This is a genomic window from Streptomyces sp. NPDC093094, from assembly GCF_044754345.1.
Lineage (GTDB): Bacteria > Actinomycetota > Actinomycetes > Streptomycetales > Streptomycetaceae > Streptomyces.
In genome coordinates this window covers 1-54,377 of sequence record NZ_JBIVOX010000019.1, presented here as the reverse complement: position 1 = coordinate 54,377, position 54,377 = coordinate 1, and the positions used below count along the sequence as shown (strand labels likewise).

At 74.0% G+C, this 54,377-nt stretch carries 52 protein-coding genes, 1 other RNA gene and 3 pseudogenes (1 of these 56 running past the window's edge); 28 read left to right on the top strand and 28 right to left on the bottom strand.

The window, feature by feature from the left end; genetic code table 11:
* Both ACIQGV_RS31860 and ACIQGV_RS31855 read right to left on the bottom strand, forming a co-directional pair.
* Window positions 1–1,226, bottom strand: the 5' portion of a protein-coding gene (locus ACIQGV_RS31860; RefSeq protein ID WP_402500644.1) for an HtaA domain-containing protein. 373 nt of this gene lie to the left of the window's left edge; the window shows 1,226 of its 1,599 coding nt (coding positions 1–1,226); its start codon is at window positions 1,224–1,226; its stop codon lies off the left edge, out of view.
* Between the two features lie 56 nt (window positions 1,227–1,282).
* On the bottom strand, window positions 1,283–2,728 hold the full coding sequence (locus ACIQGV_RS31855) for an HtaA domain-containing protein (protein ID WP_402500642.1): 1,446 nt from the start codon (window positions 2,726–2,728) through the stop codon (window positions 1,283–1,285).
* Between the two features lie 147 nt (window positions 2,729–2,875).
* On the opposite strand from ACIQGV_RS31855, the gene ACIQGV_RS31850 reads away from it, so the two are divergent.
* From ACIQGV_RS31850 to ACIQGV_RS31820, 7 genes are all read left to right on the top strand, one after another.
* The gene (locus ACIQGV_RS31850; protein WP_402500640.1) at window positions 2,876–3,874 is read left to right on the top strand and encodes a hemin ABC transporter substrate-binding protein; all 999 of its coding nucleotides are present in this window, start codon (window positions 2,876–2,878) and stop codon (window positions 3,872–3,874) included.
* Complete coding sequence (locus tag ACIQGV_RS31845; RefSeq protein ID WP_402500638.1) at window positions 3,871–4,938, top strand: FecCD family ABC transporter permease; 1,068 nt, start codon at window positions 3,871–3,873, stop codon at window positions 4,936–4,938. The genes ACIQGV_RS31850 and ACIQGV_RS31845 overlap by 4 nt, the downstream gene beginning before the upstream one ends.
* Window positions 4,935–5,756, top strand: a complete 822-nt coding sequence (locus tag ACIQGV_RS31840; RefSeq protein WP_402500635.1) for a heme ABC transporter ATP-binding protein — start codon at window positions 4,935–4,937, stop codon at window positions 5,754–5,756. The genes ACIQGV_RS31845 and ACIQGV_RS31840 overlap by 4 nt, the downstream gene beginning before the upstream one ends.
* Before the next feature lie 191 nt (window positions 5,757–5,947).
* Window positions 5,948–7,105 (top strand): iron uptake system protein EfeO, encoded by a 1,158-nt coding sequence (gene efeO / locus ACIQGV_RS31835; protein WP_402500633.1) that lies wholly within the window; start codon window positions 5,948–5,950, stop codon window positions 7,103–7,105.
* Between the two features lie 17 nt (window positions 7,106–7,122).
* On the top strand, window positions 7,123–8,382 hold the full coding sequence (efeB, locus tag ACIQGV_RS31830; protein ID WP_402500631.1) for an iron uptake transporter deferrochelatase/peroxidase subunit: 1,260 nt from the start codon (window positions 7,123–7,125) through the stop codon (window positions 8,380–8,382).
* Between the two features lie 3 nt (window positions 8,383–8,385).
* Window positions 8,386–9,258 carry an iron uptake transporter permease EfeU gene (gene efeU, locus ACIQGV_RS31825; RefSeq protein ID WP_402500628.1) on the top strand — a complete coding sequence of 291 codons (873 nt, stop codon included), beginning with the start codon at window positions 8,386–8,388 and terminating at the stop codon, window positions 9,256–9,258.
* On the top strand, window positions 9,218–10,210 hold the full coding sequence (locus ACIQGV_RS31820; RefSeq protein WP_402500626.1) for a hypothetical protein: 993 nt from the start codon (window positions 9,218–9,220) through the stop codon (window positions 10,208–10,210). Before efeU ends, ACIQGV_RS31820 begins: the two co-directional genes overlap by 41 nt.
* Before the next feature lie 144 nt (window positions 10,211–10,354).
* On the opposite strand, the gene ACIQGV_RS31815 is transcribed toward ACIQGV_RS31820, so the two are convergent.
* The 3 genes from ACIQGV_RS31815 to ACIQGV_RS31805 form a co-directional block, all read right to left on the bottom strand.
* Window positions 10,355–11,083: a bifunctional DNA primase/polymerase gene (locus ACIQGV_RS31815; RefSeq protein WP_402500624.1), complete on the bottom strand. Its 729-nt coding sequence runs from the start codon at window positions 11,081–11,083 to the stop codon at window positions 10,355–10,357.
* 260 nt (window positions 11,084–11,343) lie between these two features.
* On the bottom strand, window positions 11,344–11,979 hold the full coding sequence (locus ACIQGV_RS31810) for a TetR/AcrR family transcriptional regulator (protein WP_402500622.1): 636 nt from the start codon (window positions 11,977–11,979) through the stop codon (window positions 11,344–11,346).
* A gap of 116 nt (window positions 11,980–12,095) precedes the next feature.
* Window positions 12,096–13,091, bottom strand: a complete 996-nt coding sequence (locus ACIQGV_RS31805; protein ID WP_402500619.1) for a Gfo/Idh/MocA family protein — start codon at window positions 13,089–13,091, stop codon at window positions 12,096–12,098.
* Window positions 13,092–13,197: 106 nt separating this feature from the next.
* On the opposite strand from ACIQGV_RS31805, the gene ACIQGV_RS31800 reads away from it, so the two are divergent.
* The 4 genes from ACIQGV_RS31800 to ACIQGV_RS31785 all read left to right on the top strand — a co-directional run bounded on the left by ACIQGV_RS31800 (window position 13,198) and on the right by ACIQGV_RS31785 (window position 17,972).
* Complete coding sequence (locus tag ACIQGV_RS31800; RefSeq protein ID WP_402500845.1) at window positions 13,198–14,514, top strand: multidrug effflux MFS transporter; 1,317 nt, start codon at window positions 13,198–13,200, stop codon at window positions 14,512–14,514.
* Between the two features lie 11 nt (window positions 14,515–14,525).
* Window positions 14,526–15,641 (top strand): serine hydrolase domain-containing protein, encoded by a 1,116-nt coding sequence (locus ACIQGV_RS31795; protein WP_402500844.1) that lies wholly within the window; start codon window positions 14,526–14,528, stop codon window positions 15,639–15,641.
* Between the two features lie 450 nt (window positions 15,642–16,091).
* On the top strand, window positions 16,092–17,093 hold the full coding sequence (locus tag ACIQGV_RS31790) for a small ribosomal subunit Rsm22 family protein (protein WP_402500616.1): 1,002 nt from the start codon (window positions 16,092–16,094) through the stop codon (window positions 17,091–17,093).
* Window positions 17,094–17,201: 108 nt separating this feature from the next.
* Window positions 17,202–17,972 (top strand): SDR family oxidoreductase, encoded by a 771-nt coding sequence (locus ACIQGV_RS31785; RefSeq protein ID WP_402500613.1) that lies wholly within the window; start codon window positions 17,202–17,204, stop codon window positions 17,970–17,972.
* Between the two features lie 312 nt (window positions 17,973–18,284).
* Here the strand turns inward: ACIQGV_RS31785 and ACIQGV_RS31780 are convergent, their stop codons facing one another.
* A complete protein-coding gene (locus tag ACIQGV_RS31780) occupies window positions 18,285–18,608 on the bottom strand; it encodes a nuclear transport factor 2 family protein (protein WP_402500611.1) in 324 nt (107 codons plus the stop codon).
* Window positions 18,609–18,792: 184 nt separating this feature from the next.
* On the opposite strand from ACIQGV_RS31780, the gene ACIQGV_RS31775 reads away from it, so the two are divergent.
* Window positions 18,793–19,359 (top strand): DoxX family protein, encoded by a 567-nt coding sequence (locus tag ACIQGV_RS31775; RefSeq protein WP_402500609.1) that lies wholly within the window; start codon window positions 18,793–18,795, stop codon window positions 19,357–19,359.
* Between the two features lie 147 nt (window positions 19,360–19,506).
* On the opposite strand, the gene ACIQGV_RS31770 is transcribed toward ACIQGV_RS31775, so the two are convergent.
* The 5 genes and pseudogenes from ACIQGV_RS31770 to ACIQGV_RS31750 form a co-directional block, all read right to left on the bottom strand.
* A complete protein-coding gene (locus tag ACIQGV_RS31770) occupies window positions 19,507–19,842 on the bottom strand; it encodes a MazG-like family protein (protein WP_402500607.1) in 336 nt (111 codons plus the stop codon).
* Window positions 19,843–20,160: 318 nt separating this feature from the next.
* Window positions 20,161–20,564: RNase P RNA component class A (gene rnpB, locus ACIQGV_RS31765), an RNA gene on the bottom strand.
* 55 nt (window positions 20,565–20,619) lie between these two features.
* Window positions 20,620–21,384 (bottom strand): annotated as a pseudogene (locus ACIQGV_RS31760) (DMT family transporter); the annotation flags it as partial.
* Between the two features lie 82 nt (window positions 21,385–21,466).
* Window positions 21,467–22,288 (bottom strand): AraC family transcriptional regulator, encoded by an 822-nt coding sequence (locus ACIQGV_RS31755; protein WP_402500605.1) that lies wholly within the window; start codon window positions 22,286–22,288, stop codon window positions 21,467–21,469.
* Between the two features lie 42 nt (window positions 22,289–22,330).
* On the bottom strand, window positions 22,331–22,909 hold the full coding sequence (locus ACIQGV_RS31750; RefSeq protein WP_402500603.1) for a Uma2 family endonuclease: 579 nt from the start codon (window positions 22,907–22,909) through the stop codon (window positions 22,331–22,333).
* 210 nt (window positions 22,910–23,119) lie between these two features.
* On the opposite strand from ACIQGV_RS31750, the gene ACIQGV_RS31745 reads away from it, so the two are divergent.
* Both ACIQGV_RS31745 and ACIQGV_RS31740 read left to right on the top strand, forming a co-directional pair.
* Complete coding sequence (locus ACIQGV_RS31745; RefSeq protein WP_402500601.1) at window positions 23,120–23,863, top strand: MerR family transcriptional regulator; 744 nt, start codon at window positions 23,120–23,122, stop codon at window positions 23,861–23,863.
* Window positions 23,860–24,459 (top strand): hypothetical protein, encoded by a 600-nt coding sequence (locus ACIQGV_RS31740; RefSeq protein WP_402500599.1) that lies wholly within the window; start codon window positions 23,860–23,862, stop codon window positions 24,457–24,459. Before ACIQGV_RS31745 ends, ACIQGV_RS31740 begins: the two co-directional genes overlap by 4 nt.
* On the opposite strand, the gene ACIQGV_RS31735 is transcribed toward ACIQGV_RS31740, so the two are convergent.
* Entirely contained in the window at window positions 24,410–25,843 is a 1,434-nt protein-coding gene (locus ACIQGV_RS31735; protein ID WP_402500596.1) for an RNB domain-containing ribonuclease, read from the bottom strand. The genes ACIQGV_RS31740 and ACIQGV_RS31735 overlap by 50 nt on opposite strands.
* A gap of 75 nt (window positions 25,844–25,918) precedes the next feature.
* Here ACIQGV_RS31735 and yaaA point away from each other — a divergent pair, with 75 nt between their 5' ends.
* Together yaaA and eda are read left to right on the top strand one after the other, a co-directional pair.
* Window positions 25,919–26,701: a peroxide stress protein YaaA gene (gene yaaA, locus ACIQGV_RS31730; RefSeq protein WP_402500593.1), complete on the top strand. Its 783-nt coding sequence runs from the start codon at window positions 25,919–25,921 to the stop codon at window positions 26,699–26,701.
* Window positions 26,702–26,773: 72 nt separating this feature from the next.
* Window positions 26,774–27,409 carry a bifunctional 4-hydroxy-2-oxoglutarate aldolase/2-dehydro-3-deoxy-phosphogluconate aldolase gene (eda, locus tag ACIQGV_RS31725; RefSeq protein ID WP_402500590.1) on the top strand — a complete coding sequence of 212 codons (636 nt, stop codon included), beginning with the start codon at window positions 26,774–26,776 and terminating at the stop codon, window positions 27,407–27,409.
* On the opposite strand, the gene ACIQGV_RS31720 is transcribed toward eda, so the two are convergent.
* From ACIQGV_RS31720 to ACIQGV_RS31710, 3 genes are read right to left on the bottom strand one after another with little or no spacing between them, the layout of a single operon-like run.
* Window positions 27,384–28,724 (bottom strand): bifunctional RNase H/acid phosphatase, encoded by a 1,341-nt coding sequence (locus ACIQGV_RS31720; RefSeq protein ID WP_402500587.1) that lies wholly within the window; start codon window positions 28,722–28,724, stop codon window positions 27,384–27,386. The two genes, eda and ACIQGV_RS31720, sit on opposite strands and share 26 nt — an antisense overlap.
* 12 nt (window positions 28,725–28,736) lie before the next feature.
* Entirely contained in the window at window positions 28,737–29,480 is a 744-nt protein-coding gene (locus ACIQGV_RS31715; protein ID WP_402500842.1) for a zinc ribbon domain-containing protein, read from the bottom strand.
* Window positions 29,477–30,316 carry a Nif3-like dinuclear metal center hexameric protein gene (locus ACIQGV_RS31710; RefSeq protein ID WP_402500584.1) on the bottom strand — a complete coding sequence of 280 codons (840 nt, stop codon included), beginning with the start codon at window positions 30,314–30,316 and terminating at the stop codon, window positions 29,477–29,479. The genes ACIQGV_RS31715 and ACIQGV_RS31710 overlap by 4 nt, the downstream gene beginning before the upstream one ends.
* Before the next feature lie 578 nt (window positions 30,317–30,894).
* On the opposite strand from ACIQGV_RS31710, the gene ACIQGV_RS31705 reads away from it, so the two are divergent.
* Complete coding sequence (locus tag ACIQGV_RS31705; RefSeq protein WP_402500581.1) at window positions 30,895–32,112, top strand: hypothetical protein; 1,218 nt, start codon at window positions 30,895–30,897, stop codon at window positions 32,110–32,112.
* Window positions 32,113–32,216: 104 nt separating this feature from the next.
* Window positions 32,217–32,375: a hypothetical protein gene (locus ACIQGV_RS31700; protein ID WP_402500578.1), complete on the top strand. Its 159-nt coding sequence runs from the start codon at window positions 32,217–32,219 to the stop codon at window positions 32,373–32,375.
* A 178-nt stretch (window positions 32,376–32,553) separates the two neighbouring features.
* On the opposite strand, the gene ACIQGV_RS31695 is transcribed toward ACIQGV_RS31700, so the two are convergent.
* The 3 genes from ACIQGV_RS31695 to ACIQGV_RS31685 all read right to left on the bottom strand — a co-directional run bounded on the left by ACIQGV_RS31695 (window position 32,554) and on the right by ACIQGV_RS31685 (window position 35,590).
* A complete protein-coding gene (locus tag ACIQGV_RS31695; RefSeq protein WP_402500575.1) occupies window positions 32,554–33,492 on the bottom strand; it encodes a 3-oxoacyl-ACP reductase in 939 nt (312 codons plus the stop codon).
* The gene (locus ACIQGV_RS31690; protein WP_402500572.1) at window positions 33,492–34,568 is read right to left on the bottom strand and encodes a Zn-dependent alcohol dehydrogenase; all 1,077 of its coding nucleotides are present in this window, start codon (window positions 34,566–34,568) and stop codon (window positions 33,492–33,494) included. The genes ACIQGV_RS31695 and ACIQGV_RS31690 overlap by 1 nt, the downstream gene beginning before the upstream one ends.
* A 161-nt stretch (window positions 34,569–34,729) precedes the next feature.
* Window positions 34,730–35,590: a MaoC/PaaZ C-terminal domain-containing protein gene (locus ACIQGV_RS31685; RefSeq protein WP_402500569.1), complete on the bottom strand. Its 861-nt coding sequence runs from the start codon at window positions 35,588–35,590 to the stop codon at window positions 34,730–34,732.
* 540 nt (window positions 35,591–36,130) lie between these two features.
* Between ACIQGV_RS31685 and ACIQGV_RS31680 the strand changes: the two genes are divergently transcribed.
* Together ACIQGV_RS31680 and ACIQGV_RS31675 are read left to right on the top strand one after the other, a co-directional pair.
* A complete protein-coding gene (locus ACIQGV_RS31680) occupies window positions 36,131–37,363 on the top strand; it encodes a sensor histidine kinase (RefSeq protein WP_402500566.1) in 1,233 nt (410 codons plus the stop codon).
* Window positions 37,353–37,985 (top strand): response regulator, encoded by a 633-nt coding sequence (locus tag ACIQGV_RS31675; protein WP_402500840.1) that lies wholly within the window; start codon window positions 37,353–37,355, stop codon window positions 37,983–37,985. Before ACIQGV_RS31680 ends, ACIQGV_RS31675 begins: the two co-directional genes overlap by 11 nt.
* A gap of 40 nt (window positions 37,986–38,025) precedes the next feature.
* Here the strand turns inward: ACIQGV_RS31675 and ACIQGV_RS31670 are convergent, their stop codons facing one another.
* From ACIQGV_RS31670 to ACIQGV_RS31655, 4 genes are all read right to left on the bottom strand, one after another.
* Window positions 38,026–38,874 (bottom strand): hypothetical protein, encoded by an 849-nt coding sequence (locus ACIQGV_RS31670; RefSeq protein ID WP_402500563.1) that lies wholly within the window; start codon window positions 38,872–38,874, stop codon window positions 38,026–38,028.
* Window positions 38,874–39,413, bottom strand: a complete 540-nt coding sequence (locus ACIQGV_RS31665) for a SigE family RNA polymerase sigma factor (protein ID WP_402500560.1) — start codon at window positions 39,411–39,413, stop codon at window positions 38,874–38,876. Before ACIQGV_RS31665 ends, ACIQGV_RS31670 begins: the two co-directional genes overlap by 1 nt.
* 110 nt (window positions 39,414–39,523) lie before the next feature.
* Entirely contained in the window at window positions 39,524–40,999 is a 1,476-nt protein-coding gene (locus tag ACIQGV_RS31660) for an MFS transporter (RefSeq protein WP_402500557.1), read from the bottom strand.
* A 4-nt stretch (window positions 41,000–41,003) separates the two neighbouring features.
* Window positions 41,004–42,449: an MFS transporter gene (locus tag ACIQGV_RS31655; protein ID WP_402500554.1), complete on the bottom strand. Its 1,446-nt coding sequence runs from the start codon at window positions 42,447–42,449 to the stop codon at window positions 41,004–41,006.
* A 457-nt stretch (window positions 42,450–42,906) separates the two neighbouring features.
* Here ACIQGV_RS31655 and ACIQGV_RS31650 point away from each other — a divergent pair, with 457 nt between their 5' ends.
* The 5 genes from ACIQGV_RS31650 to ACIQGV_RS31630 all read left to right on the top strand — a co-directional run bounded on the left by ACIQGV_RS31650 (window position 42,907) and on the right by ACIQGV_RS31630 (window position 47,046).
* Window positions 42,907–43,557 carry a class I SAM-dependent methyltransferase gene (locus ACIQGV_RS31650; RefSeq protein WP_402500551.1) on the top strand — a complete coding sequence of 217 codons (651 nt, stop codon included), beginning with the start codon at window positions 42,907–42,909 and terminating at the stop codon, window positions 43,555–43,557.
* Between the two features lie 146 nt (window positions 43,558–43,703).
* The gene (locus tag ACIQGV_RS31645; RefSeq protein WP_402500548.1) at window positions 43,704–44,654 is read left to right on the top strand and encodes an N-acetylmuramoyl-L-alanine amidase; all 951 of its coding nucleotides are present in this window, start codon (window positions 43,704–43,706) and stop codon (window positions 44,652–44,654) included.
* A gap of 94 nt (window positions 44,655–44,748) precedes the next feature.
* Window positions 44,749–45,591 carry a hypothetical protein gene (locus tag ACIQGV_RS31640; RefSeq protein ID WP_402500546.1) on the top strand — a complete coding sequence of 281 codons (843 nt, stop codon included), beginning with the start codon at window positions 44,749–44,751 and terminating at the stop codon, window positions 45,589–45,591.
* Window positions 45,592–45,688: 97 nt separating this feature from the next.
* The gene (locus ACIQGV_RS31635; protein WP_402500543.1) at window positions 45,689–46,699 is read left to right on the top strand and encodes an LLM class F420-dependent oxidoreductase; all 1,011 of its coding nucleotides are present in this window, start codon (window positions 45,689–45,691) and stop codon (window positions 46,697–46,699) included.
* 53 nt (window positions 46,700–46,752) lie between these two features.
* Window positions 46,753–47,046, top strand: coding sequence for a hypothetical protein (locus ACIQGV_RS31630; protein WP_402500837.1), 294 nt, complete (start codon window positions 46,753–46,755; stop codon window positions 47,044–47,046).
* A gap of 363 nt (window positions 47,047–47,409) precedes the next feature.
* On the opposite strand, the gene ACIQGV_RS31625 is transcribed toward ACIQGV_RS31630, so the two are convergent.
* The 3 genes and pseudogenes from ACIQGV_RS31625 to ACIQGV_RS31615 all read right to left on the bottom strand — a co-directional run.
* Complete coding sequence (locus ACIQGV_RS31625) at window positions 47,410–48,480, bottom strand: prenyltransferase (RefSeq protein WP_402500540.1); 1,071 nt, start codon at window positions 48,478–48,480, stop codon at window positions 47,410–47,412.
* On the bottom strand, window positions 48,477–49,229 hold the full coding sequence (locus tag ACIQGV_RS31620; RefSeq protein WP_402500835.1) for a class I SAM-dependent methyltransferase: 753 nt from the start codon (window positions 49,227–49,229) through the stop codon (window positions 48,477–48,479). Before ACIQGV_RS31620 ends, ACIQGV_RS31625 begins: the two co-directional genes overlap by 4 nt.
* A 62-nt stretch (window positions 49,230–49,291) precedes the next feature.
* Window positions 49,292–50,609, bottom strand: a pseudogene (locus tag ACIQGV_RS31615) (glycosyltransferase family 4 protein); the annotation flags it as partial.
* A 220-nt stretch (window positions 50,610–50,829) separates the two neighbouring features.
* Here ACIQGV_RS31615 and ACIQGV_RS31610 point away from each other — a divergent pair.
* The 3 genes from ACIQGV_RS31610 (at window position 50,830) to ACIQGV_RS31600 (ending at window position 52,425) form a co-directional block, all read left to right on the top strand.
* A complete protein-coding gene (locus tag ACIQGV_RS31610; RefSeq protein WP_402500537.1) occupies window positions 50,830–51,480 on the top strand; it encodes a TetR family transcriptional regulator in 651 nt (216 codons plus the stop codon).
* 229 nt (window positions 51,481–51,709) lie between these two features.
* Window positions 51,710–51,985, top strand: coding sequence for a CopG family transcriptional regulator (locus ACIQGV_RS31605; RefSeq protein ID WP_402500534.1), 276 nt, complete (start codon window positions 51,710–51,712; stop codon window positions 51,983–51,985).
* Entirely contained in the window at window positions 51,982–52,425 is a 444-nt protein-coding gene (locus ACIQGV_RS31600; RefSeq protein ID WP_402500532.1) for a type II toxin-antitoxin system VapC family toxin, read from the top strand. Before ACIQGV_RS31605 ends, ACIQGV_RS31600 begins: the two co-directional genes overlap by 4 nt.
* 3 nt (window positions 52,426–52,428) lie before the next feature.
* Here ACIQGV_RS31600 and ACIQGV_RS31595 read toward each other — a convergent pair whose 3' ends face one another.
* The 3 genes and pseudogenes from ACIQGV_RS31595 to ACIQGV_RS31585 all read right to left on the bottom strand — a co-directional run.
* The gene (locus ACIQGV_RS31595) at window positions 52,429–52,662 is read right to left on the bottom strand and encodes a ferredoxin (RefSeq protein ID WP_402500530.1); all 234 of its coding nucleotides are present in this window, start codon (window positions 52,660–52,662) and stop codon (window positions 52,429–52,431) included.
* A gap of 3 nt (window positions 52,663–52,665) precedes the next feature.
* Window positions 52,666–54,117 carry an aldehyde dehydrogenase gene (locus tag ACIQGV_RS31590; protein ID WP_402500528.1) on the bottom strand — a complete coding sequence of 484 codons (1,452 nt, stop codon included), beginning with the start codon at window positions 54,115–54,117 and terminating at the stop codon, window positions 52,666–52,668.
* A gap of 169 nt (window positions 54,118–54,286) precedes the next feature.
* A pseudogene (locus ACIQGV_RS31585) lies at window positions 54,287–54,377 on the bottom strand (lytic transglycosylase domain-containing protein); the annotation flags it as partial.

Below are 54,377 nucleotides of genomic sequence, written 5' to 3'. Positions count from 1 at the left end.
GCGATGACGTCGTCCTCGGCGGACAGCTCGGCCGGCCTCGCCGTCAGGTCGGCGAGGACCACGTCGCGGGTGGTGCGGCCGAGGCTGGTGACATCGGCGGTGAGTTCGCCGGTGCCGCCGTCGAGGGTGGCCTCCACACCGGCGAGGGTGAGGTCGAGGCCGTAGGTGCCGTTCTCCTCGTGGCCCTTGAAGTTCACCGACCCGGCGAAGGCGGCTTCGAGGGTGTCCGCGCCGGTGTCGTAGCTGCCGGTCGCGTCGGAGAAGGTGAACACTCCGTTGCCCGGGGCCTGGGCGGCTCCGCCGGAGACGGTGATCCGGCCCTGGGCCGCGCCGTCCACGACGTAGGTCCGGAAGGACTCCTTCACTCCCCAGGCGAGGGTGCCGCCTGCGATGTCCCCGCGGCCGGCGGGCGCCTCGGTGGTGGCGGTCGCGGAGGCGCCCGGCGTGGAGGAGGCGGTGGGGGCCGGGCCGGTGGAGGTCGCGGTCGCGGTCGCGGTGGGGTCCGGGCCGGTGGAGGCGGTCGGGCCGGCGGTGGACGTCGGTCCCGCGGTGGCGGTCGGTGACGCGGTGGCGGTCGGTGACGGGGTGCCGGTGGGAGTGGCGGTGGGAGTGGGGGTGGCGGTGGGAGTGCCCGTCGGGGTCGGCGTCGGCGTCGGGGGCGTCTTCTGCACCACCGTCAGCGGGTCGCCCGCCGCGCCCTTGTAGCCGGCGCTGCCGAAGACCTCGGCGGCCTCCTCGGTCAGCGTGGTCGCCATGTCCGTCATGGCGCGGGTGACGGTGACGTCGGCGAGCGGCACGTCCTCGGTGGTGGTGCCGCCCCTGGTGACGTCGGCGGTGATCTCGGCGGCCGCGCTGTCGAACCGTACGTCGGACAGGGTGATCGAGAAGCCGTGCAGCCGGGAGACGATCGCCAGGCGGCCCTTGAAGGCGAGGCCGAGGGTGTGGGCGGTGGAGTCGTAGGTCCCGGTGCCCTCGGTGAAGGTGAACGCGCCGTTGCCGGCGGCCTGCGAGGCGCCCTGTGCCGGGGTGAAGGTGCCCTGCGCGAAGCCGGTCACGTAGGAGCGGTACGACTGCTTGATGCCCCAGGTCAGTTCGTAGCCGCTGAGCGGGACCTCGGCCGCCGAGGCGGTGGTCGCGCCTGCGGTGGCGAGCGCGGTGGCGCCGAGCGCGGCGGCGGTCGCCACGGCGGCGGCGAGGGCGGTGGTCCGGCGGGGGCTGCTGGACATGTCGGTGGGTCTCCTCTGGGTGTGTGGTGCCGCCCGCGAGGGGCGGTGCGGGAGGGTCAGTCCCGCGGCTGTCCGGCGGCGGGGTCCCGGCGGGTACGGCGCCTGCGCAGGCCGTACGTCACCGCGAGCGCGGCGAGCAGGAACGCGCCGCCGGTGAGGGCGACGGGGAGTGCGGGGGTGCCGTCGGCGGCGGAGCCGGAGCCGCTCGCGACGGGCCGGACGGGCGGGGTGGCCCCGGCCGGGCCGGGGCTGGCCGGTCCGGAGTCCGGCTCCGGGGTGCTGCCGAGGTCGGGCAGGGCGGGCAGTTCGGCGTCGCCGGTGAGAGAGACGGCGAGGGAGACGGGGTCCATCGCGGTGCCGGCCCGGTACAGGCCGCCGAAGGCACGGGCGCCCCGGGCGGTGAGTGTCGCGGGCGCCTCGGTGAGCACGGCCAGGCCGCCGTCCGCCGTCAGCCGTCCGGCGGTGAAGGTGACCAGCGGGACGTTCTCGTCGCGGCGGCCGGCGGTGCGGACGTCCGCGAAGAGCGTTCCCGTGCCGCCGCGCACGGTGACGTGGACGCCGCTGAGCCCCAGGTCGAGGCCGTGGGCGCCGGTGAAGCGCACGGCGCCCGCGAACCGGGCCGTCAGCCGGCCGGTGTCGTAGGTGCCCCGGCCCGCGGGGAAGCGGAAGAGGGCGCCGCCGTCCCGGGCGCCGCCGGACAGGGTCCACGCGCCCTGGGCGATGTCCCCGGTGACGTACTCGCGGAAGGTGCGGCGCACGCCCCAGTCGACGGCGCCGTCCCGCAGCGCGCGGCCCGAAGCCGGTTCGGCGGAGGGGGACTTGGGCGTACTCGGCTCCGGGGCGGGCGTGGGCGTGGCCCGCTGCACAATGTCCGCCGACAGGCTCACCGGGTCCAGGGCGGTGCCCGCGGTGTAGTACCCGGCGAAGGACCGGGCCCCCTGGGCGGTGAGGGTGGCGGGGACGTCGTCCAGCACGACGGCGGTGCCGTCGCCGTGCAGGTCGGTGCCGCCGAGGGCGAGCGTGGCGAAGGGCACCTGCGCGGAGCTGGTGACCCGGCCGGTGCCGCGGTCCTTGCCGGTGATGTCGGCGTAGAGCGTGCCGGTGCCGCCGGCGATGCGGACGGCGGGGTTGGCGATCGTCAGGTCGAGCCGGTGGCCGCCCTTGCCGTCGGGGTGGCCGAGGAAGCGGACGCCGCCGGAGAACGCGGCCGCGAAGGAGCCGTCGGCGCCGTCGTGGGTGCCGCGTGCGGAGTGGAAGCGGAACCTGCTGTCGCCGACCGTGGCGGCGCCGCCGGTGAGCGAGTAACTGCCTTGTGCGACGGGGCCGGTGACATAGCTCTGGAACGAGGACCTGATGCCCCAGTCGAGCCGTCCGCCCCGCACCGCGGAGTCCGCGGCATGTGCGCGGGCGGCCGGGAGCAGGGCGGCGAGCACGGCTCCGAGCACGGCCAGACACAGCGCGGCCGCACCGCCGTACCGGCGCGGACGCGGGAATTCGGGCATGACCGACCTCCGGAACGGAACGAGGACTGGTGAGTAAGGTAAGGCTAACCTAAGCTACATCGCGTCCGATGTGGAAGGCCGGACGCGGTGCGAAGGCCGAGTGGCGCTCCCTGCGGGCGCGGAGAGGAACGGCGGACGGTGCGACCGATGCGCACACGAGTGGCGGGCGCCCTGCTGGCGCTGCTCGCCCTGACGGCGGCCGGCTGTGCCGGGACCGGCGGACCGGCGGGCGAGGACCCGGGCGGGGGGCGGGAGTCCGCGAACCGGGTCGAGCCGCTCGGCGGCACGCCCGCGCCCCGGCTGCCCGTCACCGTCGTCTCGGCCGACGGCCGGAAGGTGACCGTCGGGGCGGCCGACCGGATCGTGCCGCTGTCGGGCGGCCTCAGCGAGATCGTCTTCGGTCTGGGTCTCGGCGGCCGGGTCGTCGCCCGGGACGTCTCCGCCACCTTCGACCAGGCGAGGGCCCTGCCCCTGGTCACCCGGGCGCACGACGTCTCCGCGGAGGGAGTGCTCTCGCTGCGGCCCGACCTCGTCCTCGCCGAGGAGACGACCGGGCCGGCGGAGGCCGTGCGGCAGATCCGGGACGCCGGGGTCCCCGTCCTCGTCGTCGCCCCGGCGCGCGGCCTCGACGACGTCGGCCCCCGGATCAGGGCCGTCGCCGACGCGCTCGGCGTGCCCGGCGCGGGCGACCGGCTCACCGCGCGCTCGCAGCGGCGGATCGCCGCCGCACGCGAGGACGTCCCGGACGAACGGCATCCCGCGCCACGCGTGGCGTTCCTCTACCTGCGCGGCTCCGCGTCCGTCTACCTCCTCGGCGGCAGGGACTCCGGGGCGACCTCGCTCATCGAGGCGGCCGGAGCGGTCGACGCCGGGGCCGCGGCGGGGCTGGAGAAGGACTTCACCCCGCTGACCAGCGAGGCGCTGGCACAGGCCGCGCCCGACGCGATCCTGGTGATGAGCAAGGGGCTCGCATCCGTCGGCGGCGTCGAGGGACTGGTACGGATCCCGGGCGTCGCCCAGACCCCGGCCGGGGCGGACCGGCGCGTGGTGTCCGTGGAGGACGGTGTGCTGCTGAGCTACGGCCCGCGCACCGACCAGGTGCTGCGGTCCGTCGTCGCGCAGCTCTACGGGGACACCGCCCGATGACCGCCGTACCGCAGAAGCCGCTCACCCTCGGCACCGGGCGGCGTGCCGTGTGGTGGCTGACCGGCGCCCTCGTGGCCGGGCTGCTCGCCCTGGTGCCCGCGGCCGCGGCGACCGGCGCCTTCCCGGTGCCCGTCGGGGACGTCCTGGCCTCCGCCCGGCACCGGGCCGGGCTCGGGGGCGCGGAGCTGGAGCGGGTGGCCGAGTCCGTGCTGTGGAACGTCCGGTTCCCGAGGATCGTGCTCGCGCTGCTGGTCGGTGCCTCGCTGGGCTGCGCGGGCGCGCTGATGCAGGGCGTGTTCGGCAATCCGCTCGCCGAGCCGGGCACCATCGGGGTGTCCTCCGGGGCGGCGGTCGGCGCGGTCGGCGCGATCTCGCTGGGCCTGGACACCTTCGGCGGCTGGACCGTGCCCGTGCTCGCCTTCACCGGCGGGCTGCTCACCGCCCTGCTGGTGTACGCGATGTCCCGCTCGGGCGGCCGTACGGAGGTCGTGACGCTGATCCTCACCGGGATCGCGGTGAACGCCTTCGCGGGCGCGCTGATCGGCCTGTTCCTGTTCTTCGCGGACACCGCCGCGGTCAACCAGATCACCTTCTGGCAGCTCGGTTCGCTCGGGCAGGCGACCTGGCCGAAGGTGCTCGCCGTACTGCCGTGCGCGGCGGCCGGGCTGACGCTGGCTCCGCTGTACGCGCGCCGGCTGGACCTGCTCGCGCTCGGCGACCGGCCCGCACGGCACCTCGGGGTGGACGTGGAGCGGCTGCGGATCGTGCTGATCCTAGTGGTGGCGCTGCTGACGGCCGCCGCGGTGAGCGTCGCCGGGGTCATCGGGTTCGTCGGTCTGGTCGTCCCGCATCTGCTGCGGATGCTCGCCGGTCCGGGACACCGCTTCCTGGTGCCGGGCAGCGCGCTGGGCGGCGCGCTGGTGCTCCTGGCGGCGGACCTCGCGGCCCGTACCCTCGCCGCGCCCGCCGAACTCCCGCTGGGCGTGCTGACCGCGCTGGTGGGCAGCCCGTTCTTCTTCTGGCTGCTGCGCCGCACCCGTCGCGGGCAAGGAGGCTGGGCATGATCCGCCTGCGCACCCGTCCCGTGCCCCCGCCCGCGCCGCGCGAGGGCGAGGTGGTGGCCGAGGCCGACGGACTCCAGGTGCGTCTCGGGCCCCGTGCCGTCCTGCACGGGGTGTCCCTCGGTGTCCGGGCGGGCGAGGTGCTCGCGCTCGTCGGGCCCAACGGGGCGGGAAAGTCGACGCTGCTGGGCGCCCTCGCCGGGGATCTCGCGCCCGCCGCCGGGACCGTACGGCTATTCGGGCGGCCGGTGTCGGGGTGGAGCGCGCCCGAACTCGCCCTGCGTCGTGCGGTCCTGCCGCAGTCGGCGGAGCTCTCCTTCCCGTTCACGGTCGAGGAGGTCGTCCGGATGGGCCGAGCGCCCTGGGCCGCCGTGGACCCCGGCGCGGACGACGACGCCGTGGCCGGGGCGATGGCGGCGACCGAGGTGACGGGTTTCGCCGGGCGGCCGTTCTCCGCGCTGAGCGGCGGCGAGCGGGCCCGGGTGGCGCTCGCGCGGGTGCTCGCCCAGCGCACCCCGCTGCTCCTGCTGGACGAGCCGACGGCGGCGCTGGACCTGCGGCACCAGGAGCTGGTGCTGCGGCTGTGCCGGGAGCGGGCGCGGGCCGGGGAGGCGGTGGTGGCGGTGCTGCACGACCTCGGTCTCGCGGCGGCGTACGCGGACCGGGTGGCGGTGCTGCGGGCGGGGCGGGTCGCGGCGGCCGGCTCCCCGGCCGCCGTGTTCACCGGGCCGCTGCTGTCGGAGGTCTACGGCCGGCCGGTCGAGGTGCTCGCGCACCCGCGGACGGGGACGCCGATGGTGGTGCCCGTCCGGGACCTTTGACGTTTCTTTGACCTTCCCATGACGTCCGGTTTGAGCCATCGTGATCGGCCCGTGCTCATACACCGTCTATGAGAGCTGAATCACCGCCCGCATGGGTATCGCACAGGTAAGGCTCGGATAAGTTAGGCGAGCCTACCCATGCCGAAGTGGCGTGGGTCACGTCGGTTTTACGCCACCCGTCTGGAGCCCGTATGCGCGCCGTCCGCCTCTCCGTCGTGACCGCCGCCGCCACCGCGGCGGCCCTGACCGCTGTCACGGGCTGCACCGAGAAGAGCAAGGGCGGCGAGGGCTCGGACCACGTCATCAGCGTGACCGCCACCGACGACTCGTGCGAGGTGTCGAAGAAGGAGGTGCCCGCCGGGCACCTCGAACTCGCCATCGAGAACAAGGGGTCGAAGGTCACCGAGGTCTACGTCCTCTTCCCCGACGACCGCGTGGTCACCGAGCGCGAGAACATAGGCCCCGGCACCAAGCAGCGGGTCACCGCCGAGGTGAAGGCCGGCGACTACCAGATCGCGTGCAAGCCCGGCATGAAGGGCGACGGCATCCGCCAGGCCATCAAGGCCACCGGCGGGACCGCCGCCAAGCGCGACTCTCGCCTGGACAAGGCCGTCGCCGAGTACCGCACCTACGTCCAGGCCCAGGCCGACGAGACGCTGCCGCTGGCCGAGAAGTTCGCCCAGGCCGTCAAGGGCGGCGACCTGAAGGCCGCTCAGGCCGCCTACGCCGCCTCCCGCATCGGCTGGGAGCGCACCGAGCCGGTCGCCGAGTCCTTCGGCGACATCGACCCCAAGGTCGACGTCCGCGAGGACGGCCTGGACGACGGCCAGGACCCGGCCACCGACTGGACCGGCTGGCACCGCCTGGAGAAGGCCCTGTGGCAGGACAAGAAGATCGGCGACCGTGAGAAGGAGCTCGCCGACCTGCTGATCAAGGACCTGAAGGACTGGCAGAACCGGGTCGGCAAGGCCGAGATCACCCCCACCTCCATGGCCAACGGCGCCAAGGAGCTCCTCGACGAGGTCGCCACCGGCAAGGTCACCGGCGAGGAGGAGCGCTACTCGCACACCGACCTGGTCGACTTCAAGGCCAACGTCGAAGGCGCCGAGAAGTCCTACGCGCTCCTCAAGCCGGTCGCCCAGGAGAACGACGCGAAGCTCACCGCCGAACTGGACAAGCAGTTCGCCGCGCTGAACGGGCTGCTCGACAAGTACCGCCCGAACACGACCTCGTACGCGTTCACCTCGTACGACAAGGTCTCCGAGGGCGACCGCAAGGAGCTGTCGGACGCGGTGAACGCGCTCGCCGAGCCGCTCTCCCGGCTCGCCGCCGCCGTCGTCGTCAAGTGAACGAGGGGCAACCGAGGATGACCGACACGGACAGCACCCAGACCACGACGAGCCGGCGTTCGCTGCTGGGCTGGGGCGGCGCGGGCCTCGCGCTCGGCGCCGCCGCGGCCGGCGGGGCGGCCGCCCTGACCCGGACCGGCGACTCCGCCGGCGGCGCCTCGCCGGCCGCCGAGGCGGGCGCCGCGATCCCCTTCCACGGCGCCCACCAGGCGGGCATCTCCACACCCGTCCAGGACCGTCTGCACTTCGCCGCGTTCGACGTCACCACCGACGACCGCGAGGAGTTCGTCCAGGTCCTGAAGGACTGGACCGAGGCCGCCCGCCGGATGGCCGCCGGACAGCCCGTCGGCGAGGGCGGCTACGGCGGCCTGCCCGAGGCCCCGCCGGACGACACCGGCGAGGCCCTCGGCCTCAAGCCCTCCCGGCTGACCCTGACCATCGGCTTCGGCCCGTCGCTGTTCGAGAAGTTCGGCCTCGCCGGACGGCGCCCCGAGGCCCTGGTCGATCTGCCGAAGTTCGCGGGCGACAACCTCGACAGGAACCGCAGCGGCGGCGACCTGTGCATCCAGGCATGCGCGGACGACCCCCAGGTCGCCGTGCACGCGGTGCGCAACCTGGCCCGCATCGGCTTCGGCAAGGTCGTCGTCAGGTGGTCCCAGCTCGGCTTCGGCAAGACCTCCTCCACCACGCCCGAGGAGCAGACCCCGCGCAACCTCATGGGCTTCAAGGACGGCACCCGCAACATCGCGGGCACCGAGTCCGACCGGCTGGAGAAGTTCGTGTGGGTCGGCGAGAAGGACGGCGCCGGCTGGATGACCGGAGGGTCCTACCTGGTCGCGCGGCGCATCCGGATGCACATCGAGACCTGGGACCGCACCTCGCTCCAGGAGCAGGAGGACATCTTCGGCCGCGACAAGGGCGAGGGCGCCCCCGTCGGCAAGGCCAAGGAGCGCGACGAGCCGTTCCTGAAGGCCATGAAGCCCGACGCGCACGTACGGCTCGCCCACCCCGAGGCCAACAGCGGGGCCACCCTCCTGCGCCGCGGCTACTCCTTCACCGACGGCACCGACGGCCTCGGCCGCCTGGACGCGGGCCTGTTCTTCCTCGCCTACCAGCGGGACGTCCGCAAGGGCTTCATCCCGGTCCAGCGCAACCTCGCCACGGACGCCCTCAACGAGTACATCCAGCACGTGGGTTCGGCGGTCTTCGCCGTCCCGCCCGGCGTCCGCGACAAGGACGACTGGTGGGGCCGCACGCTGTTCGCCAAGGAGGCGTGAGCGGTGTTCTCCAACTATCTGATCGGTCTGCGGGAGGGCCTGGAGGCCAGCCTCGTCGTCTGCATCCTGATCGCCTACCTCGTCAAGACCGGCCGCCGCGACGCGCTGAAGCCGATCTGGACCGGCATCGGCGTCGCCGTCGCGGTCGCCCTCGGTTTCGGCTGCGCCCTCGAATTCGGCTCCCAGGAGATGACGTTCGAGGCGCAGGAGATGCTCGGCGGCTCGCTGTCGCTCGTCGCGGTCGGCCTGGTGACCTGGATGGTCTTCTGGATGCGGCGCACCGCCCGGCACCTGAAGGCCGAGCTGCACGGCAAGCTCGACTCCGCCCTGCAGATGGGCACGGCCGCCCTGGTCGCCACCGCGTTCCTCGCGGTCGGCCGGGAGGGCCTGGAGACCGCCCTGTTCGTGTGGACGTCGGTGCGCGCGGCCGGCGACGGCACCCCGCGCCCGCTGGCCGGCGCCGGACTGGGCCTGGCCACCGCGGTGTTGCTGGGCTGGCTGTTCTACCGGGGCGCGCTGCGCATCAACCTGGCGAAGTTCTTCACCTGGACCGGCGGCATGCTCGTGGTGGTCGCGGCGGGCGTGCTGGCGTACGGCGTCCACGACCTCCAGGAAGCCGACTTCGTGCCCGGTCTGACGGACAAGGCGTTCGACGTCAGTGACGCGATCCCGCCGGACAGCTGGTACGGCACACTGCTGAAGGGCGTCTTCAACTTCCAGCCCGAGCCGACCGTTCTTCAGGTCACGGTGTGGCTGCTGTACCTGATCCCGACGCTCGCGCTCTTCCTGTCCCCGGTAGGGTTCCCCTCCGGGAAGGGGAAGGTGAAGCAGTCCGATGACCAGGGATCGCAGCCGTCCGAGGCTCCGCAGGCGTGACCGGAACGCACTCGTGGCGGCGGCTCTGACCGCTTTGTCGCTGACGGCGAGCGGGTGCGTCGTGGTGCGCGGGGAGCGCGAGGTGCTCCCCGCGGCCACCCGGGCCGAGGCCGCGAAGGCGCTCCGGGACTTCACCAAGGCGTACAACGCGGCCGACAAGACCTACGACGCCTCCCTGGACGCCGGCCGGGTCACCGGTGCGCTCGCCGACATCGACGGGGCCCGCCTCGAGGCGGGCCGCGCCAACCACCCCGAGGGCAACCCGGCGCACACGCCGCTGGAGCTGACGGACGCGCGGTTCACGATCGTGGAGAAGGCGGGCTGGCCCCGCTGGTTCCTCGCCGACGCCAGGGCCAACAAGGGCGGCGACGCCCGCTGGCTGCTGGTGTTCACCCGCGGCTCCCGGGACGCGGCCTGGGAGGTGGCGTATCTGACGCTCGTCGCACCGGGCGAGGTACCCGCGTTCAAGAAGGACGAGGACGGCCACGCCGAGGCCGTCCCCGCGGACTCGCCCGAACTCGCCGTCTCGCCCTCGGACCTGAGCCGGTCGTACGTGTCCTACCTCAAGGACGGCAAGGCGCCCTTCGCCGACGGCACGCACACGTCGGACTGGCGCGAGCAGCGCGAGAAGAACGCCAACCGGCCCGGACTGGCGCGGCAGTACATCGACGGGCCACTGGCCGAGGGCGGCTACGCACCGCTCGCGCTGCGCACGGCCGACGGGGGCGCGCTGGTGTTCTTCGCCACGCACCACTACGAGAAGCAGACCGCCGCGGCGGGGGCGTCCGTGCCGACGCCCGGCGACGACGTGCTGGCTCTCACCTCGGGCGAGATCAAGCAGTCGCTGACGCTGGAGTTCGTGTCCAACGAGGTGGTGCTGGATCCCCGCAAGGGCGCCGAGGTGAAGATGCTGGGCCGGATCCAGGGGCTGACGGGCGCGAAGGGCGAGTGATCCGCCGGCGGCCGTGATCCTGACGGCCGTGCTCCCGGCGGTCGTGCTCCTGACGGCCGTGCTCCCGGCGGTCGTGCTCCCGGCGGTCGTGGTGCGTCCGCCGCGCCTCCGTGGTCTGTCGCGCGGTGTCCCGCGCCCCTCGGGTCAGTGACGCAGCGGCCACGCGGCCGTCGCATGGCCCGTGTGGCGGGCGCAGGCGTCGGTGAGGTGCTCCAGCAGCGACAGCGGCTCGGACAGGGCGTGCTCCGGGCCCCGTACCCAGTGGACGGTCTTGTTGTCGTCGCCCGGCAGCCGGGCGGGCGGCACGAGGACGTACGAGCCGCGGCAGTGCCAGCGCAGACCGGGATGCTCGTCCATGGTCTCGGGGTGGCAGTCCAGCTCGCACGGCCACCACTCGTCCTCGTCCTCGGGGGTGCCGCGGGTGAGGGTGAAGAACAGCATGCGGCCGTCGTCGCTCTCGGCGACCGGCCCGACCTCGACCCCGTCGGCGAGAAGCCGCTCCAGGGCCTCGCGGCCGGCCTCCAGCGGGACGTCGAGGACGTCGTGGACCATGCCGGTCGCGGTGATGAAGTTGGCCTGCGGCTGATGCCGGGCCCAGCGCTCGATCTGCGCGCGGTCGGTGGTGGACTGCGTCTGCCAGGCGAACGACACGGGGTGCCGCGCGGGGGTGGGACAGCCGACGCGGTCGCAGGAACAGCGGTAGCCGGGGGCGGGGTGCGCGGCGGGCGCGAGCGGCAGGCCCGCACCGGCGGCGGCGAGCAGCAGGGCCTCACGGCCGCCCTCGCCGGCGGCGGCCTGCTCCTGGCCGCTCCTGCGCAGCCATTGGGCGAGTCTGCCCCGCAGGCCGGTCCGACCGCCGAACTCCGCGCTCATCTATCCCCTCGCCCTCGCCGTCGTGCGCCCAGCATGCCTCATGGTCCCACCATCCTGCGCCCTGGGGGGCCGGAGCCGACAACCGGGAAGGGCGGGGCGAGACATACCCCACACCGCCGATCACGGCCGATGGGACGCTTTGCCGGGATTACCGGGACTTGCGGCGGGGGACATCGAGCCGGAATGTGACACTCCGTGCCACTGCCTCCGGCCCGTCCGCCCTCTCCGGCCCCCGCCTCCCGGACCGCCGCCGCGGACCGTCACCCCCGGGCGTCGCGCGGGGCGAGGCCGTTCAGGGCGTAGTCGACGAGGGTGTCGGTGTACTCGTAGGAGATCGGCGCGGTGCGCTGGAGCCAGCGCTGGGCGAGCGGGGAGACGAACAGCTCCAGGGCGATGCGCGGGTCCACCTCACCGCGCACCTGGCCGGCCTCCTGGGCGGCGCGCAGCCGGTCGACGTAGAGCTGGAGCTGGGGTTCGAGGAGCTTGGCGACGAACTCACGGCCGAGCTGCTCGTTGACCACGCCCTCGGCGGCGAGGGCGCGGGAGGGGACCTCGAAGCGGGGGTCGAGGAGTTCGTCGACGGTGGCGCGCAGGACGGCCTTCAGGTCGGCGGCGAGGTCGCCGGTGTCCGGGATGCCGTACACCTCTCCCTCCCCGGCGCCCGCCGCCCGGGCCGCTTGTTCCCCGAGGTCGAGGAACGCCTCCAGCAGGACGTCCGCCTTGGAGGGCCACCAGCGGTAGATGGTCTGCTTGCCGACCCCGGCGCGGGCGGCGATCCCCTCGACGGTGGTCCTGGCGTAGCCGGCCTCGCCGACGAGGGCGAGGGCGGCGCCGTAGATCGCGCGGCGGGACTTCTCGCTGCGGCGGCGGGCGTCGGGGGCGGGCTTGTCGACCATGGGACGACGATACCAAGAGGCGAGACGCCGCGTCTCGCCCGAAGGGTCGCGCCCGGGGCCGCGCCCGGGGTGGCGCCCGCCCCCCGGGGCGGCCTCTCACTCCTCCGGGGCGGCCCTCACTCCCCCGGGTAGCGCACCCCGATGCGCTCGCGGATCGTGTCCAGCGTGCGCATCACGGCGAGGGTGCCGTCGAGCGGGACGAGCGGGGACTCGGTCTCGCCGGCCCGCAGGGCGCGCATCACCTCACGGGCCTCGTGCCGGAGGGTGGTGCGCGGCCCGTCCGCCGGGCCGAGGACGAACTCCTCGGGGTCGCGGCCGTCGCGGTGCAGGACGAAGCGGTCCGGGTGGAAGAAGCCGCCGGGGACGTCGATACGGCCGAGCGAGCCGGTGACGGACGCCTGGACCGCCGTACCGCCGACTATGGAGCAGTGCACCGATGCGAGAGCACCGCTCTCCCAGGAGAGCAGCGCACCTGTCTGGAGATCGACGCCCTCGTCCGAGAGCACCGCTCGCGCCGCGATGTCGGCGGGCTCCCCGAGCAGCAGCTGCGCGAACGACACCGGGTACACCCCGAGGTCCAGCAGCGCTCCCCCGCCCTGCCGCGGATCACGCAGCCGGTGCGCGGGCGGGAAGGGGCCGGACAGCCCGAAGTCCGCCTGCACCGAACGCACCTCGCCGAGCGCGCCGTCGTCGACCAGCGCCTTCAGCCGCCGCACCAGCGGGTTGCAGTACATCCACATCGCCTCCATCAGGAAGCTCCCGCGCTCACGCGCCAGGGAGACCAGCTCCCCGGCCTCGCGCGCGTTCAGCGTGAACGCCTTCTCGCACAGGACGTTGCGCCCGGCCTCCAGGCACAGGCCCGCGGCCTCCCGGTGCGCCGCGTGCGGGGTGGCGACGTAGACGACGTCGACCTCCTCGTCCATCGCCAGCGCCGACCAGTCGCCGTAGGCCCGCGGGATCCCGAAACGTTCCGCGAACGCCTTCGCCGAATCCTCGGTGCGCGACGCGACCGCCACCACCTCCGCGTCCGGCAGATCCACCAGATCCGCCGTGAACGCCGCCGCGATCCCGCCGGTCGCCAGGATCCCCCAGCGCACGCCGTCCGTCGTCATTCCCGCCCCGCCCTCGCTCGGTGACAATCAGCACTGACCATCAGCATGGTTGTTCGAGCTGAGAGCATAGGGAGCGCACGGCGTGACGAGGGAGGGGCAGGGGCACATGGCCGAGGGCGGGGCGTCCACACCTGATCTGCCGCGGGCGGCCGCGCCACCGGCCGGGCCGCCCGTCCGTCCGGCGGGCCGCACCGGCCTTCTCGTCACCTTCGTCCTGGGCGGGCTGACCGCCACACCCCCGCTCGCGCTGGACATGTACCTCCCGGCGCTGCCGGAGGTCACCCGCTCGCTGCACGCGCCCGCGGCGACCGTGCAGCTCACGCTCACCGCGTGTCTGCTGGGCATGGCGCTGGGCCAGCTGGTGGTCGGCCCGATGAGCGACCGCTGGGGCCGGCGCCGTCCGCTGCTGGCGGGCCTCGCGGTGTACGTCGTCGCCACCGCGCTGTGCGCCTTCGCGCCGACCGCCGGGACACTGGTGGCGTTCCGGCTGGCGCAGGGGCTCGCGGGTGCCGCCGGGATCGTCATCGCGCGGGCCGTGGTGCGCGACCTGTACGACGGCGTGGCGATGGCCCGTTTCTTCTCCACCCTGATGCTGATCTCGGGCACGGCCCCGGTCGTCGCGCCGCTGATCGGCGGACAGATCCTGCGGGTGGCGGACTGGCGGATCGTGTTCGTCGTCCTCGCGGTGATCGGGGTGCTGCTGTCCGCGCTGGTGTGGACGCGGCTGCCGGAGACGCTGCCCGCCGCCCAGCGGCACACGGGCGGCGTCGGGGAGGCGCTGCGCTCGATGCGCGGGCTGCTGGCGGACCTGCCCTTCACCGGGTACACGCTCACCGGCGGTCTCGCCTTCGCCGTGCTGTTCGCCTACATCTCCGCCTCGCCGTTCGTGATGCAGGAGATCCACGGTGCCTCGCCGCAGGCGTTCAGCCTGCTGTTCGGCCTGAACTCGATCGGGCTGGTCGCGGCCGGGCAGTTCAACGGCAAGGTGCTGGTGGGGCGGGTCCGGCTGGAGCGGGTGCTGGGCATCGGGCTGGCGGTCGTGACGGCCGCGGCGACGGTGCTGCTGCTGCTGTCGCTGGGTGTGTTCGGCGAGACGGGGCTCGTGCCGGTCGCGGCCACGCTGTTCGTGACGACCACGGCGCTGGGTCTCACGCTGCCCAACACCCAGGCGCTGGCGCTGATGCGCACGACGCACGCGGCCGGGTCGGCGTCCGCGCTGCTCGGCACGTCGTCGTTCCTGATCGGCGCGGTCGCCTCGCCGCTGGTCGGGATCGCCGGGGAGCGCACCGCCGTGCCGATGGCCGTCGTCCAGCTGTCGGCGGCCCTGCTGGCGGTGGCCTGCTTCGCCGGGCTGTGCCGTCCGTGGCGGGCGGAGGACCCCGCCGGGGCCGCACACCCCGGGGACCTCGGGGAGGAGCGCTGAGCGCGCCGAAGCTGCGTACGGGCACGCCGGAGCGGGCCGGGCTCGACCCCCGGGAGATCGACCGCCTGGTGCGCGAGGTGCGCGGCCTCACCTCCGGGGAGCGGCCCTGGGCCTCGGGCGCCGTCGTCGTCGCCGGGCGCGGCCCGGTGCTCGCGGTCGCGGAGGCGGCGGGCTGGGCCGTGCGGTACGCGCGCCACGACCCGGTGGCCGACCGGGGCGTGGAGCTGCCGCCGGGACGGCGGGTCGCCATGACCGTGGACACGCCGTTCGACCTGGCGTCGCTGACCAAGCTGTTCACCTCGGTGGCGGCGGTGCAGCAGATCGAGCGGGGCACGCTCGGGATCGACGCGCTGGTGGGGGCGTATCTGCCGGAGTTCCGCGGGGCGGCCGAGCACGGGATCACCGTGCGACAGCTGCTCACCCACACCTCGGGGCTGCGGCCGGAGCTGCCGCTGTACGACTGCGCGGACGACGTGGAACGGCTGGCGCTGCTGCGGGCCGAGGCCCCGGTGGGTGTGCCCGGCGTCTGCACCTACTCGGATCTGAACATGCTGCTGCTCCAGCACGTCCTGGAGCGCATCACCGGGCGCGGCCTGGACGTGCTGGTGCACGAGGGCATCACCCGGCCGCTGGGGATGACGGCCACGCGGTTCGGGCCGAGTCCGGGCGCGGCGGCGACGGAGGACCAGCGGCGGCCCTGGGCGAAGGCGGACCGCGGGATGCTGCGGGGGGTGGTGCACGACGAGAACGCTTGGGCGCTGGGCGGGGTGGCCGGGCACGCGGGTCTGTTCTCGACGGGCCCCGACCTCGCCGTGTTCTGCCGGGCGCTGCTCGCGGGCGGCTCGCACGGTCCCGCGCGCATCCTGGGTCCGGACTTCGTGGAGCTGCTGCTGACCCCGCCGGGGCTGGGCTTCGCGCTGGACCAGCCGTGGTTCATGGGCGAGCTGGCGGGCCGGGGCGCGGCGGGCCACACCGGCTTCACGGGCACGTCGCTGGTGCTCGACCCGGCGACGGACACGTTCCTGGTGCTGCTGGCGAACACGGTCCATCCCCGGCGGCGCCCGGCGGACAGCGCGCCGAGGGCGGCCGCGGCGACCCGGATGGCCCGGGCGGTCAAGGGGGTCTGAGCACGGAGGGCCCTGGCGGCCGGGCGAGGAGGTCCGAGTCCAGGGCTCCCGGCGGCCGGGCGAGGAGGTCCCGGCGGCCGGGCGAGGAGGCCCGGGCAGCCGGGCGAGGAGGTCCCGGGCAGCCGGGCGAGGAGGTCCCGGGCAGCCGGGCGAGGAGGTCCCGGCGGCCGGGCGAGGAGGTCCGGGTCCAGGGCTCCCGGCGGCCGGGCGAGGAGCTCCCGGGCAGCCGGGCGAGGAGGTCCCAGCGGCCGGGCGAGGAGCTCCCGGGCAGCCGGGCGAGGAGGTCCCAGCGGCCGGGCGAGGAGGTCCCGGCGGCCGGGCTCCCGGCGGCCGGACGGGGAGCTCCCGGGCAGCCGGGCGAGGAGGCCCCGGCGGCCGGGCGAGGAGGCCCGGGTCCAGGGCTCCCGGCGGCCGGGCGGGGAGGCCCGGGCGACCTGAGAGAATCGCCGGGTGAACGCCCCCGCCTCCCCCGCCGAAACCCTCCGCGCCTCCCTCGCCGGGCTGCTCGACGGCCTCCCGCCGCGGCAGGCCGCCCAGGCGGTGGAGCGGCTGATCGCCAACTACCGGGGTGCGACCCCGACCGACGCGCCGATCCTGCGGGACCGGGCGGACGTGGCGGCGTACGCGGCGTACCGGATGCCGGCCACCTTCGCGGCGGTGTCGCAGGCGCTGGAGGCGTTCGCCGCGGCCGTGCCGGGCTGGGCCCCGCGCAGCCAGGTGGACGTGGGCGGCGGCACCGGAGCGGCCACCTGGGCGGTGAGCGCGACCTGGGACGGGCCGCGCGAGGTGACGGTGCTGGACTGGGCCGAGCCCGCGCTGGCGCTGGGCCGGGAGATCGCGGCCGCCAACCCGGCGCTGCGCGGCGTGCAGTGGCGGCGCTCCCGGATCGGAGCGGCGCTCACCATCGAGAGCACCGATCTCGTCACGGTGTCCTACGTCCTCAACGAGCTGGCCGAGGCCGACCGCGCCGCGCTCGTGGACGCCGCGGCGGCGGCCGCGCAGGCCGTGGTGATCGTCGAGGCCGGCACCCCCGACGGCTACGGCCGCGTCATCGAGGCCCGCGACCGTCTGCTCGCCGCCGGGTTCCGGGTCGCCGCGCCCTGTCCGCACAGCGCGGCCTGTCCGATCGTGCCCGGCGAGGACTGGTGCCACTTCGCGGCGCGGGTGAGCCGTTCCTCGCTGCACCGGCAGGTGAAGGGCGGCTCGCTGGCGTACGAGGACGAGAAGTTCGCCTATGTCGCCGCCGTGCGCCCGCCCGCCGCGGACTCCCCCGTCGTCCCCGCCACCGCCCGGGTCGTACGGCGTCCGCAGATCCGCAAGGGACAGGTGCTCCTCGACCTGTGCGAGGCCGACGAGCAGCTGCGCCGTACGACGGTCACCAAGCGGCACGGCGACCTGTACAAGGCGGCCCGCGACGCGGAGTGGGGCGACGCCTGGCCCCCGGCGGACTGAACCCGCAGCGACGGCAGGGGCCGGACGGGTCCGGGGCGACGAACACACGACACCCACATCGCGGAATGTGAGTTCCGCATCCCGGACCTTCCCGTACGCTGCGGGGCCATGAACACCTTGGAGACCGGTGACAGGCCGGGGATCGCGGTGGTGACCGGGGCGGGCTCCGGGATCGGCCGCGCGGTCGCCGTGGAGCTGCTGGACGCGGGCTGGTCGGTGGTGCTGGCGGGCCGCCGCGCCGAGACCCTGGAGGAGACGGCGGCGCTCGCGCCGGAGGGCACCTCGCTCGCCGTGCGCACCGACGTGTCGCGGCCGGACGACGTGGCCGCGCTGTTCGCGGCGGCCGTCGGCCGGTTCGGCCGCGTGGACCTGCTGTTCAACAACGCGGGCACGTTCGGACCCGGCGGCGTACCCGTGGAGGAACTGCCCTACGAGGCATGGCGGCACGTGGTGGACACCAACCTCAACGGGGCGTTCCTGTGCGCGCAGGCGGCGTACCGCCAGATGAAGGAGCAGACCCCGCGGGGCGGGCGGATCATCAACAACGGGTCCGTCTCCGCCCACGCGCCCCGGCCGCACTCGGTCGCCTACACGGCCACCAAGCACGCGCTGACGGGTCTCACCAAGTCGCTGTCGCTGGACGGCCGGGCGTACGGCATCGCGGTGGGGCAGATCGACATCGGCAACGCGGCGACGGACATGACGGCCCGTATGCGGACGGGAGCGCTCCAGGCGGACGGCCGGACGGTGCCGGAGCCGGTGATGGACGTGGCCGATGTGGCGCGCACGGTACGGCACATGGCGGAGCTGCCGCTGGAGGCGAACGTGCAGTTCGCGACGGTGCTGGCGACCGCGATGCCCTACGTGGGGCGCGGCTGAGGACCCTGCGGCGGACCCGCGACGGGCGGACGGCGGGCGAGCGGCGGGCCGACGTCCGGAAAGGGGCCGCTATTTACACAACCGGAATTTCAAGGTCCGCCCCATTGCGGCCGGTAGGCGCCATATGCTCAACTCTCCTACACAAGAGCTTCACACTTGGAGCTCTGTAGTTCCGGCCAATCCGGAGGGGGGAAGGCGGCAGTCGTTCCACGGCGCCGGGTGGGGGTGGATCCCGTCCGGGACGGCGGGATACGCACCGGCCCGTGGAACGGCTGCCGCATCACTTCGGCCGGGCCGGGCCCGGGGCACCGGTCAAGCCTGGCCCGTCTCGAAGCGGGAGATCTTTCCGCCCTCGACCTCGAAGTGCCAGCGGGTGCGCATCTCGCCCCAGGTGTCGTTGCGGTAGCCGGCGATCAGATCCCGGCCGTTGTTCGACTCCCGGTCGACGTCCATGTGGCCGTTGGAGGAGAAGATCTCCCGGTCGACCCAGTCGGCGAGGTCCCGGTCGGAGCCGTCGTCCGACATGGTCGCGTCCGACGTGAGCAGGTTCTCGAACGCGGCGCGGTCGTGCGCGTTGACGGCGGTGACGAAGGCCCGGACGGCCGGGTCGCTGAGCTTGGCGGTCTGAATCGTCATGGCGCCCAGCCTCACACCGGCCCCCCGCACCCGCCACCGGAGCGCCCCCCGTCCGAACGGCCGCCCGGAACGCCACCCGAACGGCCGCGTGGGCCGGGCCGCCGGGTGTGACGGATGGGACGGTGGACACGCGACACGGAGCGGGGTCGTCTCCGCCCGCCTCTCACCTCTCCCGGGAGCCATCGTGACCTGCTACGACCGACGTGATCTGGGCCTGCTGCTGCTCCGCCTCGCCACCGGCGGGGTGCTCGCCGCGCACGGCGCGCAGAAGCTGTTCGGCTGGTTCGGCGGCCACGGCATCGAGGGCACCGGCCAGTTCATGGAATCCGTCGGCTACCGGCCGGGCCGGACCAGCGCGACCGCGGCGGGCCTCGCCGAGATGGGCGGCGGCACCCTGCTGGCGCTGGGCCTGGCCACACCGGCCGCGGGCTCCGCGGCGGCCGGGGCGATGGGGGGCGCGGCCGCGGTGCACGCCCCGAACGGCTTCTTCAACCAGGAGGGCGGCTACGAGTACGCCGCCACGCTGGGTCTGGCCGCCACGGGTCTCGCCGTCGCGGGACCCGGCCGGCTGTCCCTGGACCACGCGCTCGGCCATGCCGTCGACCGCGGCTGGATGGTCCCGCTGGCACTCGGCGCGACGGCCGCGGTCACCGCGGTCGTCGTCGGCACCCGCAATCAGCGGCTGCGCAAGGACGAACGGGCCGAGCAGGCAACCCTGTTCGACGACCAGGAGCCGCTGCTCGGGGAGTAGCGGGACACGCGCGCTCCCCGGTGTCACGCCTCCGGCGTCACACCCTCCGGCGTCGCGCCCCGGTGTCGCGCTCGCCCGTCCGGGAACGCTCGCCGCCCGAGGGAACGCTCGCCGGCCCGAGGGAGCGTTCGCCGTCCGAGGGAACGCTCACCCGCCCAGGGAACGCTCCGTCACCCGGGCCAGATGCCGCGCGAAGGTCTCCCGTGCGTCGGGGGTCAGCGTGCGCAGGGCCACCAGCGCGGTGATCACCACGTCGCACAGCTCGGCCTCGACGTCCTCCCAGGTGTGGGTGACGCCCTTGCGCGGGTTCTGCCCGGTCGCCCCGATCACCGCCTGGGCGGCCTCGCCGACCTCCTCGGACAGCTTCAGCATGCGCAGCAGCAGAGCCTCGCGGCCGCCGTGCGCGCGATGGCCGTCCAGCCATGCCCACAGGGCGTCGATGTCGTTCCACATGCCGGTGTCCGACGCGCGCTCGTCCGCCATGCGCGCCAGCCTGCCACGCCCCCGGCCGCGGACGCACACGCCCCGGCGCCGGTGGCCGGGTGCGGACCGGCCGGTCGCGGTCGGCGCGGGCGGGGGGAGCTGGACGGTCGTGGTGGAGCGGAAGCCGCTCCAGGCCGGGGTGTCCGGCCGGGCGGGGCCGCCGGATGCGGGTGAGCCCGGACGGCCCGCTGCCGCTGATGCCGGTGCCGGGCGTCAGCAGCACGGCCCAGCTCGACGAACCGGCCCCGCTGGGCCGCCTGTGGACGCCGAGGGGCCCGGGGCGGGGCGAGGTTCCCGCCGGCGGGAAGCCTTGAGCGGCAGACGAGTCGGGCTGTACGCCGGGTTCTGTTCCGAGGGGTCCTCGCGGGCCCCTCGGTGACGGCCATCCATCTAGGACCGGCGTTGCCGCCGGTCTCGTGCGGTCTACCCGCGGACTCGGGCGGGCAGCCCTCGAACGTCCGCGCAGAGCGCTTTTCACGGCGCTCCTCTTGACCTTGCTCCGGGTGGGGTTTACCTAGCTGCCCAGGTCGCCCTGGGCACTGGTGGTCTCTTACACCACCGTTTCACCCTTACCCGGCGCCTGAGCGCCGGGCGGTCTGTTTTCTGTGGCACTGTCCCGCGGGTCACCCCGGGTGGCCGTTAGCCATCACCCTGCCCTGTGGAGCCCGGACGTTCCTCGGGAAGCCCCTAAGGGGACTCCACGCGGCCGTCCGCCCGGCTCGTCTGCCGTGGCGACCATGTTACCGGCCTGCGCGGGGCCGCTGTCGCCAGCACCGAGCCGACGAGGATCAGGGAGAAGGCCACCACGATCACGGGGGTGAGGGACTCGTCCAGGAACAGCGCTCCCGCCGTCACCGCCACCGCCGGGTTGACGTAGGTGATGACGGTCGCCCGGGTCGGGCCGGCCTCCTTGATCAGCTCCAGGAAGGCCACGAAGGCGACCGCCGTGCAGATCACGCCGAGCCCCGCCAGTGCCGCCAGGCCCTGCCCGGAGGGCGTCGTGGAGGGCCAGGTCAGCGCGGCCGCGGGGGCGTAGACGAGAGCCGCGAAGGCCAGGCAGGGGGTGATCAGGTGCAGCGTGGGGACGTTCTTCAGCCACCGGGCGGCTATCAGCGGAGCGGTCGCGTAGCCGACGACCGTCAGCAGGACCTCGGCCAGGGAGCGGGCGTCCCCGCCGGTCAGGTGGGGGACGGTCAGCACCGCCACGCCGCCGAGTCCGACGGCCAGCCCCGTCAGCCGCCGTGCGCCGAGGTGCTCCGTGTCGCCGAAGGAGCGGGCCAGGACCACGCCGACGATCGGCACGCCCGCGATGAGCAGGCCCGCGGTGGAGCTGGAGAGATGACGTTCGGCGTCGGTGAGGGTCCACCAGGGGCCCACGATCTCGATGCACGCGAAGGCCAGCATGGGGCGCCAGTGGGCGCGGACGGTGGCGGCAAGACCGCTCTGGCGCAGCGCGAAGGGCAGCAGGAGCACGGCGCCGATCGCACAGCGCGCGAACACCACCACGGACGGGGACATCTCGTCCACCGCCACCTTGATCATCAGGTAGGGGATGCCCCAGACGACTCCCATCAGGGAGAACAGGAACCAGCCGCGTGCAGTCATGCGGCGAGTGTCGGCCGGATCAGCCCCTGGCGTCTTGAACGCTGTTGCGGTAGGCCGCCGGGGTCACCCCCAGCACCCGGCGGAACCAGCGGGTCAGATGCGCCTGGTCGGCGAAGCCCACCAGGCCCGCCACCTCGGCGGGGCGCAGTCCGCGGTCGAGCAGGCTGCGGGCCCGGCTCACCCGGTGCTGGGCGAGCCAGGCGTACGGCGGGACGCCCATGGTCGTGCGGAAGGCGCGCAGCAGCTGGTAGCGGGACAGACCCAGGTCGGCGGCGAGGTCGGCCAGGGAGGGCGGGGCGAGCAGTTCGTCGGCGAGGCGGTCGCGGACCTCGTGCGCGACCCGGTCGGCGCCGGGGACCAGGTCGGTCGTGGCGCGGGCCGTGGAGTGACGGCGGGTGAGGGCCGTGAGCAGCCACGGCAGCCGGGACTCGGTCTCCAGGGGGTCGGGGCAGGCGGCCAGCTCGGTGTGGGTCAGCCGCAGCGCGGCGGCCAGCTCGGGGTCGTCGAGGAGGGGTTCGGGGAAGTACGGCGTCCCGAGCGTGCCCTCCCGCAGGAGCGACGGGTCCGCGTACAGGGCGCGGTAGGCGTAGCCGTCGGTGGCCGTGCCGGGCCCGCCGGTGTGCATCTCGCCGGGCGCGAGGACGACGATCGATCCCGGTCCGGTGCGTATGTGTCCGCCGCGGTAGTCGATGACCTCCGACCCGCCGACGCACACCCCGATGGTGAACTCCTCGTGCGCGTGCGGGGCGTAGACGTGCCGCTGGAACCGGGCGGTCAGCAGATCCAGCGGCGGACCGCACCGCCCCATCCGCGCCCGCGTCCACAACGCCTGTTCGGCCACCCCGCGCTCCTTCCGGCTCCACGGGGTGCAACGCCGGGAGGGTCAGAGAAAGTCCGCGGTCTCCAGGTCGAAGCCGAAGGGCTCGGGCAGGGAGAGGGGTTTGCCGAAGGGGAGGGTGATGTGTTCGCGGTAGTCCTCGGTCTTCGGGTCGCTGAACAGAGTGAGGGAGGAGGCGTCACGGTCGACGAGCAGGTAGAGCGGGATGCCTGCCCGGGCGTAACAGCGGCGTTTGGTCTCCCGGTCGGCGGCGGGCCGGGTGGAGGTCACCTCCAGGACCAGGGCGACGCCCTCGGGGGGCATCCAGGGGTCGGCGCCGCCGAAGAGATCGAGCTCGACCGGACCGACCGTGGCGTCCGGGATCAGGTGGTTCTTCGGGCAGGCCCCGCCGCTGCGCATCTTCAGCCCCTTGTTCCCGGAGAAGTCCATCTCCGAGCGGGACCGCTTGATCACCTGCCTGATGATCCTGCTGATGTACTTCTCGTGATCCCCGTCCGGCGGCGGTGTCACAACGATCTCCCCCTCGATCAGCTCCGCCCGGAATCCCTCCGGGGTGTCCAGGGCGAGAAAACCCTCCAGCAGGACGTCTTCCTGCGTGAGCGGCTCATGGGCCATGGCAGTCATGTCACGCCCCTCCTTCGGTCGCTCGCCAGACTGGGACACGGGCTGACCACCTGTCCGAGAGATCGGGAACCGTTCCCTCGATCGTGGCACAGGAGCCCCGCCGACGTCAGGCGGCGAGGCGGCGAGGCGGCAAGGCGGCAAGGCGGCAAGGCGGCGAGGCGGCAAGGCGGCGCTTGACCCTGCCGTAGCGTCAGGCTCTCTACTGGTCGTATGCGGATCGGAGAACTCGCCGACGCGGTCGGGGTGACCCCGCGGACCGTGCGGCACTACCACCACCTGGGGCTGCTGCCGGAGCCGGAGCGGCTGGCGAACGGCTACCGGGACTACACGCTGCGCCATGCCGTGACCCTCGCGCGGATCCGGCGGCTGACCGAGCTGGGACTGGGCCTCGCCGAGGTGCGGGACGTGCTGGCGGAGGACGCGGGCAAGGACCTCGTGGAGGTGCTGACCGAGCTGGACGAGGACCTGGCCCGGCAGGAGGCCGCGCTCCGGGAGCGGCGGGCACGGCTGAAGGTGCTGCTGGAGGCGGAGGAGCTGCCCGCGGAGGCGCCGGTGTCGCCCGAGCTGGCCGCGCTCTTCGGCCGGACCCGCCCCGACTCCCCCATGGCCGCCAAGGACCGGGAGTTCCTCGCGCTGATCGACACCGCGGCGCCGCCCGAGACCCGGGGACGGATGGCCTCCGCGCTGGGCGAGGTCCTCGGCAGCCCGGAGGGGATGGCACGCGCGCACGAGACGTACGCGCTGCTCGACGCCCTCGCCGACGCCGAGCCGGACGATCCCCGGGTGGCGGAGGCGGCCCGCGCGCTGGCCGGGCTCGTCCCGCCCGGGACGGTCCCCGACACCGGGATCGACCACGGGCACGGCTTCCTGCGCGCCTTCTACGCGGATCTGGCCCCGGCCCAGGCGGAGGCGGTCCGGCTGACGATCACGCTGCTCCAGGAGGGTCCCGCATGAGGCTCGTGCTGCGGCTCGCCGGGCACGAGCTGCGACTGCTGACGAGCCTCGTCCGGTGGGTCCTGCGGCGTCCCCGCCGCGTCCCCGGCCAGGTCTTCGGCTACGCCCGCGGGCAGGGCGCCGTGATGTCCGGCTTCGCGTTCGTGTGCGTGATCGAGACGTTCACGATGTCCGTGCTGCTGCGCGGCTGGCCCGCGGTGCACGCGGTGGTGCTGGTGCTGGACGTGTACACGGTCGTCGTGGTCGTCGGGCTGCACGCCGCGTCCGTCGTGCGGCCGCACGTCCTGGAGGCGGACGCGCTGCGGGTGCGGTACGCCGCCCATGTCGACCTTCGCATACCGCTCGCCGCCGTCGGCTCCGTACGGCGTGAGCTGCGGACGGGGCGGGAGCGGACGCCCGGTGAGCTGGACGTGGCCGTCGGGCATCAGACCTCGGTGACGCTGGAGCTGGCCGAGCCGGTCACCCACGTCACGTTCCTCGGCCGACGCCGCGAGGTGCGGGTCGTGCGCCTCCACGCCGACGAGCCGGGCCTTCTCGCGGCAGCGCTCACGCAGGCACGAAACGCACCTTCGCCACTCCCGGATCCGCTTCCGTGAGCCGTACCCGCAGGCGTTCGCCGAGCAGGAGGCCGTCGCCGTCGACGCGGCCCACGACCGCCGGGGACTCCAGATGGACCGTGCCGGTGGTGGGGCGGTGCTCGGCCAGGTCGATCACGCAGGCGTCGAAGACCTCGCCGATCCGGTCCTTCAGCAGGGCCGCCTCGACGATGTCGACGCAGGCGCGTTCCACCGTGGCGGCACGGCGGCCGCCGTCGGCCATCCGCTCGGGCAGTGCGTCCAGGGCGGCGAGGACCTCCTCGGGCACCGGCCGGCCGGCGGCCACGGCCAGGCAGATCTCCGTGGCGTAGCGGTCGGCGAGGCGGCGCAGCGGGGCCGTGCAGTGGGCGTAGGGGGCGGCGACGGCGGAGTGGGTGGTGATCTCCGGGAGGGCGAAGTCGCGGAAGACGGTGCAGCCCGCGCCGCGCAGCAGGGCCGTGCACTCCTGGAGGAAGGCCGCGTGCCGGGGTTCGCGGGGGTCGAGGGAGCGCACCAGCGCGGCGTACGAGACGTGGTGCGGCCAGTCGACGCGCAGGGCGGTGGCGGTACGGCGCAGCCGGCCGACCGCGCCGTCGGGGGCGGCGGGGAGCGTGCGCAGCACCCCGGTGCCGGACGACAGCATCAGATCTGCGGCGGCCATGCCGGTGAGCAGGGAGAGCTGGGCGTCGAAGCCCTCGGCGGGCAGCGGGGCGCGGTAGGCGAGGCCGTAGGCGTGGTCGTGCTCGGTGATCTCCTGCTCGGGCACGTTGAGGGAGATGCCGCCGCGGTCGGCCTCCAGTGCCTCCCGCAGGCGGCCGACGGTCCGCAGCAGCGCGAGAGGCTCCTCGGCGGTGCCGGAGTCGAGCTCGCGCTGTACGCCCGCGTGGTCGAGCCTGGCCCGGCTGCGCACGAGGGCGCGGCGCAGGTCGACGGCGAGCGGGCTGCCGTCGGCGTCCAGGTCGATCGTCCACAGCACGGCCGGGCGGGTCTGTCCGGGCAGCAGACCGGCGGCGCCCTCGCTGAGCACGGGCGGGTGCAGCGGGATCTTCGCGTCGGGGAAGTACAGGGTCATGACCCGCCGGTGGGCCTCGGCGTCCAGCGCGCCCCCGGGGGCGACGAACGCGGCGACGTCGGCGACGGCGTACCGGACGCGGTAGCCGGTGCCCTGCCGGGACAGGTGGAACGCCTGGTCCAGATCGGTGGAGGCCGGGGGACCGACGGTGGCGAAGGGGATGTCGGTCGCGTCCTCCGCCGGGAGGACGGGATCGCGCGCGGCACGTTCGGCCTCGGCCAGCACCTCGGGCGGAAAGCCTGCGGGGATCCCCGGCTCGGCGCGGAGAGCGGTGAGCGCGGCCCGCAGGGGGCCCTCGGGGACGCCGGTCACACGGATGGGGCGGCGGGGCATACAGCGAGCGTAGGACGGGGGTGCCCGGGCGGCACGCCGTACGCTGTCCGGAGCTGAACCGAAGGAGAACCGCTCGTGCTTGTCCTGCTCCCGCCCTCCGAGGGCAAGGCCGCGTCCGGGCGCGGCACGCCGCTGAAGCCGGAGTCGCTGTCGCTGCCGGGGCTGGGCGCCGCGCGTGCGGCCGTGCTCGACGAGCTGGTCGAGCTGTGCGCGGGCGACGAGGTCAAGGCCCGTGAGGTGCTGGGGCTGAGCGAGGGGCTGCGGGGCGAGGTCGCGAAGAACACCGAGCTGCGCACGGCGGGCACCCGGCCGGCCGGGGAGATCTACACGGGTGTGCTCTACGACGCCCTGGACCTGGCCACGCTGGACACGGCGGCCCGGCAGCGGGCGGCGCGTTCGCTGCTGGTCTTCTCCGGGCTGTGGGGCGCGGTGCGGGTCACCGACCGCATCCCCTCCTACCGCTGCTCGATGGGGGTGAAGCTGCCCGGGCTGGGCGCGCTGGGCGCGCACTGGCGGGGGCCGATGGCCGAGGTGATGCCGGAGGCGGCCGGGTCGGGTCTGGTGCTGGACCTGAGGTCGTCGGCGTACGCGGCGGCCTGGAAGCCGAAGGGCGAGGTCGCGGGGCGTACGGCGTCCGTGCGGGTGCTGCACGCGCCGACGCGGAAGGTGGTCAGCCACTTCAACAAGGCCACGAAGGGGCGGATCGTGCGCGCTCTGCTCGGGGCGGGCGCCGCTCCGCGGACTCCGGCGCAGCTGGTGGAGGCGCTGCGGGATCTGGGGTACGCCGTGGAGGCGCAGGCGCCCGCCAGGGCGGGGACCGCGTGGTCGCTGGACGTGCTGGTGGACGAGATCCACTAGCGGCCTCCCATCGCCGTTGCAGTATGCGCAACGATCTTTGCGCGTGCTGCACGCCCTGGGCAGGATGAGGCCATGACCTCCTCCGTCCTGGATCTGTCGCCCGTCGTGCCCGTGGCCGTCGTGGACGGCCCCGCCGACGCCGTGCCGCTGGCGCGCGCCCTGGTCGCGGGCGGACTCCGCACGATCGAGGTGACCCTGCGGACGCCGGGCGCCCCGGCGGCCATTCGGGCGATCGCCGAGGAGGTGCCCGGGGCGGTCGTCGGCGCGGGCACGGTGATCACGCCCGCGCACGCGGAGGACGCCGTCGCGGCGGGAGCGCGGTTCCTGGTCAGCCCCGGCTGGACGGACGTCCTGCTGGAGGCGATGCGGGCGTCCGGGGTGCCGTTCCTGCCGGGGGTGTCGACGGCCTCGGAGGTCGTGGCGCTGCTGGAGCGCGGGGTGCGGGAGATGAAGTTCTTCCCGGCGCAGGCCGCGGGCGGTACGGCGTATCTGAGGTCGCTCGCCGGGCCGCTCCCCCAGGCCCGTTTCTGTCCGACCGGGGGGATCGGGCCGGACCTCGCCCCCGCGTACCTCGCGCTGTCCAACGTCGGCTGCGTGGGCGGCACCTGGATGCTTCCGCCCGACGCCCTCGCGGCCCGGGACTGGGCACGGGTCGAACGCCTCGCCCGGGAGGCGGCCGGGCTCAGCGCAGGTGGGACGTGTCGTTGACGAGGCGGACGCTGGCGTTGCCGTCGGCGTAGTAGGCGATCGCGGACAGCGAGGCCGCCGACAGCTCCATGCGGAACATCGACTGCGGCGGGGCGCCCAGGGCGAGCCGTACGAGCGTCTTGATCGGCGTGACGTGCGTGACCAGCAGGACGGTGCGGCCCGCGTACGCCGCGACCAGCTTGTCCCGGGTGGCGGCGATCCGGTCGGCGGTCTCCGCGAAGCTCTCCCCGCCGCCGCTGGGGCGGGCCTCGGGGTCGGCGAGCCAGGTGGTCAGGTCCTCGGGGTGACGCTCGCGCACCTCGCCGAAGGTCAGTCCCTCCCACGCGCCGAAGTCCGTCTCCCGCAGACCGTCGTCGATCGTGACGTCCAGCCCGAGCCGGGCGGCGACGATCCCTGCGGTCTCCCGGGTCCGGGCCAGCGGCGAGGCGACGACGTCCTGGATCGTCCCGCGCCTGGCCAGTGCCGCCGCGACCCGCTCGGCCTGTTCCCGGCCCACGTCCGAGAGCGAGGGGTCGGTGCCGCCGCTGCCGGAGAACCGCTTCTCGGGCGTGAGCGGCGTCTCCCCGTGCCGCAGCAGCACGAAGGTGGCGGGGGCGCCCATGTCCGCCGGCGCCCACCCCGGGGCGGCCACGGTGCGCGCGGCGCGCACATCGGCGTCGGCGGAGGAACCGGCGGACGGTGAGCCGGTCGCGGACGGCGAACCGGGCTCAGGCAGTGAACCGGCAACGGGCAGTGAACCGGCCACGGGCAGCGGGCCGGGCACCGCTTCCCCGGTCTGTGCCACGGAAGGGTTCGCCGTGCCCTGAGTCACGGCCGCGGCCCGGTCAGCGCCCTGGGTCTCGGCCCGGGTCTCGGCCCGGGTCGCGCCCTGGGTCTCGGCCCGGGTCTCGGCCCGGTCCGTGCCCCGGGCCGTGCCCTGGTCCATCGCCTGGTTCGCCAGCCGGTCCGCGTGCTTGTTCAGCTCGCGCGGGATCCACTCGTACGTCACCCGGTCCGCGGGGAACACCCGTCCGGCCCGCAGGGCGAGCGGCTTCATGTCGGGGTGCTTGATCTTCCAGCGCCCCGACATCTGCTCGACGACGAGCTTGGAGTCCATGCGCACGTGCACGGCGGCGTCCGGGTCCAGCGCGTGCGCGGCGAGGAGCCCGGCCAGCAGGCCCCGGTACTCGGCGACGTTGTTGGTCACGACACCGAGGTACTCCGCCGCCTCCGCCAGCGTCTCCCCCGTCACCGCGTCGCTGACGACCGCCCCGTAACCGGCCGGGCCGGGGTTGCCCCGCGACCCGCCGTCCGCCTCGACGATGAACTCCCGCACCGCGCCCGGCCCCTAGAGCCCGGACTCGGCCGTACGCACGAGGATGCGGCGGCAGTTCTCGCAGCGCACCACGGTGTCCGGCGCGGCCTTGCGGATCTCGGCCAGCTCGGTGATGGCCAGCTCCTGGCGGCAGCCCTGGCAGGTGCGCGCGTACAGCTTGGCCGCGCCGATGCCGCCCTGCTGCTCCCGCAGCTTGTCGTAGAGCTTCAGCAGGTCCGCGGGGACGGATCCGGCGACGACCTCGCGCTCCTTGGTCACGGTGGCCGCCTCGCCGTCGATCTCCTCGAACGCGGCGTCCCGGCGGCCGGTCGCGTCGTCGGTCTTCGACTGGACGGAGGAGACACGGCCGGTCAGCTCGGCGACCCGCTCCTGCGCGGACTCGCGGCGCTCCATGACCTCCAGGACGACGTCCTCCAGGTCGCCCTGGCGCTTGGCGAGGGAGACGATCTCGCGCTGGAGGTTCTCCAGATCCTTCGGGGAGGTGACCGCACCGGAGTCCAGACGCTGCTGGTCACGGGCGGCACGCTGGCGGACCTGGTCGACGTCCTGCTCGGCCTTGGTCTGCTCGCGGGCGGTGTCGCTCTCCTCGGTCTGCGCGGCCACCAGCAGGTCGCGCAGCTGCGTGAGGTCCTTGCCCAGCGCCTCGATCTCGGCGTGCTCGGGCAGCGACCGGCGCTTGTGCGCGAGCTGCTGGAGGCGTACGTCGAGGGCCTGGACGTCGAGGAGACGGATCTGGTCGGCGGGCGCGGCGTTCAGTTGGGGGCTCCAAGGGAAGGGGAATGGATGGTCCAGGGGTCGGTGACCGTCTTCGAGACATGGACGCGCAGGTCCCAGCCGTGGCGGTCGGAGATCTCGTCGAGCTGGGCGGCGGCCAGCTCGCACCAGGGCCACTCGGTGGCCCAGTGCGCCGCGTCGAGCAGCGCGAGGGGGCTCTGGGCCACGGCCTCCGAGGCCGGGTGGTGGCGCAGGTCCGCGGTGAGGAAGGCGTCGACACCGGCCGCGCGCACCTGGTCGAAGAGGCTGTCGCCGGAGCCGCCGCTGACGGCGACCGTACGGATCAGGGCCTCCGGGTCACCGGCCGTGCGGATGCCCTGCGCGGTGGCGGGCAGCCGTTCGGCGGCGCGTGCGGCCAGTTCCTTCAGCGGCATCGGGTGGTCCAGCTCGCAGATCCGGCCCAGTCCCCGGCGGCCCGCCGGGTCGGTCGGGTCCGGCACCAGCGGCCGTACGACCCGCAGGTCCAGCGCGCCCGCGAGCGCGTCGGAGACACCCGGGTCGGCGGTGTCCGCGTTGGTGTGGGCGACGTGCAGCGCGATGTCGTTCTTGATCAGCGTGTGCACGGCCCGGCCCTTGAAGTGCGAGGCCGCCACGGTCGTCGTACCGCGCAGATAGAGCGGATGGTGGGTGACCAGCAGGTCCGCGCCCAGCTTCACCGCCTCGTCGACGATCTCCCGGACGGGGTCGACGGCGAACAGGACCCGGGTGATCTCCTGGCCGGGATCGCCCACGACCGTGCCGACCGCGTCCCAGGACTCGGCCCGCTCGGCGGGCCACAGGTTCTCCAGCGCGGCGATGACTTCAGACAGACGGGGCACGGGGAAAGGCTACCTGGCCGTTTCCCGCCGCCGCACCGGTGCGGACGCCCGCGCCTGCGGCAGCGCCTCGCCGTGCCCGCCGGCGCGTCCCGGCCGGGCCCGACCGGGACGTACCGGCCGGCACGCGGGCACCTCCCGCTCAGGCGCGTCGGCGCGGCCCGGCCGGACCGCCCGCGGATGCCCGACGCGGGGGCGTCTCCGGACCCGGACCCGTCCCCGGAGACGGCCCCGACCTCGAACCCGGATCCGAAGACCGGCCCCGAACCCGGACCTGAGACCGGACCCTGACCCGGACTCGGAGGCCGGAAACCGGAGACCGGACCCTGACCCGGAGGCCGGCAAGCGGACTCGGGGACCGGACCCGGAGGCCGGGAAGCGGACCCGGGGACCGGGCCCTGAGGCCGGGCGGACCCGTCGGGGCGGCCCGCGCGGGGCCGCTCGTCCGCCCCGGGCAGCACACGGGCCCCCGTTCCCTCAGGCGAATCGTTCCGCGGCCACCCTTATGTGTGAAGCGCCAGCCCGCCGGTCCCACGTCTGTGCGTACGAAAACTAGCTTCGTCGCCGGAGGTGACCGACCGATGACGGCCTGTGCGATCGAACCCGCTGCGGCGGACGCGGACGACCCCGACCCCGCGGCGGGGTGTGTCCTCACGGAGGACGGCACGTACGCCGCCCGGCTCGCCCTGAGCGGCGACTCATGGTTCCCGGAGCGGTGGACCCTGGACGGCCCCGAGCCCTACGCGGTGCCGCTGCCCGGCAACCAGCCGGAGGAGCCCGGCACCGAGGTGCAGCCGCTGGCCGACGGCCGGGTCCTGATCAGCCGGGCCACCGACGGACGGCAGGTCTTCTCCCTGCTGTACCCGACCGGCCCGGACACGGGTGAGCTGCCGCTGGGCGCGGTGGACGGCCGGGCGCGGCTGCTGCCCCCGGCGCCGGGCGGTCACCGGGCGTACGCCCTGACGGTGGGCGCACGGTCCAGCGCGGTGTGGCTGGTGGCGGGCGGCGCCTTCGGGCCCGAGCGGGTCGCGGAGGTGCCGGGGCGCTGCTCGGGCGGGGTGTGGCTGGACCGGGCGGGACGGATACTGGTCCTGGACCGGGAGTCCGGGGGCCGGACCAAGTCGGTCGTGGTCGATCTGGCCCGCGGCGGCGAGGTGTCGCCCCTGCTCCAGATCGCCGCCGACAGCGACGACCGGCTGCTGTGCGCCGACCCGGACAGCGGGCTGCTGCTGATCGGCTCCGACGCGCCCTCGCCGGGCCGGGAACGGCTGGGCTGGGGCGTGCTGGGCAGCACGCTGCCGGTGCGGTTCCCGGAGTGCCTGCGGGTGGAGGGCTGCGCGGTGACGCCGTTCGCGATCCAGCCGGGGCAGGTGCTGACGCCGGAGAACTGCGCGGTGGCGCTGCGGGTGGACGGACCGGCGGGCAGCTGGGTCGGCGTCTGGCGGCCCGCGGACCGGCAGGTGCGTCATCTCGCGGCGCCGCCGGGCTGGCTGGAGGGGGCCGGGCTGTGGACCGAGCAGGGCGTGCTGCGGCTGCCGTACGCCACCGAGGACGCTCCCTGCGGCGTGGCCGACTGGCCCCGGCAGTGGGTCCTGGCGGACGTGCCCCCGGACCCGGACCCCGAGGGGCTGTGCTCGGACCCGGCGGGCGCGGCCCCGGCTCCTGGGGGCGCTGTTTCGGGCCCCGGGGACCTGGCGGACGAGCCGGTCGAACCGGCGGAACCGGACCCCCCGGCTCCCTCCGCGCCGCGCCCTGTGCCGTTGCAGCAGGCGCCTCTGGGAGGTCTTGTAACGAAGTAGCGACGGCCGGCGTGGCCGCCTGGATTCGGCCCGAGGCGTGCCGGTTAGACTCCCCCGGCTGTAAGAAGATCATGTTTGACGGGGTGAATTCTTCGATGAGCGCGATGAGCGACGTCAGCACGTCCCAGCCGTTGTCCGCGGCCGCCCACGAGGCGTCCGGACACGGCAGGCACCGGGGCCCGGTCTCGGCACAGGACACCGAGACGGCTCCGCGCGGCCGCCACCGCAAGCCGGTGGAGAAGCCGAGCGAGACGGCGGCCTGAGAGCCCGCCGACCGGCACGTCCCGCGGCCCCGTTCGTCTCCTGGCGAACGGGGCCGCGGCCGTGTTCCCTCAAGGTCCGCTCCAGATCCGTTCCTGATCCGTTCCTGATCCGCTCGGGTCGGCTCGGGTCGGCTCCCGATCCCTTCCCGATCCCCTCCTCGTCCCCTCCGGGTCCGCTTCAGCCTCGCTTCAGGCGCAGCACCTCCGTCGCCGCGAAGGTCTCCTCCGGCGGGCGCCGCGCGTAGTACGGCGTGAGCAGCGCGTCCAGCTCGTCGTAGGTGAAGACGTCCTGCCCGCTGTCGAACTGCGCCTGCACCCGCGGCCGCTCGACGACGGCGACCATGCCGCCGTGCACGACGAACAGCTGGCCGTTGAGCCGGGCGGCGGCGGGCGAGGCGAGGTAGCCGACGAGCGGGGCGACATGCCCGGGCGCGAGCGGGTCGGTGCCCTCCTCCGGAGCGGCGAGACCCGCGAACACGTCCTCGGTCATCCGGGTGCGGGCACGCGGGCAGATGGCGTTGGCGGTCACTCCGTACTTGGCGAGCGCGAGGGCCGTGGAGGTGGTCAGGCCGACGATCCCGCCCTTCGCCGCGGCGTAGTTGGGCTGCCCCGCCGAACCGGCCAGGAACGCCTCCGAGGAGGTGTTCACGATCCGCCCGTGGACCGGCGCGCCCCGCTCCCGGGCCCGCTCGCGCCAGTGCGCGGCAGCGAACCGGGTGGTGTTGAAGTGCCCCTTGAGGTGGACCCGTACGACCGTGTCCCACTCCTCCTCCGTCATCGAGAAGACCATGCGGTCGCGCAGGATGCCCGCGTTGTTGACGAGGATGTCCAGCCCGCCGAACTCCTCGACGGCCGACCCGACGAGCGCCCCGGCCTGTTCGAAGTCCGCGACGTCCCCGGTGTGGGCGAGGGCGGTGCCGCCCGCCGCGCGGATCTCGGCGGCGACCCGCTCGGCGGGACCGGCGTCGGCCTCGCCGGTGCCGTCGCGGCCGGGCTGTCCGTAGTCGTTGACGACGACGGCCGCACCGAGCCGGGCCAGTTCCAGCGCCTCCGCCCGGCCGAGCCCTCGTCCGGCACCGGTCACGATCGCCGTGAGCCCGGCGAGCGGGGCGGTCATCACAGCTCCACGCAGGTGCGCAGGGCGGTCCCGCTGCGCATCTGGTCGAGGGCCTCGTTGATCCCGGCGAGCGGCACCCGGTGGGTGATCAGGCCCTCCAGGTCGATGCGGCCCGCCCGCCACAGGGCGATGGTGCGCTCGTAGGAACGCAGGACGTCCCCGCCGCCGTACATCGAGGGCAGGATCCGCTTCTCGTCGAAGAACAGCTCGAACATGTTGAGCCGGAGATGGTCGTCCGTCGCGCCCGCGCCGACGATCACGAGCGTGCCGCCGCGCCGGGTGCTGTCGTACGCGGTACGGGCGGTGGCGGACCTGCCGACGACCTCGAAGACGTGGTCGAAGCCCTCGCCCCCGGTGATCCGCTGCTTGGCCTCGGCCAGTTCGTCCGGGGAGGCCGCCGTGGTGGCGCCGAAGCGGAGCGCGGCCTCGCGGCGCGAGACGACCGGGTCGACGGCGACGATCTCGGCGGCACCCCGCAGCCGCGCCCCCTGGATCACCGAGATCCCGACGCCGCCGCAGCCGAGCACCGCGACCGACGCGCCCGCCTCGATGTCGGCGGTGTTGAGCGCGGCGCCCAGCCCGGTCGTCACCCCGCAGCCGATCAGCGCGGCGATGTCGAAGGGCACGTCGTCCGGGATCGGGACCGCGCAGCCCGCGTCGACGACGATCTCCTCGGCGAAGGTGCCCGTCCCGGCGAAGCCGAAGACGTCCCCGCCGGCGCGGCGGAAGTTGGGGACGGCGGCGTTCATGAACCCGGCCAGGCACAGCTCGCTCTGGCCGCGCAGACAGGACGGACAGGCCCCGCAGGCGGGCAGCCAGCACACGACGACCCGGTCGCCGGGCTTGACCCGGGTGACGCCCTCGCCCACCTCCAGGACCTCGCCCGCTCCCTCGTGACCGGGGACGAAGGGCGCGGGCTGCGGCAGCACGCCGCTCATCGCGGACAGGTCCGAGTGGCACAGCCCGGTGGCCCGCACCCGGATCCTGACCCGGCCCGGCCCGAAGCCCACGGCCTCGACGTCGTCGAGGACCTCCAGCTTCTCCTGGCCTGTCTCGTGCAGTACGGCTGCGCGCATGGTGCGGCTCCCTTCGGACGTACGTGGCTCGGGAGTTGCGGGGCTCGGGGTGTGCCTGTGACGGGTGCGCCTCGGGTCTGCGTGCCCGTGACGGGTGCGCTTCAGGTGCGCGTGCCCGTGGCGGGTGCGCTTCAGGTGCGCGTGCCCGTGGCGGGTGCGCTTCAGGTGTGCTCGACGACGGTGTCGGTGAGCACCTGGTGGTCCCCCCGGTCCACGGCGCTCACCTCCGCCCGGACCACGCCGCCGTCCTGCCGCCACAGGCGGATCCGCAGGGTCTCGCCGGGGAAGACGACCCCGGCGAACCGCGTGGAGTACGACCGCACCCGGGACACCTCGCCGCCGAGCAGCGTGTCGACGACCGCCTTCAGGGTGATGCCGTAGGTGCACAGGCCGTGCAGGATCGGGCGGTCGAAACCGGCGGTCTTGGCGAAGTCGGGGTCGGCGTGGAGCGGGTTCCAGTCGCCGGAGAGGCGGTAGAGCAGGGCCTGGTCCTCGCGGACGGTGCGCTCCAGGGTCCGGTCGGGCTGTCCGGCGGGCGGCTCCAGCCGGGCGGCGGGGCCGCGGTCGCCGCCGAAGCCGCCCTCGCCGCGCAGGTAGATCTGCGCGTCGTTGGTCCACAGCGGACCCTCGGCGTCGGCGACGTCGGTGCGCAGCACCAGGATCGCGGCCTTGCCCTTGTCGTACACGGCGGCGACGCGCGAGGTGGCGGTCGCCGTCCCGGCGGCCGGGATCGGACGGTGGACGGTGAGGACCTGGCCGCCGTGCAGGACGCGGGCGAGGTCGACCTCGACGCCGGGCATGGACAGCCCGCTGATCACGCCGGGCGCGCCGGAACCGGCGACGGTGGCGAAGCTGGGCAGGACGTGCAGCCGGCTCTCCAGGGTGTAGCGCAGCTCGTCGGGGTCGGTGGCGGGCAGGCCCGCGCCGATGCCGAGGTGGTAGAGCAGGACGTCCTTGGGGGTCCAGGCGATCTCGCCGGAGCGGGGTTCGGCGGCGAGTGCCCTGGCTGCGTCGATGGGCATGGGGCTCCTGACGGTTCTGGGACCTCGGCGCGGGCGTCCGCACCGTCGCCCGCGCCGAGGCCGTCACGGGCGAACATAGAACGCGTTCCAGTCCGGCGCCCTCTGTATAGCCGAGCGCTCCGGAGTTGTGAAGTCTCCTGACGGTATGTCAGTTCAGTCGGGAGAGGGAGCGGGCACGGGGGCGGGTGGGCGCGGGTTCGGGTCCGGGTCCGGGTCCGGGTGGGTCCGGGTGCAGGTGCGGGCTCGGGTGAGTGCGGGTGCGGGTCCGGGTGGGTCCGGGTGGGTCCGGGTGGGTCCGGGTGGGTCCGGGTGCGGGCTCGGGCTCGGGTAAGTGCGGGTGCGGGTGCGGGTGCGGGTGCGGGTGCGGGTGCGGGTGCGGCGGCAGGACAAATGTCCTGCCGGATCCCGTACGCGCGGCCCTGCCCCGCGGAGGCGGGGGCTCGTAGCGTCATGGGTGGACGGCGACCGCACCGGCGGGCGCCGTGAACCGACGGGGATCACAAGGATCACGGAAATCACGGGGATCACGGGGGTAGGGACATGACCGACTGTGCACCGGACGACTGCCGAAAAGGGCGCCCCACGGCCGCTCTGGCGATGCTGCCCTGGCTGCTGCTGGGGATGGGCGCCTTCTCCAACCTGTTCCAGGACCACACCGCGCACCCGGTGATCGCCGGCCTGGGTCTGCTGGCGTTCAACTCGCTGTACATCTACGTCGCCGTGCGGGCCTTCGTGCCCAGCACCCGTGTGTCGGTGTCGACCCGGGTGGCCCTGGGCCTCCTGGCCGCGCTGACCTGCGCGCTGGCGATCGGCTACGGCGGCACCTGGCTGCTGTTCTTCCCGCTGCTGGGCCTCGCCACGGGCGCGGCGCTGCGCGGCAGAACACTGCGGTGGGCGGGCCTGGTGCTGGGTGTGACCGCCGGTGCGGTGTCGGTGGCGCACGACGGCTCGCTCGGGCTGGGCGTCACCTACGCCACCCTCGTGTCGACGGCGGTGACCGCGGCGCTGGTGTCGTTGTCCGAGACCGTCCGCGAGCTGCGCTCGGCCCGTGAGGAGCTGGCCCGCCGGGCCGTCGAGCGGGAGCGGCTCCGCTTCTCCCGGGATCTGCACGATCTGCTCGGGCACACGCTGTCGGTGATCGTGGTCAAGTCGGAGGCGGCCCGCCGGCTGGCCCCGCGCGATGCGGACGCTGCTCTCGCACAGATCACGGACATCGAGTCGGTGGGCCGCCAGGCCCTGACGGAGATCCGTGAGGCGGTCACCGGCTACCGCGAAGGCAGTCTCGCCACCGAGCTGGACCGCGCGCGCTCGGCCCTGGCCGCAGCGGGTGTCACCCCGGTCGTCGACCGCTCCGGCCCGCCTCTGGACGCCCCTGCGGAGGCCCTTCTGGGCTGGGTGGTCCGCGAGGCCGTCACCAATGTCGTCCGCCACAGCTCGGCCGGCCGCTGCACGATCACGGTGACGGGCACGCCGGAGCGGGTCCGGCTGACGGTGGCGGACGACGGCACCGGCATACGGGGGACGGGGCGCGGTGACGGGGCGAGTGCGTCCGGAGCTCCGGACGGAGGCACCGGGACGGCCGCCGCCGTGCCCGGACTCGGCGGAACCGGGCTGCGGGGGCTCACCGAGCGTCTCGCCGCGGCGGGCGGGCGTCTGACCGCGGGCCCCGGTGCCGACGGCGGCTTCCTGGTGGCGGCGGAACTGCCGCTGGCCGAACCGCTCCTTCCGGCCCTGGCCGACCTACCCTTGGGCCGTGAACGAAATGCCCAGTGAGCACCGGCCCTCCAGGTCCATCAGGGTGCTGCTCGCCGAGGACCAGGGCATGCTGCGCGGGGCGCTGGCGCTGCTGCTGGGGATGGAACCGGACATCGAGGTCGTCGCCCAGGTCGAGGCCGGGGACAAGATCGTGGACATGGCGCTGCTGCACCGCCCGGACGTGGCGCTGCTGGACATCGAGCTGCCGGGCCTGAGCGGTCTGGAGGCGGCCGCGGCCCTGCGCGAGGAGGCGCCGGACTGCCGGGTGCTGATCCTGACCACCTTCGGCCGGCCGGGCTATCTGCGCCGGGCGATGGAGGCGGGTGCGGCCGGTTTCCTGGTGAAGGACGGCCCGGTGGAGGAGCTGGCCGCGGCGATCCGCAGGGTGCTGACCGGGGAGACGGTCGTGGACCCGGCTCTGGCGGCCGCCGCGCTCGGGGCGGGGCCCAGTCCGCTCACCGCCCGCGAGTGCGACGTCCTCAGGGCCTCGGCGGACGGCGCGACGGTCGCCGACATCGCCTCCGCGCTGCATCTGTCCGAGTCCACGGTCCGCAACTACCTGTCCTCCGCCATCGGCAAGACGGCCACCCGCAACCGCGCGGAGGCCCTGCGCGAGGCCCGGCAGCAGGGCTGGCTCTGACCTCGCGTCGGCTCCCCCCGCCCTGCGGTGCGGAGGGCTTCTACCGCGTCACCTCCGCCGAGCCGAAGGCCGTGCCATGCGGGGCGAGGCACACGAACCAGGAGTACGGGGAGCCCTCGGCGTCCCGGATGGCGGGCTCGTTGACCGGGAAGTCCGTCCCGTTCACGCCGGGGTCGGTGTCCCTGCCGATCTTCGTGCTGGTGCCGTCCTTCCAGGTGCAGGTGACCTGCCGGGCGGTCTTGGCGACATGGCCGATCGCCAGGCGCTGCGGTCCCCCGGCGGCATCCGGGTCCAGCGGGACCGCGGCGACCTCGATGTCGGTGCCGGACATACGGTCCGCGGCGGTGGTGGTGGCCTCGGTGGTCAGCGTGCCCAGGGTCCCGGGCTGACCGAAGCTGTGACGGACGAAGTAGGCGGACCTGCCGACGAGGTCGGAGGGCCGGCCGATGTCCGCCGGGTACTCGCTGTACTCCGCCATGGCCCCCATCATGGCCCGTGCGTCGTCCTCGTCCTGGGGCGCGGGCCAGACGTCGATGTCGACCTGCCAGGGCCGGCCCCGGTCGATGCCGGAGGCGAGGTTGGTTCTGCCGGCCGGTTTGAAGTAGTTCTCGTCCCAGAGCGCCGACTGCGTCGGCTGCTGCGTCGCCGGTGTCACCTCGTGGTCGCCCTGCCCGGGCAGGGCGGTGACCGCGAGGGCCCCGGTGGAGCCCGCCACCACGACGGCCGTGGCAGCGGCGACCGCCCAGCGGCGGGCGCGGCGCCTGCGTCCGCCGCGGAGCACCGCCTGGGCGGGGGCCGTGCCGACCTCGGCCAGGTCGGCGGCGTCGGCCAGCAGGGCGGCGATGTCGCCGTCGGTCATGCCGTGCTCGAACTCCTGCTGCTGGTCCATCACTTCCGCCCTCCGTGCGTCACCATGTCGGCCAGTTCCGGGATGCCGCGGAGTTTCGCGATCCCCTTGGCCGTGTTGCTCTTGACCGCGCCGACCGAACAGCCCATCGCCTCGGCCGTCTGGGTCTCGGTCAGGTCCTCCCAGTAGCGCAGGACGACCGCCTGCCGCTGCCGCGGGGGCAGCCCGGCGAGCGCCCGCAGCAGCACGCCCCGGTCCTCGGCCTGGGACATGCGGTCACCGGTGTCGGGCACCTCGTGCGCAAGCCCCGAGTCGTCCCGGGGCGCGAGGAACTCCCGCAGTTTTCTGCGGTGTCTGCGCGCGTGCGTGTTGATCAGGACGCGCCGGACGTACGCCTCCTGGTCGTCGGCGGCGCGGACCCTGCGCCAGGCGACGTAGACCCGTTCGAGCGTCGACTGGACGAGGTCCTCCGCCGCGTGCTGCTTCCCCGTGAGAAGAAATGCCGTGCGCGTCAGCCGCGGCCAGCGGCCGACGACGAAATCCTGGAACTCCTGGTCCATGGCCTGTTTCCTGTCCCCCATGGGCACCTCCTGATGTCCGAAGGAGTCCATGGACCGCCGGGACCGTTGCCTCGGCGGCGGACCTTTTCCCGCCCGGCCTGCCCCGGCCTCGGGACGTCCCGGCCTTCGGCTCAGCGCACGGGTTCCTCGGCCGGGGCGCCCTCCGGCTGCGGGGCAGGGGCGGCTGTGCGTGCCGTGCCCGGCAGCCACAGGGACATCAGGACCGCTCCGCCGAGCAGCACCGCCGTGCTCACGCGGAACGCGGCCGCGTAGCCCTCGGCGAGGGCCTCGGGGGTGGGGGCGCCATGGATGTGACCGGCGGCGACCGTGGACATCGCGGCGAGTCCCAGGGAGCCGCCCATGGTGCGGGAGGTGTTGATCAGGCCGGAGAGCAGTCCGGCCTCCGCCGGAGCGGCGCCGGAGGTGGCGAGCGCGGCGAGGGGGGTGGCGGCCAGGCCCGCGCCCAGCATCATCAGCACGCCCGGGATCATGATCGCGGTGGCATAGGCGCCGTGGGCGGTCATCGTGGACTGCCAGGCGAACCCGGCGGCGGCGACGAGTGTGCCGAGCACGGCCAGGTTGCGCGCGCCGAGCACCGGGATGAGGCGGGGCGCGACCTTGGAGCCGACGACGACGGCGAGGGAGCTGGGCACCAGGGCGAGCCCGGCCGCCAGGGGCGTGTAGCCGAGGACGTTCTGGGCGTACAGGGTCATGAAGTACCACATGCAGAACATCGCGGACCCCGACACGAAGTTCGCGGCGTTCGCGGAGGACACCGAGCGCACCCGGAACAGCGCGAGCGGCATCAGCGGGGCCGCCGTGCGCGACTCGGCGAACAGGAAGGCGGCGACCAGCAGGGCCCCGGCGGCCAGCGGCAGCAGGGTGGCGGGCGCGGTCCAGCCCTCGTACTCGGTCTGCGAGATGCCGTAGGCGAGGGTGGCGAGTCCGGCGGTCACCAGCAGGGCGCCGGGCAGGTCGAGGTGGCGTCCGTCGCCGGGCCGGTTCTCCGGCAGCCGGAGGAGGGAGGCGAGAAGGACGAGCGCCCCGACGGGCACGTTGATCAGCAGCACCCAGCGCCAGGACAGGCCGTCCACCAGCACCCCGCCGACCAGACCGCCCGCAGCGCCGCCGCCCGCGCCGACGGCGGTCCAGGTGGCTATGGCCCGGGCCCGTGCGGCGCCCTCGGGGACGGAGGAGGTGACGAGCGTCAGGGTGGAGGGCGCGAGCACGGCCGCGCCCAGCCCCTGCGCGGCCCGTGCCGCCAGCAGTTGCCAGCCCTCCTGGGCCAGCCCGCCGCCGAGCGAGGCGAGCGTGAACAGGGCGAGCCCGGTGAGGAACATGCGCTTGCGGCCGTAGAGGTCACCGGCGCGTCCGCCCAGCAGCATGAACCCGGCGAAGGCGATGGTGTAGGCGTTCACCACCCACTGGAGCCCGGAGCCGGACAGTCCGAGGTCGGCCCGCATCGAGGGCAGGGCCACGTTGACGACGGAGATGTCCAGGACGACCAGGAACTGTCCCGCGCAGGCGAGCGCCACCACCAGCCAGGACGGTGGCGCGGGGCGGCGGGGGACCGGGGTGGTGTCGGCGGGTGTCGGCATGCGTGTCATGGTCTCAACCCAGGTACGCCCCTTGCACGGTGATTTCCCTCGTCCGCCCCTTCCCCGGCAGCCACAGGGCCATGAGAAGAGCCCCGGCCAGCATCAGCGCCGAGCAGGCGCGGAAGGCCGAGGCATAGCCCTCGGTGAGGGCTTCGGGGCCGGTGCCGCCGTGGGTGCGGGCCGTGGCGATCGTGGACATCACCGCCAGGCCCAGGGAACAGCCCATGGTCTGGGAGGTGTTGACCAGGCCGCAGACCAGACAGGACTCCTCCGGCGGCGCCCCGGAGGTGGCGAGGGCGGCGAGCGGGGTGGTCGCGAGGCCCGCGCCCAGCATCATCAGCACGCCCGGGATCATGATCGAGGTCAGATAGGTGCCGTGGACGTCCATCGTCGACTGCCAGGCGAACCCGGTGGCGGCGATCAGGGCGCCCAGCACGGCGAGCCGGCGCAGGCCGAGCCGCAGCATGAGGCGGGGGGCGAGTTTGGAGCCGACGACGACGGCGAGGGAGCTGGGCACCAGGGCGAGCCCGGCCGCCAGGGGCGTGTAGCCGAGGACGTTCTGGATGTAGAGCGTCATGAAGAACCACATGCAGTACATGGCGGCCCCGCACACGAACATCGCGGCGTTCGCCGAGGACACCGACCGTTCCCGGAACAGCGCGAGCGGCACCAGCGGTTCGCTCCGGCGCCGCTCGGCCACCAGGAAGGCGGTGAGGAGGACCAGGCCGACGACGAGCGGGCCCGTCGTGGCGGGGGCGGTCCAGCCCGACGCCTCGGTCCGCGAGATGCCGTAGGCGACGGTGGCGAGCCCGGCGGTGGCCAGCAGCGCGCCGGGCAGGTCCAGGCGGCGCCCGTCGTCGGCCCGGCTCTCGCGCAGCCGGAGCGCGGCCGCGACGAGGACGACCGCTCCGGCGGGCACGTTGATCAGCAGCACCCAGCGCCAGGACAGGCCGTCCACCAGCACCCCGCCGACCAGACCGCCCGCAGCGCCGCCGCCCGCGCCGACGGCCGTCCAGGTGGCGACGGCCCGGGTTCTGGCGGGTCCCTCGGGGACGGCCGCGGTGACGAAGGTGAGGGTGGCGGGTGCCAGCACGGCCGCGCCGACGCCTTGCAGCGCACGCGCCACCAGCAGCTGGGCGCCCTCCTGGGCCAGGCCGCCGCCGAGCGAGGCGAGCGTGAACAGGGCGAGCCCGGTGAGGAACATGCGCTTGCGGCCGTAGAGGTCACCGGCGCGTCCGCCCAGCAGCAGGAAGCCCGCGAAGGCGATGGCGTAGGCGTTCACCACCCATTGCAGGGCGGAGCCGGTGAGTTGGAGGTCGGTTCTTATGGAGGGCAGGGCGACGTTGACGACGGAGATGTCCAGGACGACCAGGAACTGTCCGGCGCAGGCGATGCCGACCACCGGCCAGGCGGACGCCACGCTGCGCCGCGACCGGGTGGCGTCTACGGCTCGGAGCATGCGTGGGATGGTCCCAACGGATGCGGGGCGTCTGCATCGAGACGTCCGAGAGTCTGTGCGACGCCTTTCGGCCAGAAGCGGCGGCCGGAAGCGGCTGCCGCCGGAAAGCTTCCTCCGCCTCCTCGGGAGCGGGCCAAGAATTCGTCGGCCTCACGAGGCGACGGGGCAGCCGCCCGGGCGCACCGCGTCTCCTTCCCGATCGTCACGGGCGCGGTTGTCGGCGGCCCGCCGACGGCCCTGCCTAAGCCGCACCGCACCGGCCCGCACCGGCCCGCACCGGCCCGAGGCGGCCCGAGGGCGGCCCGAGGCGGACGCCGTCCTGGACCGGGCACGCCGCGCGAGGGCCGACGAGTCCGTCACCGCGTAAGCCGCGTCACACGCACCCCCTGTCGTCGCCATGGCGGGGGTGCGGCAGCATAAGCCGCCTGACCTGTAGGTACGACCGAGAGGGACCCCCATGCCCGCGGCCCCCCAGCCCGAGATCCTCGCCGCCTTCGAGGCCGCGAAGGGGTTCATGCCCGTCGACGAGGGGCTCGCCCTGTACGGGGCCGCCGTGGAGGCGGGCGCCCTCGGGCTGCCGCTGCTGGAGGTCGGCACGTACTGCGGGCGCTCCACGGTCCTGCTCGCCGACGCCGCCCGGGCGGCCGGGGTGACGGCGCTCACGGTCGACCACCACCGCGGCAGCGAGGAGCAGCAGCCCGGCTGGGAGTACCACGACCCGGAGACGGTGGACCCGCAGCTCGGCCTGATGGACACGCTGCCCGCCTTCCGCCGCACCCTGCACCGGGCGGGCCTGGAGGAGCACGTGGTCGCGCTGGTGGGCCGGTCCCCGCAGGTCGCTGCCGTCTGGAACACCCCGCTCGGCCTGGTCTTCGTCGACGGCGGCCACACCGACGAGCACGCGAGCGCCGACTACGAGGGCTGGGCCCCGCACGTGGCCGAGGGCGGGCTGCTGGTCATCCACGACGTCTTCCCGGACCCGGTGGACGAGTTCACCGGCCAGGCCCCCTACCGCGTCTACCTCCGTGCCCTCGCCTCCGGCGCGTTCACGGAGATCTCGGCGACGGGCTCACTGCGGGTACTGCGCCGCACGGGCAGGGGTGTCTGAGGCGTTCAGAGATCAGAAGTGGCGGCAGCGCACTTGATTCAGGTAAAGGAAGTAGCCGCGGCCTGCGCACCTGAACGACGGCAACCGTAGTACAGCACGGCCGCACCCCGCACCTCATTATTTATGAGGCGGTTAGGGTGGCAGGCGTGTCGTACACAGGCCCCGACTTCGAACCGACCCCGCCGCGCCGTCGGCGCCGCCCGCTGACCGTCGCCGTCGCGGCGCTGGTGCCGGGCGCGCTGCTGGGCTGGCTGGTGTACGAGACGACGGGCGGTACGGGCGGCTCCGGCGAGGACCCGGGCGCGCGGCGGGCCGCCGCGTCGAGCCCCGCCGCCCCCTCGGGCCCCGGCTCCCCGAGCGGCTCCCCGGACCGGGGCGACGAGAAGCCGAGCCCCTCCTCCTCCCCGTCGGCCGCGTCCACGAGCCCGTTGCAGGGCAAGGTCGTCGTGATCGACCCCGGGCACAACCCGGCCAACTTCCGGCACCCGTCCGAGATCAACAGCAAGGTCGACATCGGCACGGCCCGCAAGGAGTGCGACACCACCGGCACCTCCACCAACGGCGGTTACACCGAGGCCGAGTTCACCCTCGACGTGGCCCACCGGCTGCGCACGCTCCTGCAGCAGCAGGGTGCCACCGTGAAACTGACGCACGACGCCGACCGCCCGTTCGGGCCGTGCATCGACGAGCGGGCCCGCATCGGCAACCAGGCCCGTGCCGACGCCGTCGTGTCGATCCACGCGGACGGCTCCGGGACCGGCAACCGGGGCTTCCATGTGATCCTCCCGGCCTCCGTCCACCAGGGCGCCGCCGACACCCGTCCGATCGTGGCCTCTTCGCGCGACCTCGGCGAGCGCATCGCGGGCAACTTCGTCCGCGCCACCGGCAGCGCGCCCTCCAACTACGTGGGCGACGGAACCGGTCTCGTCACACGTGAGGACCTGGGCGGTCTCAATCTGTCAACGGTTCCCAAGGTGTTCATCGAGTGCGGCAACATGCGCGATAGCAAGGACGCGGCCCAGCTGACCAGCGACAGCTGGCGGCAGAAGGCCGCACGGGGGATCTCCGAGGGAATCGTGGGTTTCCTGCGGGGGTAGTCGCCCGCTCCCCGAACCGGGCGGACACCTCGATCGCGCGGACGATAGTGTCATCGCTGCCGATGACGAGACGACGACTGACGAAGGACAAGTAGTGAATATCCGCTCCCTCACTCGAGGCGACGGCGTGGTGATCGGAGCAGCGGTACTGCTGTTCATCGCGTCGTTCCTCGATCTCTACTCGATCGATGGCGCTCCCGACAGCGCCGACATCCCCAGCCTGTGGGGCAGCGGGCCGGTCCTGTTCAGCGTTGTGCTGGCAGGCATCATCGGCGCCGCGATCGTCGTCGTGTCCCGCGGCCTGCCTCAGGTGCCGAAGGTCGCCGGCCTGGATCTCGGCCAGTTCGGCGTCGCCCTCACGGTCTTCGCGGCCTGGTCGGCCCTCGGCAACATCTTCGACCCGGCGGGCGGCTTCGACAACGGCGAGGGCGGCATCTCCGACGCCTTCGGTGCCGGCACCGGCCTGATCATCGCTCTGATCGCCACCCTGGTGCTGGCGGGGGCCGCCGTGGCGACCCCGCTCGTCCCCGCGCTGAAGGCCGCCCTCGTGGGCGCCCCGCGTCCGCCGGCGCCCCAGCCCTACGGCGGCGGCCAGCCCGCGGGCGGCTACGGCTACCCCGGCGCCCCGCAGCAGCCGCAGCAGCCGCAGCAGCCGTTCGGCGGTCAGCCGCAGCAGCCCCAGGCGCCGTTCGGCGGTGCGCCCCAGCCGGCGCAGCCCCAGCCGCAGCCGGGCGGCGGGGACTTCTCCCCGTTCTGGTTCGCGGTGCCGGTCCCGCGTCCGCTGTTCGCCGAGGACGGCTCGCAGACCCCGATCGCCGAACTCGCCCCGGGCACCTGGTACCTGGCCGTCGAGCAGCGCGGTGCGGCCCTGGTCGCGCAGACGCAGGACGGCCGCCGCGGTGTCCTCCAGGACACGAGCGGCATCCAGCGCGGCTGAGCCCCGCTTCCGGCACGTACGGCCCCTCGCCCTTCCGGGCGGGGGGCCGTTGCCGTACAGTCACCGGGATCTGACGGCACGTCAGGAAGGGTGCGGCATGCGACTCGGTCTCGCGCTCGGCTACTGGGGCCGCGGCCCCGTCCCCGGCCATGTGCCGCTGGCGCAGGAGGCGGAGCGGCTGGGCTACGACTCGGTGTGGACGGCGGAGAGCTGGGGCTCGGACGCCTTCACCCCGCTCACCTGGATCGCCGCACACACCTCGCGCATCCGTCTCGGCACGGCGGTCGCGCAGATGGCGGCCCGCTCCCCCGCCGCCACGGCCATGCACGCCCTCACCCTCGACCATCTCTCCGGCGGCCGTGTGACGCTGGGTCTCGGTCTGTCGGGGCCTCAGGTGGTGGAGGGCTGGTACGGCCGCCCGTTCCCCTCCTCGCCGCTGACGGCGACCCGCGAGTACGTCGACGTCGTACGGCAGGTGCTGCGGCGCGAGGGGCCGGTGGAGCTGGACGGCCGCCATCACCCGCTGCCCTACCGCGGCCCGGACGCCACCGGCCTGGGCAGGCCCCTGAAGCCGATCACCCACCCCCTGCGCGCCGGCCTGCCGGTCCTCCTCGGCGCCGAGGGCCCGAGGAACATCGCCCAGACGACGCGGATCGCCGACGGCTGGCTGCCCCTGTACTGGTCGCCGGGCCGGGCGGACCTCTACGCCGAGGCCCTGGCCGGCGCCCCGAAGGGTTTCGTCGTCGCCCCGCTGGCCCAGGTCCGCGTCTGCGCCGACGTCGCCGAGGGTCTGATGCCCGTGAAGGCCATGCTCGGTTTCTACGTCGGCGGCATGGGCCACGCGGCCCGCAACTTCCACGCCGGCCTGATGGCGCGGATGGGCTACGAGGCCGAGGCCCGGCGCGTGCAGGACCTCTTCCTCGCCGGTCGCCGCAAGGAGGCGGTCCAGGCCGTCCCGGACGCCTTCGCCGACGAGATCTCCCTGGTCGGCCCCCGCGAACGCATCGCGGAACGCCTGGAGTCCTGGCGTGCCGGTCCGGTCACCGACCTCCTGGCCCTCGCCCCGGACCCCGTGTCGCTGAAGGTGCTGGCGGAGCTCAACTCCTGAGCCCGTCGGGGCGCTTCGGGTTTCGTCCCGCCGTGACGGGCAACCCGGGAGGCATGTCCCCCAGACATCGCACAGGTGCCGACCAGGCCGGTACGGTCATCGCCGTCGTGGCCGACGTCATGGCCTTCATCCTGGGCCTATGGATCCTGATGTACCTTCTGGACGCCAATCCGTCCAACGACTTCGTGCAGTTCGTGCACGACACCGCCCGCTGGCTGGCGGGCTGGTCGCACGACCTGTTCACCTTCGACGAGGCATGGGCCCGGGTCGTGGCGGGCTACGGCCTGGCGGCGGTGGTGTACCTGTTCGTGGGCCACGCCATCGCCAACAGGGTGCACAGGCACTGACACTCCCCCAGGCCCGCCGGACACCGACGCCTCAGGGGCGCGAGGAACTGCGCGACCAGCCACAACGAACCCGCACCCGGGACACGGCGAAACCACCGGACGGTCAGCCGCAGCAGCCCGGATCAGGCCCCGCCGACAACCACCCGCCGGACACCGACGCCTCAGGGGCGCGAGGAACTGCGCGACCAGCCACAACGAACCCGCACCCGGGACACGGCGAAACCACCGGACGGTCAGCCGCAGCAGCCCGGATCAGGCCCCGCCGACAACCACCCGCCGGACACCGACGCCTCAGGGGCGCGGGGAACTGCGCGACCAGCCACAACGAACCCGCACCCGGGACACGGCGAAACCACCGGACGGTCAGCCGCAGCAGTCCGGGTCGAGCCCCGCGGGCAGCCGGTCGCCGGAGAAGACCGCGCAGGTCGCCTCGTGCCCCCCGAGCGCCGCGACGGCGAGCAGCAGCGACCCCGCCGTCCAGCTCGTCAGCTCCTGCGGCCAGACCGCGTCGTCGTCGAAGACGTACCCGGTCCAGTACAGCCCGCTGTCCGCATCGCGCAGGTGCTGGATCGACTGGAGCACCTCCAGCGCCCGGTCGGACTCGCCCATCGCCCAGAGGGTCAGGGCGAGTTCGCAGGACTCGCCTCCGGTGACCCACGGGTTGGGGACGACGCACCGCACGCCGAGCCCGGGCACGACGAACCGCTCCCAGGACTCCTCGATGCGCGCCTTCGCCTCGGCCCCGGTCAGCGCGCCGCCGAGGACCGGGTAGTACCAGTCCATCGAGTAGCGGTCCTTGTCCAGGAACCGCTCGGGGTGCCGGCGGATCGCATGCCGCAGGGCGCCCGCCGCCAGCTCCCAGTCCGGCTGCGGCTCCTCGCGCTGCTCGGCGATCGCCAGCGCGCAGCGCAGCGCCTGGTGGATCGAGGAGGACCCGGTCAGCAGCGCGTCGGCCGTCGGTGTGCCGTCGTCGTCGCGGCGCCAGCCGATCTGTCCGCCCGGCTGCTGGAGGCGCAGCACGAACTCGGTCGCCGCGTAGACGGTCGGCCACATCCGGTCCAGGAACACGTCGTCCCCGGTGGACAGGTAGTGGTGCCACACGCCGACCGCGATGTAGGCGACGAAGTTGGTCTCCCGCCCGCGGTCGGTGACGTCGTCGAACGCCCCGTCCGCGTAGGCCGCGTACCAGGATCCGTCCTCGTTCTGGTGCCGGGCGAGCCACTCGTAGGCCCGCTCCGCCGCCTCGTGCTCGCCGGCCGTGTCCAGGGCCATCGCGGCCTCGGTGTGGTCCCACGGGTCGAGGTGGTGGCCCCGGAACCACGGGATCGCCCCGTCCTCCCGCTGCACGGCGAGGATGCCGGCGACGGTCGCGGCGGCCTGCTCGGCGGTGAGGACCCCGGGCAGGACGAGGTGTTCTGTCCGGGGGGTGGTCACAGCGCGGCCGCCTCGGAGTCCTGGGCGAGCTTCGGCAGGTGCGGCTTGGTCGCGTACGCCACGAAGCTCTTGCCGATCAGCGGGTTCAGCGCCTGCTCGGCGACCCGGGTGGCCAGGGGCTTCTTCATGATGTCCCAGACCAGCAGCTTGTGGTACGCGCGCACCGGCAGGGCCTTGTCGTTGTCCACGCCGAACGCGCACTTCAGCCACCAGTACGGGGAGTGCAGCGCGTGGGCGTGGTGGGTGCCGTACGGCTTCAGGCCCGCCTCGCGGATCTTCGCGAGCAGCTCGTCCGCCTTGTAGATGCGGATGTGGCCGCCCTCGACCTCGTGGTAGGCGTCGGACAGCGCCCAGCAGACCTTCTCGGGGCCGTAGCGCGGCACGGTGATCGCGATGCGGCCGCCGGGCCTGAGCACCCGGACCATCTCGGCGAGGACGCCCTTGTCGTCGGGGATGTGCTCCATGACCTCGGAGATGATCACGACGTCGAAGGACTCGTCGGGGAAGGGCAGCGCGAGGGCGTCGCCCTCCATGGCCGTGGCGGTGGCCCCTTCCGGCGCCTCGCCGGCCTCCTTCATCGCCGCGAACCACTTGGCGACCTCGCGGATCTCCTCGGCGTTCTGGTCGAGGGCCACGACCTGGGCGCCGCGCCGGTAGCACTCGAACGCGTGCCGGCCGGCACCGCAGCCGAGGTCCAGTACGCGGTCGCCCGGGGCGAGCGGGAACCGGGAGAAGTCGACGGTCAGCACGTGGCCCTGCTTTCGGGGGTCGAGACTGTTTCTGCTTTCGGGGGTCGAGACTGTTTCTGCTTGCGGGGCCGCGGTGCGGACCCCGGCGCGGGAGCGGGCGACGGCCTCGCGGTAGCGGGCGGCCGTGCCTTCCGCCGCGCGGGCCCAGGTGAACCTCGACAGCACGCGCTCGCGGCCGGCCGCGCCGAGCCGTGCCCGCAGCTCCGGGTCCCCCAGCAGGCGTACGAGGGCGGCGGCCAGCGCGCCCGCGTCCGCGGTCGGCACGGCGAGGCAGGTCTCCCCGTCCGGACCGGCGACCTCGGGGATCGCGCCGCCGGTCGTGGCGACCAGCGGGGTGGCCGTCGCCATGGCCTCGGCCGCGGGGAGGGAGAAGCCCTCGTAGAGGGAGGGCACGCAGGCGACCTCCGCCGAGCGGACGAGGTCGACGAGTTCGGCGTCGGAGATGCCCTTGACGAAGTCGACCGCGCCTTCGAGGCCGTAGCGCTCGATCGCCGTCGCGACGGGTCCTTCCGCGGGCTTCTTGCCGACGACGACGAGATGGGCGTCGGGGTGTTCGGTGCGGACCTTCGCGAGGGCCTCGACGAGGAAGACCAGTCCCTTCAGCGGCACGTCCGCGCTGGAGGTGGTGACGATCCGGCCCGGCACGCGCGGCACGGACGGGTCGGGCGAGAACAGGTCGGTGTCGGCGCCGATGTGCACGACGTGGATCCGGTCCTGGCGTACGCCGAGATGCTCGACGATCTCCTGGCGCGAGGTGCCGGAGACGGTCAGCACGGAGGGCAGCCGGCGGGCGACGCGCTTCTGCATGCGGGTGAAGGCGTACCAGCGGCGCACGGAGTAGCGGCGCTGCCAGGTCTCGGCCGCGTCCAGCTCCAGCTGCCGGTCGACGGTGATGGGGTGGTGGATCGTCGTGACCAGCGGCGCGCCGACATCGCCGAGCAGGCCGTATCCGAGGGTCTGGTTGTCGTGGACGACGTCGAACTCGCCGCGTCTGGCCCGCAGATGGCGGCGGGCGCGCAGCGAGAAGGTCAGCGGCTCGGGGAAGCCGCCGGTCCACATGGTGCCGACCTCGACGGCGTCGATCCAGTCCCGGTACTCGTCCCGCCCGGGCGTGCGGAAGGGGTCGGGCTGACGGTAGAGGTCGAGGCTGGGCAGCTCGGTGACGGGCACGCCCCCGTCGAGGACGGGGTAGGGCTGGGCGCCGATGACCTCGACGCTGTGGCCGAGGCGGGCGAGTTCGCGCGAGAGGTGGCGGACGTAGACGCCCTGGCCGCCGCAGAACGGGTTTCCCTTGTACGTGAGGAGTGCGATACGGAGCGGTCGCTCGCCGTCTGCGGCCGGGCCCGCCGAGGGGCCCGCCTGACTGGCCTCAGCGGTCACCCTGGGCCCCCTTCTGCCTGCACTGTCCCGCGAGACTACGCGGGGACGCTAATCTAGAACAAGTTACAGACTTGATCGTTCAAGAGGCTCTGAATCTACCGGCAGGTAGCCCCGGTGTGAGAAGTGGATCAGGTGATTCACGCCACGGCCGGAGCCTGGCATGCTCGGTCCGATCACTCCCTCTCCCCAGCTCCTCACCGACTGTCACGGAACGGAATCCATGCCCGCGGAAACCAAGCCGGCCAAGGTGGAAGCCAGTGACGCGCGACAGGGCTCCGCGCCGCTGACCGAGCGGCAGCAGGCACGCCGCCGGCGGATCCTGCACGCGAGCGCGCAGCTGGCCAGCCGGGGCGGGTTCGACGCGGTGCAGATGCGCGAGGTGGCCGAGTCCTCCCAGGTCGCCCTGGGGACCCTCTACCGCTACTTCCCCTCGAAGGTGCATCTGCTGGTCGCCACGATGCAGGACCAGCTGGAGCACATGCACGGCACGCTGAGGAAGAAGCCGCCGAAGGGGGACAGCGCGGCCGAACGGGTGGCGGAGACCCTGATGCGGGCCTTCCGCGCCCTCCAGCGCGAGCCGCACCTCGCGGACGCGATGGTCCGCGCGCTCACCTTCGCCGACCGCAGCGTCTCCCCCGAAGTGGACCAGGTCTCCCGGCAGACGACGGCGATCATCCTCGACGCGATGGGACAGGACTCCCCCACCCCCGCCCAGCTCTCCGCCGTCCGCGTCATCGAGCACACCTGGCACTCGGCCCTCATCACCTGGCTCTCGGGCCGCGCCTCCATCGCCCAGGTCCGCATCGACATCGAGACTGTCTGCCGCCTGATCGACATCACGGCCCCGGAGTCCGGGCCCCGGGCGCCTTAGGGCCTGTCCGACCGTTCCCGTCTGCCGCGCGACGCCGTGCACGCACTCTCGCCGCACCGGCCCCGGACCCGGGTACGTCCGGTACGAGGGCCTGGGGCCGGCACGCCGAGAGCACGCACCTGACGGCGCGCGGCCGCCCTTCGGGCGACGACGCGAAGGGGCGGACAGGCCCTGGGCGAGCCCCGCTTCCCGCGGCCGATGCCTGGTACACAACCTGTACCATGACGTCATGGGGCTCAAGCGCACGAACGTCTACGCGGATGAGGCGGACCTCGCCCTGATCAAGGAGGCCGCCGCCCGTATGGGCGTCGCCGAGGCCGAGATAATCCGCGAGGGCATCCATCGCATGGCCCTGGCCACCCGCGTCTGGGACGAGCCGTTCGTCTCCGACGAGGAGACCTTCGACCTGGGCGGCCCGATCACCCGGGACGACATCCGGGCCGCGGCACGGGCCGACGCCGACGCGGACGCGGCCGGACACCGCGGCACGGAGCGGGCCGAGTGATCGCGATCGCCGACACCTCCGGCCTGCTCTGCCTCTTCAACCGCACCGACCCCGACCATCAAGCCGCCCGCAAGGCGGCCGACGCGTGCAGCCTCCTCGTCGCCACACCCCTGGCCCTGACCGAGGTGCACCAGGTGGTGACCGTCCGCGCCGGACGCCGCGCCGCGGACGCCGTCCTGCGTTCCCTCACCCGGCGCGTACGGCAACTGCGCCTCGCCCTCGCCGAGGTGACACCGGACCTCCTGGACGCGGCCGTGGCGGTGCGGGCCCGCTACGACTCGCTCGACCTCGACCTCGTCGACGCCGTGAACGTCTGCCTCGCCGCCGAGTACCAGACCGACGCCGTACTGACCCGGGACCTGCGCGACTTCCGCGCCGTACGACCGATCGGCACCGCTCACACGCACTTCCGCATCCTGCCCGACGACCTGGGCGGCTGACCGCTACTCCTCCGGCGGGAACACCGCCTCGCCGGACTCCGCCAGCGTGAGCGTGATCGCCTCCACCGGGCAGTTCTCCGCCGCCTCCAGGACGTGCTCGTCGGCGTCGAGGCCGGGGTGGCGGGGGCGGGACCGGCGGGCGGGGTCGAGGGCGAAAGCCTGCGGGGCGCGGTGGACGCACTGGGCGGAGCCGACGCACAGGGAGCGGTCGACCTCCACGTGCCAGCGGTCGCCCATGGTCTACGCCCCCGCCGGGAGGTGGATCATCTTGTGCTCCAGGTACTCGCCGTACCCCTCGGGCCCGAACTCCCGCCCCAGGCCGCTGTTCTTGTAGCCGCCGAACGGGCCGAGCATGTCGAGGCTGAAGGTGTTGACCGAATACGTGCCCGTACGGACCCGGCGGGCGACCTCGATGCCCCGCTCGACGTCCGCCGTCCACACGCTGCCGCTCAGTCCGTACTCGGAGTCGTCGGCGATCCTGACGGCCTCCGCCTCGTCGCCGTAGGGCAGCAGGCAGATCACCGGCCCGAAGATCTCCTCGCGGGCGATCCGCATGGAGTTGTCGACGTCGCCGAAGAGGGTCGGCTCGACGTACCAGCCCCGTTCGAGCCCGGCCGGGCGCCCGCCGCCGGCCAGGACCTTCGCACCCTCCTCCTGGCCGATGCGGATGTAGTCGAGGCTGCGGTCCCGCTGCCGCCGCGCCACCAGCGGGCCGACCTGGGTCGCCGGGTCCAGCGGGTCGCCGACCACCAGGGCGCCCGCCGCCGCGGCGAAGGCGTCCGCGAACTCGTCGTAGCGCGAGCGCGGCAGCAGGATCCGGGTCTGGGCCACGCACGCCTGCCCGTTGTTCATCCAGGCGGCCGGGACGATCCCCGCCACGGCCGTCTCCAGGTCGGCGTCCGGCAGCACGACCGCCGCCGACTTGCCGCCCAGTTCCAGGGTCACCCGGGTCAGGTTGCGCGCCGCCACCTCCATCACCCGCCGGCCCGCCGCGACCGACCCGGTGAAGGAGACCTTGTCCACGCCGGGATGCCCGACGAGGTGCTCGCTGACCTCCCGGTCGGCGGGCAGGATCGACAGCACGCCCTCCGGCAGCCCGGCGTCGCGGGCGATCTCGCCCAGCAGATACGCGTCCAGCGGCGACTCGGGGGACGGCTTGAGCACGACGGTGCAGCCGGTGAGCAGCGCGGGCGCGAGCTTGGCGGCGGCGACGAACTGCGGGACGTTCCAGGGGACCACGGCGGCCACCACCCCGACGGGCTCGCGCCGCACGAGGATGCGCCCGAGGACGCCGTCGCGCCTCTCCTCGTACGTGAACTCCCGCGCGACCGTGATCGCCGCGTCCCACACCATCATCGCGCCGAGCGCCTGGGCGAGGACGCTCCAGGAGTACGGCGAGCCGTTCTCGGCGGAGATCAGGCGGGCGATCTCCTCGTGCCGGGCGGCGACGCCGTCCTTGATCCGGGTGACGGTCTCGATCCGCTCCTGCGGCGTCATCCGCGGCCACGGTCCCTCGTCGAACGCCCGCCGCGCCACCGCGACGGCCCGGTCGACGTCCTCGCGCGACGCGTGCGGCACCCGTCCGAGGACCTCCTCCGTGTGCGGGGAGATCACCTCGATGACGTCCCGGCCGAGCGGGTCGGTCAACTTCCCGCCGATGAACAGCTGTCCGTGCTCCACGAGCTCCGCCATGGCCGAACGCCTCCCGGGGCAGCCGATTCCAACAGATCTGACGGTGTTTCAGAAATGAAGGGCTGTAGAACAGATACCAGTTCCGGCCGGACAGGTACATCCCCGTAAACGCGAGAACCGCGCCCGTTCGGTCACGGGCGCGGTGCGCTGCGGGGTGGTGCGGCTCGGCTCAGTACCAGCCGTTGGCCTGCCAGAAGTTCCAGGCGCCGACGGGGGAGCCGTAGCGGGAGTTCATGTAGTCCAGGCCCCACTTGATCTGG

Excerpts from the sequence above, each read along its gene's own strand:
- ACIQGV_RS31855 (WP_402500642.1), bottom strand. The coding sequence starts at position 2,728 with ATGCCCGAATTCCCGCGTCCGCGCCGGTACGGCGGTGCGGCCGCGCTG.
- ACIQGV_RS31850 (WP_402500640.1), top strand. The coding sequence starts at position 2,876 with ATGCGCACACGAGTGGCGGGCGCCCTGCTGGCGCTGCTCGCCCTGACG.
- ACIQGV_RS31845 (WP_402500638.1), top strand. The coding sequence starts at position 3,871 with ATGACCGCCGTACCGCAGAAGCCGCTCACCCTCGGCACCGGGCGGCGT.
- ACIQGV_RS31840 (WP_402500635.1), top strand. The coding sequence starts at position 4,935 with ATGATCCGCCTGCGCACCCGTCCCGTGCCCCCGCCCGCGCCGCGCGAG.
- efeO (WP_402500633.1), top strand. The coding sequence starts at position 5,948 with ATGCGCGCCGTCCGCCTCTCCGTCGTGACCGCCGCCGCCACCGCGGCG.
- efeB (WP_402500631.1), top strand. The coding sequence starts at position 7,123 with ATGACCGACACGGACAGCACCCAGACCACGACGAGCCGGCGTTCGCTG.
- ACIQGV_RS31820 (WP_402500626.1), top strand. The coding sequence starts at position 9,218 with ATGACCAGGGATCGCAGCCGTCCGAGGCTCCGCAGGCGTGACCGGAAC.
- ACIQGV_RS31815 (WP_402500624.1), bottom strand. The coding sequence starts at position 11,083 with ATGAGCGCGGAGTTCGGCGGTCGGACCGGCCTGCGGGGCAGACTCGCC.
- ACIQGV_RS31810 (WP_402500622.1), bottom strand. The coding sequence starts at position 11,979 with ATGGTCGACAAGCCCGCCCCCGACGCCCGCCGCCGCAGCGAGAAGTCC.
- ACIQGV_RS31805 (WP_402500619.1), bottom strand. The coding sequence starts at position 13,091 with ATGACGACGGACGGCGTGCGCTGGGGGATCCTGGCGACCGGCGGGATC.
- ACIQGV_RS31800 (WP_402500845.1), top strand. The coding sequence starts at position 13,198 with ATGGCCGAGGGCGGGGCGTCCACACCTGATCTGCCGCGGGCGGCCGCG.
- ACIQGV_RS31785 (WP_402500613.1), top strand. The coding sequence starts at position 17,202 with ATGAACACCTTGGAGACCGGTGACAGGCCGGGGATCGCGGTGGTGACC.
- ACIQGV_RS31780 (WP_402500611.1), bottom strand. The coding sequence starts at position 18,608 with ATGACGATTCAGACCGCCAAGCTCAGCGACCCGGCCGTCCGGGCCTTC.
- ACIQGV_RS31770 (WP_402500607.1), bottom strand. The coding sequence starts at position 19,842 with ATGGCGGACGAGCGCGCGTCGGACACCGGCATGTGGAACGACATCGAC.
- ACIQGV_RS31750 (WP_402500603.1), bottom strand. The coding sequence starts at position 22,909 with ATGACTGCCATGGCCCATGAGCCGCTCACGCAGGAAGACGTCCTGCTG.
- ACIQGV_RS31745 (WP_402500601.1), top strand. The coding sequence starts at position 23,120 with ATGCGGATCGGAGAACTCGCCGACGCGGTCGGGGTGACCCCGCGGACC.
- ACIQGV_RS31740 (WP_402500599.1), top strand. The coding sequence starts at position 23,860 with ATGAGGCTCGTGCTGCGGCTCGCCGGGCACGAGCTGCGACTGCTGACG.
- ACIQGV_RS31735 (WP_402500596.1), bottom strand. The coding sequence starts at position 25,843 with ATGCCCCGCCGCCCCATCCGTGTGACCGGCGTCCCCGAGGGCCCCCTG.
- eda (WP_402500590.1), top strand. The coding sequence starts at position 26,774 with ATGACCTCCTCCGTCCTGGATCTGTCGCCCGTCGTGCCCGTGGCCGTC.
- ACIQGV_RS31705 (WP_402500581.1), top strand. The coding sequence starts at position 30,895 with ATGACGGCCTGTGCGATCGAACCCGCTGCGGCGGACGCGGACGACCCC.
- ACIQGV_RS31700 (WP_402500578.1), top strand. The coding sequence starts at position 32,217 with ATGAGCGACGTCAGCACGTCCCAGCCGTTGTCCGCGGCCGCCCACGAG.
- ACIQGV_RS31695 (WP_402500575.1), bottom strand. The coding sequence starts at position 33,492 with ATGACCGCCCCGCTCGCCGGGCTCACGGCGATCGTGACCGGTGCCGGA.
- ACIQGV_RS31690 (WP_402500572.1), bottom strand. The coding sequence starts at position 34,568 with ATGCGCGCAGCCGTACTGCACGAGACAGGCCAGGAGAAGCTGGAGGTC.
- ACIQGV_RS31685 (WP_402500569.1), bottom strand. The coding sequence starts at position 35,590 with ATGCCCATCGACGCAGCCAGGGCACTCGCCGCCGAACCCCGCTCCGGC.
- ACIQGV_RS31680 (WP_402500566.1), top strand. The coding sequence starts at position 36,131 with ATGACCGACTGTGCACCGGACGACTGCCGAAAAGGGCGCCCCACGGCC.
- ACIQGV_RS31675 (WP_402500840.1), top strand. The coding sequence starts at position 37,353 with ATGCCCAGTGAGCACCGGCCCTCCAGGTCCATCAGGGTGCTGCTCGCC.
- ACIQGV_RS31670 (WP_402500563.1), bottom strand. The coding sequence starts at position 38,874 with ATGGACCAGCAGCAGGAGTTCGAGCACGGCATGACCGACGGCGACATC.
- ACIQGV_RS31665 (WP_402500560.1), bottom strand. The coding sequence starts at position 39,413 with ATGGGGGACAGGAAACAGGCCATGGACCAGGAGTTCCAGGATTTCGTC.
- ACIQGV_RS31660 (WP_402500557.1), bottom strand. The coding sequence starts at position 40,999 with ATGACACGCATGCCGACACCCGCCGACACCACCCCGGTCCCCCGCCGC.
- ACIQGV_RS31655 (WP_402500554.1), bottom strand. The coding sequence starts at position 42,449 with ATGCTCCGAGCCGTAGACGCCACCCGGTCGCGGCGCAGCGTGGCGTCC.
- ACIQGV_RS31650 (WP_402500551.1), top strand. The coding sequence starts at position 42,907 with ATGCCCGCGGCCCCCCAGCCCGAGATCCTCGCCGCCTTCGAGGCCGCG.
- ACIQGV_RS31635 (WP_402500543.1), top strand. The coding sequence starts at position 45,689 with ATGCGACTCGGTCTCGCGCTCGGCTACTGGGGCCGCGGCCCCGTCCCC.
- ACIQGV_RS31630 (WP_402500837.1), top strand. The coding sequence starts at position 46,753 with ATGTCCCCCAGACATCGCACAGGTGCCGACCAGGCCGGTACGGTCATC.
- ACIQGV_RS31610 (WP_402500537.1), top strand. The coding sequence starts at position 50,830 with ATGCCCGCGGAAACCAAGCCGGCCAAGGTGGAAGCCAGTGACGCGCGA.
- ACIQGV_RS31605 (WP_402500534.1), top strand. The coding sequence starts at position 51,710 with ATGGGGCTCAAGCGCACGAACGTCTACGCGGATGAGGCGGACCTCGCC.
- ACIQGV_RS31595 (WP_402500530.1), bottom strand. The coding sequence starts at position 52,662 with ATGGGCGACCGCTGGCACGTGGAGGTCGACCGCTCCCTGTGCGTCGGC.
- ACIQGV_RS31590 (WP_402500528.1), bottom strand. The coding sequence starts at position 54,117 with ATGGCGGAGCTCGTGGAGCACGGACAGCTGTTCATCGGCGGGAAGTTG.